Here is a 57,671-nt window from a genome sequence, read left to right as displayed (position 1 = left end):
AATGACAATGATTGGGGGAGTTGGCACATTAGTTGGAGCAATAGCAGGCGCAGGAATTATTGAATCTCTAAAGTATTATTTATCAGAACTTGCGACGCAGTATCCAATCTTTGAACGGTGGACGATCTTCCTAGGTTTATTATATATTATTGTATTATTAGGATTCCCAACAGGGTTGGCTGGAACGGTTAAAAAAATAAGAAATATAACAAAAAAGAAGAGGAAAGAGAAAAGTAAGGAAGTTGAACATAGTGCATGAAACCCTGCCTAAAGATCTAAAGGGAAATGTGGAAGGTAAGTGAGATGAAATCTCTATCAGCGGAGCGGTAGTCCGCTGATAGAGATTTTTGGCTTGCAATTTTATCAGTTGAGTAGTAAAGTGATAAAAAGATCAGTGATGAGGAGGTATTCGAAATGCGTGAAAATACAATAGGATCGTTAATTTGGTTGCGCTTAATTCGTTTTACAAACCAAAGTAATCAGTTGTCAAATGACTTTTTAAAACGCTTTGATTTAACAACTGCTCAATTTGATGTACTCATGCAAATTCGAATTTATCAGCCACTCACGCAAATGGAGTTAGCTGAAAAAGTTACGGTTACACAAGGCGGTATTTCGCGTATGCTCGCACGTCTTGAAAAAGAAGGATATATTGTACGTAAGCAGGACTGGAAAACGAAAATGATTAGTCTTACGGAGAAAGCGGAATCTATTTTAGAACAAGCATTACCGGAGCAACTTGCATTTCAATCATCATTTTTTGATGATGTATTAAACGAAGAAGAACAAGAAACACTATATAAGCTAATAACACGTGTCCATAAGCATAGTCAGAAAAAAGAATTACCACCAGAGTAATTTTTTTTGCACTATCACTTGATTAGTCAAATGAAAAAGGGAGGAACAAAAATGTATACAATTCCTGGACATCATCATATTTCAATGATTACGAAAAATGCTCAAATGAATAATCAATTCTATCAAAAGGTATTAGGGTTACGCCGGGTGAAAAAGACTGTTAATCAAGATAATCCTTCTATGTATCACTTGTTTTATGGAGATTTAACAGGGAGTGCAGGAACAGAGCTTTCATTTTTTGAAATGTCTATGGCAGGAAGAACGACTCGTGGTACAAATGCAATCACACAAATTGGTTTACTTGTTCCATCATTTGAAAGTCTTGTATTTTGGAAAAAACGTTTTGAACGATTGGATGTAAAGTATAGCGAAATTACAACATATGCTGGGCGAGATGCTTTACATTTTGAAGATCCAGATGGATTACAATTGGTACTGTTAAATAATAAAGGCGAAGAGATACCAGAATATTGGTCTGCGTGGGATGATTCTGTTGTAAATCAAAAGCATCGTATTTTAGGAATGGGAACTGTTGAAATCACAGTACGTGACTTGGATGACTTAGGAAAAACCTTAAAGGAAATGTTTGGTTATGTAGAAGTATCTCGTTCCGATGAGGAAGCAATTTATCAGGCTGTTCGTGGACAGTCATTTGGAGAAATTGTTGTGAAACAGAAAGAGGGACCGAAGGAAAAGCCTGGGAGAGGAAGTATTCATCATTTAGCAATCCGAGTAAAAAACGAAGAAGAACTGCGGTATTGGGACAATGTTGTTAAAGAAAATGGATTTCATTCAACAGGGATTGTAGATCGTTTTTACTTCCAAAGTTTATATTTTCGGGAATCAAATGGTATTTTATTTGAAATTGCGACAGATGGTCCTGGATTTACTATAGATTCAAAGGTTGAAGAGCTTGGTAAAGCGCTAGATTTACCACCATTTTTAGAAGATCGACGTGTAGAAATTGAAGAAAAGTTAACACCAATTGAGTAAAAAGGAGAGAGAAATGATGCAACAATATCGTATAGATACAAGTAAAGGGATTGAGTTTGGTTTATATTCGATTGGGGATCACATACCAAATCCGCATACAGGCTCAAAGATTAGTGCAGAGCAGCGCATTCGAGAATTAATTGAGGCAAGTAAGTTAGCTGATGAAGCAGGACTTGATGTCTTTGCTATTGGGGAAAGCCATCAAACGTACTTTACAACTCAGGCCCATACGGTTATTTTAGGAGCAATTGCACAGGCAACAAAAAATATTAAAATTGCTAGTTCGGCAACGGTGTTAAGTACATCGGATCCCGTTCGTGTGTATGAAGATTTTGCCACAATTGATTTAATTTCAAATGGCAGAGCTGAAATTGTTGCTGGACGTGGTTCACGTATAGGAGGATATAGCTTACTTGGTTACGATGTAAATAATTATGAGGAATTATTTGAAGAGAAAATGGAGCTTTTATTAAAAATAAATAACGAAGAAAGTGTAACCTGGAAAGGTCAGTTCAGAGCACCGCTTGAACACGCGACTATTATACCAAGACCTAAAGAGAATAAGATACCAGTTTGGCGTGCTGTTGGTGGACCACCTGCGAGTGCAATTAAAGCAGGACATGCTGGTGTATCGATGATGTTAACGACACTAGGTGGACCGGCTATTAATTTTAAAGTTTCAGTAGTTGCTTATCGTGAAGCAGCAGAGCAAAGTGGATTTGATCCAGCAACTTTACCAATTGCGACAACAAGTTTATTTTATACAGCGGAAAATTCACAGGATGCACTTAGTGAATACTATCCTCATATTAATGTTGGTATGCTTGCATTACGTGGTGGAGGTTATCCGAAGCAACAATTTACAGGGGCGATAGATTATCGAGATGCGTTAATGATTGGTAGTCCACAGCAAATTATTGAGAAAATGCTCTACCAATATGAATTATATGGGCAACAACGATTTAAGGCACAAATTGATTTTGGTGGTGTGCCATTTGGTAAGATTGTAAAAAATATTGAATTGATTGCGACTGAAATTATGCCAGCTATTAAAAAGTACACAGCAAAATAAGTCAAAAGAAACACCGGGAATGTAATCCATTCTCGGTGTTTTTATTACTTTAATTGAGAAGTTTTCCTTAAACGAAGTGAAGGTAGAAGTAGTTCGATAAATTTGTACACTTTTGGAAAATGACCAAAATGTGAATTTTTATATAAAAAAGGAGAGGGATTTTTCTATTTGTGAATAGTAATATTCTTGATTTGAATTTTGAAAATACATTTTTCTCTTGACAAAATGTAAGAGGGTTTCTGGATGGGATTCAGGGACATTTTTTGGAGGGGAAGTCAAGTGTGCAAAGTGATTTTCTGGTCTTTAATCGTTTGAAAAATAGATTGTATGTTTAAAAAACAGTTTTTTGTAATATGAAATTTCTATTTCAAAAAAATTACAAAAGACATATTTCAGACAAAATCCTGTCAAGAATAAGTCAAAATTCATCTGAATTTATTATGTAAGTATATTATACAATTCGATTAACGAACAAAACACTGTGGAAATAGTGAAAAAGGTAAATCTCATGAAAAAATGTTTGTCTTTAATGGATGAAAAGACTGAAAATTTATATTTTCGAATAATACATAAGTGGTTTCATCTTTTCGTATTTCCAAATGATTGGGCTGCAATGACTATCAGTTTAATCATTACGACTCAATCTATTTTAAAATATAAAAAATCTAAGAAGGAAGTGACTTTAGTATGGATACGCTCGAATTGGCACGAATACAATTTGCATCCACGACGATTTTTCATTATTTTTTCGTTCCGTTGTCTATTGGTTTAGCTTTTATCATTGCGTTAATGCAAACGTTGTATGTGGTAAAGGGACAAGAAATTTATAAGAAGATGACGAAGTTTTGGGCGCAGTTATTCCTTGTTAACTTTGCAGTAGGTGTTGTAACAGGTATTTTACAAGAATTTCAGTTTGGTATGAACTGGTCAACTTATTCACGTTTTGTTGGTGATGTTTTTGGACCATCACTTGCAATTGAAGGGCTATTAGCCTTTTTTATGGAGTCTACATTCCTTGGGTTATGGGTATTCGGTTGGGATAAACTCCCGAAACGAATTCACCTTCTATGTATTTGGCTTTTATCACTTGGAACAATGTTATCGGCATTTTGGATTTTAACTGCAAGTGCGTTTATGCATGCACCAGTAGGGTATGAAATGGTGGATGAGCGGGCACAAATGAATGATTTTTGGGCGATTATCCAAAACCCACAATTATGGGTACAGTTTCCACATACGATTACGGCAGCGCTGGCAACAGGTGCATTCTTTATTGCTGGTGTTAGTGCATGGAAAATTTCGAAAAGACAAGAAACCGAAATGTTTAAAAAATCTTTCCGAATCTCCATTATTGTTGGAACAATTGCAACAGCGTTTGTATTGTTCTTTGGGCATGCGCAGGCACAGCATTTAATTAAATCACAACCAATGAAGATGGCAGCAGCTGAAGCGTTATGGAATACAAGTGAAGATCCAGCACCATTTACAGTTTTAGCAAACATTAATCCGGAAACAAAATCAAACTCGTTTGAAATTCAAATTCCATATATGTTAAGTCTATTGTCCTACGACAAATTTAGCGGTCAAGTAGAAGGGATGAACCAACTTCAAAAGCAATATGAAGAAAAATATGGACCTGGAGATTATATCCCACCAGTTCGTACAATGTTTTGGAGCTTTAGAGCAATGGTAATGAGCGGGACATTTATGTTACTTCTAGGAGCTTATGGATGGTTTTTATCAAGAAAAGATCGCTTAACTGAAAAGCCTTGGTATTTAAAGATGATAGTTTATGCGATTGTACTGCCGTTTATAGGGAATACAGTAGGCTGGATTATGACGGAAATGGGTCGTCAACCTTGGGTTGTCTTTGGCGTTATGAAAACAGAAGATGCTGTATCACCAAATGTTACATTTGGAGAAGTATTATTCTCGCTTATTTCATTCACATCACTGTATTTAATTTTAGGAGGAATTTGTGTTTACTTATTCGTTCGTATAATTAAAGGGCATGCGAATAAGAAGGCTAAAAAGGATTATCAAAGCCATGATCCGTTTGATAAGGAGGAAGGGTATGTTGTCTCTTAATGAGTTGTGGTTTTTAATTATCTCAACCTTATTTATTGGCTTCTTTGTACTTGAAGGTTTCGATTTCGGAGTAGGGACAGTTTCAAGATTTTTAGGGGAAAATGATTTGGAAAAACGAATATATTTAAATACAATTGGACCGTTTTGGCACGCGAATGAAGTATGGCTTGTTTGTGCTGGTGGCACTATGTTTGCAGCATTTCCACATTGGTATGCCACACTATTTAGTGGTTTCTATATTCCTTTTGTATTTATACTTCTCGCTTTAATTATAAGAGGAGTCGCTTTTAAATTCCGAGGTAAAATAGAAAGTCATAAATGGAAAGGTATATGGGATTGGGGGATATTAATTGGAAGTGTATTACCACCTCTACTTTGGGGGATTACAATTTCAAATTTTATGGTTGGTGTACCAATTGATGAAAATAAAAATGTTGTAGGCGGATTCATGCAATTACTTCATCCATTTGCCTTACTTGGCGGAGTAATGTTCCTTCTTTTATGTATTGTTCATGGATTGCAATTTATTACTTTACGTACAACAGGTAAATTACGGGAACGTGCACGTATTGTTGCGATAAAAATTGCTCCTGTTACATTAATAACACTTCTTATTTTTGCAGGTGTAGGGTTATGGAAAACTGATATTTTTACTGTCCATGGAACAGAGTGGATTATGGTTCCAATTGGAGCCTTTGTAGCGTTATTTGCCTCTACATTATTAAATAAAAGAAGAAGAGATGGTTGGGCTTTCTTTATGACAAGTTTAACAATCATTTTACTTAGTGCAAGTGTGTTTATCGGTATGTTCCCACGTGTCATGATTAGCACATTAGGAGCAGCGAATGATTTAACAATTTATAATGCGGCATCAGGGGCTTATGCATTAAAACTCATGAGTTATTTTTCTATTACTATTTTACCGTTTGTTATAGGAAGTCAAATATGGAGTTTTTATGTATTTAAACAACCTGTTAAGTCAAACAACGATTTGGAGTACTAATGAAAAGACAAAGAGGACTCCCATCGTATCCTGGTAGCCGGTTTTTATACTTAGTATTAAGTTTTATGAGTATTTTGGAAGCGTGTAGTATCATTGCACAGGCGATATTTTTATCGCGTTCTATTACATTTTTATTTCAAGGTGCACAAGTACAGGAAGTAGTGAACGAAATTCTATACTTTGGAATTTCATTCGCCGTAAGACAAATACTTGTTCATATGTCACAGTTTTTCGTAGAATGCTTTGCAGAAAAAACAGGATTAGCATTACGTAAACAATTAATAGAAGCATATTTCAAATTAGGACCAAAGTTTGTACAAATAAGCGGAACTGGTCATCTGGTGACCTTATCGGTTGAAGGGGTTGAAAAGTTAAAAACATACATTGAGTTAACAATCCCTAAAATGATTCGAAGTTGCATCGTCCCGGTACTTCTTGTCATATATGTCTTTATACTTGATGTTACTTCAGCTGTAACTTTAGTTGTAACAATACCAATTGTTATTGTTTTTATGATTCTTTTAGGCTTAGCGGCACAGAAAATGGCTGATAAGCAATATGACACATATCGTGTATTATCGAATCACTTTGTAGATACGCTAAAAGGATTAGAAACATTGAAATATTTAGGGAAGAGCAAAGAGCATGAAGGTAAAATTGAAAAGGTCAGTAAAAGATATCGAAAAGCAACGATTCGCACATTGCGAGTTGCTTTTCTTTCTTCTTTTGCACTGGATTTCTTTACGAGTTTATCAATTGCTTTTGTTGCAGTAGGTCTTGGAATTCGCTTAATAGATGGATCTATCATTTTATTACCTGCTCTGACTATTTTAATTTTAGCTCCAGAATACTTTTTGCCAATTCGCCAAGTCGGGGCAAATTATCATGCGACGTTAGATGGACAAATTGCAATGGAGCAAATTGAAGAGATTTTACAAAAACATAAAAATATATCAGCTCAGTCAATTGATGAAAAGATTAGATGGGATTCCTTTAGTAGTATGGAATTAAACCATATATCAGTTTGCAATGATGAACCTGCAAAAGCAATGTTACAAGATGTGCACTTTTCGTGGAAAGGTAATGGCGCAATTGGGATAATTGGTGAAAGTGGGGCCGGAAAATCAACATTTATAGATGTGTTAGCAGGTTTCCTTGAGCCTACGCATGGAAGCATAATGATAAATGGCATAAAAATAAACTCATTAACGCGTGAAAATTGGTTACAAAACATTGCTTATATTCCGCAACAGCCATATGTTTTTCCAATTTCATTAAAAGATAACATTCGTTTTTATGAACCAGATGCAACCGATGAAGACGTAGAGAAAGTTATAGATGAAGTAGACCTTCGTTCGCTTGTTCAATCCTTACCAAGTGGAATGCACGAAAGAATTGGAGAAGGGGGCCGTATGCTGAGTGGAGGACAGGAACAACGAATTGCAATGGCACGTGCTCTTTTAAGTAAAAAGCCTATTATTTTATTAGATGAACCGACGGCTCATCTTGATATTGAAACAGAGTTTGAGATAAAACAAGCGATGCTTCGTTTATTCAAAGGAAAGCTTGTTTTCCTTGCAACGCATCGTCTGCATTGGATGAAACAAATGGATCATATTCTTGTTTTAGAAAAAGGTAGAATGATAAAAAAAGGAACGTATGAAGAGCTATTTATACTGAAAGGAGAGAAGGAAAATGAATAACTGGATTGGGCCTTATATAAAGCAAAATAAAGGTAGAATGCTTCTAACTGTTGTCCTTGGAATTTTTGGAGTGAGTTCAGGTGCGATGCTTCTATTCATTTCAGGTTATTTAATTTCTAAATCTTCTCTTCGACCAGAAAATATAATGGCTGTATATGTCCCGATTGTTGCAACACGAGCATTTAGCATAGGTCAAGCTGTTTTTCATTATATGGAGCGACTAGTTGGCCATGATGTAGTCCTTCGTATATTAGAAAAGATGCGTACAAAGTTATATAGAATTGTAGAACCGCAGGCTTTGTTTTTACGTTCTCGTTTTCAAACAGGAGATGTATTAGGCGTATTATCTGAGGACATTGAACATCTGCAAAATTTATACTTGCGTACAATCTTTCCTAGTATATTGGGATTAGCGGTATATAGTATATTTGTTGCAGTTCTTGGAACGTTTGATTGGATATTTGCAATTACGGCGGGGAGTATGTTAGCTGTTATTATTTTTTTCGTTCCAATGTTATCGTTATTTTTGATGAGAAAGCACCATACTACATTGAAGCAGGGCAAAAATCACTTATACCAGCAACTAACGGATGCTGTATTTGGATTATCTGATTGGCAAGCAAGTGGACGAACAGCTGAATTTATAAAGGAATATTCAGAGCATAATATTTCGTTGCTAAAAATCGAGAAGAAGATGAAACGTTGGCAACATATTCGAGATGGGATCATCCACTTAACAATAGGAATCGTTGTAATTTCTATGATTATGTGGGCTGGAAAACAGGCAGAAAGTGAACAAATAGCCCCAACGATTATTGCAGCGTTTGTTTTAATGACATTATCAGTGACAAATGCACTTATACCTGTCTCAGATGCAGTTGATCGAATTCCATCGTATATAGATTCTATAAGTCGACTTAATCGTATTGAAAGTGCTGTCGTTTCTTCTAGCGAATATCAGGACAACTTTGTATATGAAGAGAAAAACTTTAGTGTACCAAAGAAAGTGGAAATTCAATTAGAAAATGTTTCGTATAATTATCCAGAAAGTAACGAATTCGTATTGAAAAATATATCACTTAAAATTCCAGCAGGAAAAAAGATAGCTATCTTAGGAAAAAGTGGGACAGGAAAATCTACTTTATTAAAATTATTAACAGGAGCATTACAACTAATAGATGGTCAGATATTGGTTGATAGGAAAAAAGCACATACTGATTTTTTATCTAAGTATATTTCTGTATTAAATCAAAAACCACATTTGTTTGATACAACGATTGGGAATAACGTACGTATCGGGAGATCAGAAGCAGCCGATCAAGAGATTTGGCATGCTTTAGAACAAGCACAAATCGCATCACACATTTCGTCTCTTCCAGATGGACTTCAGACAAAAATGCATGAAATGGGGAAGAGATTTTCTGGGGGAGAGCGACAAAGAATCGCATTTGCAAGAACTCTTATGCAAGAAGCACCAATTATTGTACTGGATGAACCGACTATGGGTTTGGATCCTAAAACAGAATCAGCTTTATTAGAAACGATGTTTACAGCAACAAAAGATAAAACTGTAATTTGGGTAACACATCATCTTATAGGGATTGAGCATGTGGATGAAATAATTTTCCTTGAAGATGGTCACATCACGATGCAAGGTAGTCACGAGCAACTTCTTGTAGAAAATGAGAAATATCGTAGACTTTATGAGATGGATCAAGGGATGTGAAATCATATGTAATAAAAGTACAAATTCTTGTTAAATCAAGGTTTGTGCTTTTTATTTTGGAGATTTTTAAATGAGTATAAGTATGAAGAATGTAAGCTTTATCCCGCTATTCGAGGGCAGTAAGACCACCATCTCAAAATTCAGTAAAAGTAAAGAAGTTAGGTGGGAGATAAATTTCCTGTAAAAGCTCGATTCGTGAGGGCTGATTAAAGTTTCACTTTATCGAATGTAAGTACTTTTAATTGGGTTTAGAACCCAGCAGGTAAAGGCAATACTGAGCCATATTAGGGATGTATGTGAAAGGATGATTGTATGTTTGAGGAAGATGGCATAGTTTTACTTATGGAACCTGTAGACGAAAGGAATCTTAGGAAATTTCTTTTGACTATACCTCAGTCAGTTTATAAGAAAAAAGAAATTTCTTTAAAATATGGAGCGGCTATAGGAGAAGGATACACAAATATTATTGAGGAAATTATCGGTGTACATATAGAATCAGAACTTGTAACAGTTATAGGATATGTAGGAAAGTAAACGGGATGATAAAGGAATTGACATACTTAAGTGAGTCTTAAGTATGTCTTTTTTTCTAAAGATGTATTCATATGTTCATATAAGGAAAGACGGGGAAGAACATGCATAAAAATGGCAGGAATGTATAATTTACTTGTAGGTGATACATATGTGGGAAAATATAAAGAATACTTTACTGAATATAAATACGCTTTTGACGATGCTTATTTTGTTGATGGTTCCAATTTATCCCGCTATTCTAGGGCAGTAATACCTCCACCTCAAAATTCGGCGAAAGCATAGAAGGTAGGTGGGAGATAAACTGCCCGTAAAAGCCCGATTGGTGAGGGCTAATAATCAGTGGGGGATGGAGAAAACCCCACTGATTAAAGTTTCACTTTATATTTCAAAATGTACTACATGGCTGCACAGTTTTAGTATGAAGAGATATTGGGGGAATCGAAAAGAGTATCCTTTTTAACCATGAAAACTTCTGATGTTCTTCAAAACTGATTATGAAAAGGAAATTGAAAAGTTTTGCTAGAATATATAAGTTGAGGAAAGGGAAATGAAAACTAAATAGCTAGTATTTTTGGATGATAGTATAACGAAAGGGATAAGTGTTTATAAATATGTAGAAGAAACAATAGGTTAATATTTATTTAGGAGGTAAACAATGAAATTGAAAAAGACGATGTTACTTGTGTTTTTAATTACAATTGGTTTAATGGGGTGTTCTGTAGTTGAAGAAGGTAAGAATTCAATTGATTATGCCCAAAAGGCAACAGACTATGTTAATGAAGTAAGTGCGTTTGCAAATGAGGCACCAGGGTTAGCAGAAAAGGCAATTAATGATAGTGCTGCTCGAAAAGAATTAGAGACTAAACTCAAAGAAATTCAAAAGGATATTCCAGCTTTTAATGAATTGACACCTCCGGATGTAGCAAAGGATATTCATCAGCAAATTGTTGAATATAATGAAAAGCTAAATGTATTAATTGATACAACTATGAAAAAGATAGAAGAAGGGAAAATGGATGTAGAACAATTTAAAAACTCAGAGCTTATGCAGACAGTTCAACAATTTCAGGATTTAAAAGATAAGGTTCAAAATTTAGGGCAGTAGGGATTGGAGATTGTATGAAAAAAGTCCGTTATTTATAACGGACTTTTTTACGCGAGGATATTATAATAGGGCGTGTACTTGTTATTGGATAGAAAAAACGACGATCCCAATGATAATAATAATGTTACCAATGACTTTTCTTTTTGTTATTTTCTCTCCCAAGAAATACTAACTGAACACTAAAATAATGACATAGCTAAGAGATTCTAATACAGGAGCCTGTTTTAATGGAACACCTTTTAGTGCAATAACGTTTAGCCCAGCGTTAATTACAAATAAAGAATAGCCAATAATAACATAATGATTTACATATTCTTTTATTTTGGAATCATATTCTTGTAAAGTTGCTGTTTTGAGTAAAATTTGTGAGTAATTCGCTAAAATAATGCCGAAAATATATAACAATATATAATTATTCATCTTTCGTCACCACCACAATTCCAATCATAATAATAGCTGCACCGAGTAAATTGTTCCACTTTATCGCCGAAAAAGAGGACAGACCATAGCATGGACCATAGTATAATAATACCCCGGTGCGAATATGCCTTGGAGGAATGTGGTTTGAAATGTTTTTGGTTTTATCGTGTGTATACTTTGTCTATCTCTTCACATTCCAAGCTATATAACACCATGAGTGATGTTGTAAAACAATATAAGGAAACGAGTGGCTTTTTAGTATCGAAGCCACTCGTTTCTCTATATTCATTATGTAATTTCTATTTCATTATTAAAATTATTCTAGGAAATTTTTAAGTTAGGATTAAACATTTAAAAATTTATATAATTTGATATTTTTTGTAGTGTATCATATTTTTAACACATAATCTTGAAAGAATAGTTATCGTAGATTCTTTCCTGTTTAACCTTGACGATTTAAAGGCATTGTTGTTATGGTTAAATTTGAAATTATAAATAGGTAGAGTAAAAGGAGATTTAGTGATGAAAAGGTTAGGGTGGGGAAGCATAACAATACTCTGTGCTATTATTTTGGGTACATGTTGGTTCTTTTTCCAGGGGAGTATTCTAGAAAAGAATGGTACAAATGTTTCCAAAGCAAAAGAAAAAATAGCGATAGATGGTTCGCTTTTACAAGTAGCAGAGCTTCCAAAGACAGGGTTATCCGAAAAAGAAATCCCGCAAAAATATGTACCAGTAGTTGAAGCGAAAGCAGCAATGATCATTGATGCGAGTGATGGACAAGTTATGTATAAAAACCATGAAGAAGATGTGCTTGCCCCAGCGAGTATGTCAAAGATGATGACAGCATATATTCTTTTAGAAAATATACATAAAGGAAAGGTCCATTGGGAAGATCAAGTGAAAATAAGCGCTAAATCAGCACAAGCGGAAGGCGCTAGAATTCCGGTACAAATGGGAGATTTAATAACGGTTAAAGACTTATACCATGCGTTAATGATTCAATCTGCCAATAATTCTGCAGTTGCTTTAGCAGAGCATATGGCAAAGACAGAGCAAGATTTTGCCCAACTTATGAATCAAACAGCGAAACAACTGGAGTTATCAGAAGCAACTAAGTTTGCGAATGCTTCTGGCTTGCAAGAAGCTGATGGAAGTGAAACAAAGATGACTGTAGCTGATGTAGCGAAATTAGCGTACCACCTTGTAAAAGATTACCCAGAGATATTAGATGTCACACATTTACGTCAAAGTCAGTTAGCATTTCAAAGTGCGACTGTTACGAGTACAAATGAAATGTTGAATCCCGCCAACCAAGGATTATACATAGAAGGAATGGATGGATTGAAAACAGGTTTCACTGATAGTGCAGGTTATTGTTTTACAGGGACTGCAAAACAAGGTGACAAACGACTCGTAACAGTTGTTATGGGTACGAAGAGCAAAATGAAACGTTTTACAGAAACGCATAAACTAATGTCCTATGGTTTCGAGATTGTTAATTAGGTGAAGGGTCTATAGTGAAGGAAGACAGCTTGTTTGAAACTCGAATTGAGTGGAAAATAGGCTGTTTTTTAATTTTTAGGGAATATAAAAAGTATTAAAAACAAAAACTAAAAAAGTATGAGTGCTATTGTTTGAAATTGCTTTTCTTTGTAAATATAATAAAGTTATAAACTTATTATTAATAAGTCCGAGGCGGGATATACGATAATACATATCAGTAAGCCTCAAAATGAAAATTGGAGGGAATTAGTATGGCAAAAGATTTTTATTCAGCAATTGAAGACAGAAGATCAATTTATGCAATTAGTAAAGAGCAAGTTGTTTCTGATGAGAAAATTCAAGAAGTAGTGAATCATGCCGTAAAGTATACACCTTCATCTTTTAACTCCCAAAGTGCAAGAGTTGTTGTTTTATTAGGAGAACAACATGATAAGCTATGGGATATTACGAAAGAAACATTACGAAAAATTGTGCCAGAAAATAATTTTGCACCAACTGAAGAAAAAATGAATGCATTTAAAAGTGGATATGGAACAGTCTTATACTTTGAAGACAGTAAAGTGGTAGAAGATCTTCAAGAAAAATTTGCATTATATAAAGACAATTTCCCAACTTGGTCTCAGCAATCATCAGGAATGTTACAATTTGTGATTTGGACAGCATTAGAAATTGAAGGGTTTGGCGCAACATTGCAGCATTATAATCCATTAATTGATGACGAAGTGAAAAAAGAATGGGATGTTCCAGACACTTGGAAATTAATCGCTCAAATGCCATTTGGTAAACCAGTAGCACCAGCAGGAGAAAAAGAATTTCAGCCGTTAGAAACTCGTGTTAAATTTCATAAATAAAAAAACAAAAAAGGATTACCGATATTGGTAATCCTTTTTTGTTGTGTACAAATAATGTTTATAATTTGTAAAGGTCATTTTGTTTTACATGATCTATTTGTTTATTAATCGTATTTTTTAAAGCGATCTTTTTTCTTTCGATAACTGGAACTTTTTTGAATGTTAATAAAGATAGCAGGCATATACATGCGTAGTAAATTTCAATATGGTGTTTGGAACTATTATCAATAATGTGCTCCATAGATAAAAATAAACCTCCTAGTATGTCGATATACAGTAGTTATTTTATCATTTTCAGGTTGTATATTCCATTTTTGATTAGAAGATTCCTAAATAATCTCCAATATTTTTTCCAATGAGAAGTAGCGTTACAAAAATAAATAATACTCGCACATAAGAGACGCCCTTTTTTATAGCAAAATTTGATCCAACAAAAGCTCCAAAAATCATCGCAATTCCCATGGGAAGTCCATATGCGAAATTAACAATATCTAAATAAAGAAAAATGATAAGTGCAGCAATGTTACTACTAAAATTTAAAACCTTTGCATTGCCTGCTGATTGCACAAAATCAAACCCAATTATTAAAAATGTAAATAACAAAAATGATCCTGTTCCCGCTCCGAAAAAGCCATCATAAAATCCAATAATGAAAATAACAACAGAAAAAATAATTCCCTTTTTTACAGTCATCCCGCTATATACTGCATCTTTTCCCCAATCTTTTTTCATAATTGTGTAAATGGCAACAGCGATTAATAACACGAGTACTAACGGCTTTAATATTTCAGATGAAATATGTTTGACTACAAATGCGCCAAGTATAGATCCGATAAAAGTTAAAGGAAATAACTTAGAGACCAATTTGAAATTTACATTTCCTGATCGAATAAATGAAATGGTACTCATAAGTGCTCCCATAGAACTTGCCAGTTTGTTAGTTGCAATAGCTGTTGAGGGTGGAAGTCCGGTGAATAACAAAGCCGGTATAGAAATTAATCCACCGCCACCTACTACAGAATCAATAAATGCAGCTAAAAAACCTGCAACAATTAAAAACAGCATTATATAGAGATTGATGTCTTCCATATGTATTTCCCCCATCTAAAGTAAAAGTAGTCACTACTAAAATAGTACCTATTCATCTGCTATATGTAAATGAAAATTTTAATAATTTAGTTGTAATGTTTACTACATCTATTTTTATGGTTACTATTAGAGTAATGACTACTGATAATATTGCAGAGGGAATTAAACATATGGGAGGTTTACAATGGACGATTTACTACAAAAAATTCAAATGCTTGGCTTAAATCAATATGAAACAAAGGCATATGTTTCATTAGTTCAACAGGGAGCTTCTAGCGCTTATCAAGTTAGCAAAAATTCTGGAGTCCCCCGTGCACGTATATATGAAATATTGAATGCTCTTGAACAAAAAGGCATTGTAATGAAGGAAGAAGTAAATGAAGCAGTGCAATATTCCCCTTTACCTGTAGATGTATTTTTAGAGGCAGTAAGAGAGAAGTGGGAAGAAACATACACGTATGTAGAAAAAGAATTAAAAGTATTTGAAAAAAAAGAACCTGAGGTGGATACAAGAGTAACCACTTTGAAAGGGGAAGAAAATATATTAGCTTTTTGCAAAATATTAATTCGAAGAGCACAAAAAAAGGTTATTTTATCGATTTGGGATACGATGTATGAAAAACTACTAGTGGATTTAAAGGAAAAAGAAAAGGAATGCAGTTTGAAAGGTATCGTTTTTCAAGTTGAAAATCCATTACAGGGGTTAGAAAATCACCGAAAAACAAGTTATGTTGATAATATTGGAAGTCATAAATGGTTTATCTTATCAATCGATGGAAAAGAAATGATATATGGCCATTCAATCGAACAAAAAGGAAATGCTTTTTATACAGATGATCCTGTTCATATATATTTATTAGAGAATTATATATGGCATGATATTTTAGTAAATCGTTTAGTGAGGGATAGTGAACAGAATATGGATTCTTGGATTGCCCCTGAACGTGATAAATTCTTTTTCGTATAATTTTAATTTTTTTAGAATATTATATGGTTGCGTATTTGTTAGATTTTTGTCATGATAAGAAGGTGACTCATGAAAAGAACTTTTTTGTATGAAAATAGTTAATACTATTTTGTAAGACCGGTAGAGAAATCAATTGTTTACTTAGGTACTATCTTTTTATTCGTATTATAGGTAAATAAGAGATACTTCTGGAAACTTCAATTCGTTTTGTAATAAAAAAGTAAATGTTTTATTGCGAAAGTGCTCTATATGAAGTTGAAATTCACATGAAGTTCACATGAAATTCACATTAATAATTTAAAATGTATGACGTATGAAAAAGAAAGCCCTTGGTAAAAAATGGAATTTAATGTGGAATTATTTCCAATGTTTTTGGAAAATATTAAGTTTATTTTTTAAGAGGGTAGTAGGGAAAGGGAGTTAATACAACTTATGAAAAAAGTACTAGCAGGTTTAGCAGCAGCATCTGTAGCTGGCGTAGCAGTTCCTGGAATGGATACTGCTCATGCACAAGTTTCAGCTGATGCACTAAAAGAAATCAATGGACAAACTCAAGAACAAACGGTTGAAACAAATGTAACTGAAACAAATGCAGTAGAAACAAATTCTGAACTAAAATATACAGTAACAGCTGATGTATTAAATGTTCGTTCAGGTGCTGGCACAGGACATAACATTATTTCTAAAGTAACAGAAGGTCAAGTGCTACAAGTAACTGGTCAAGAAAATGGCTGGTTTAAAGTAAATGTAAACGGTCAAACAGGCTATGTAAGCGGCGATTTTGTAACAACTGGTGGAAAACAAGAAACTGCTGTTCAACAAGAAACTGCTGTTCAACAAGGAACAGGTACATATACAGTAAATGTTTCTTCACTTAACGTACGTACAGGCCCTAGCGCTTCTCATACAGTTGTAGGTACTGTAAACAAAGGACAAACTGTACAAGTTGTCGGTGAAGTACAAGACTGGTTTAAAATTAACCACGATGGCGGAACTGGCTATGTAAGTAAAGACTTTGTAACAAAAGGCGGCACAACTACAAATGTAAATACAGAAACAGAAAAGCCTAGCAACAATGAAATGACAATCCGAAAAGATGGTTCATATGTTGTTGATACAGGTGCTTTACGTGTACGTACAGGCCCAGCTACATATAATCCTGTAATTGGTGGCGTAGTGAAAGGTCAAACATTACAAGTTATTAGTGGGGAAAACGGTTGGTATAAAATTAACCACCAAGGAAAAACAGGTTATGTAAGTGCAGATCTTGTTAAGTTTGTAAAAGGTGGTACAGCAAATGTAACTACGCCTTCTCGTCCAACTACTGGCGGTGAGCAAGGAAATACACAAACAGAAAAACCGACAACACCATCTGCTAATGGATCATCAATTGTGTCTATTGCACAATCATTAAATGGTTCACCATATACATGGGGAGGTACAACACCTAATGGCTTTGACTGCAGTGGTTTCATTTACTATGTATTAAAAGAAGCAGGTCATTCTGGTGGACGTCAAAATGTTGCTGGCTACTGGAGCAGCAAACAACATACTAGTAATCCACAACCAGGCGATTTAGTATACTTTAGCAATACTACTGGTGCTGGAGGTATGACTCATATGGGAATTTATTTAGGAAATGGTCAGTTCATCAGTGCGGAAACTGAAGATACTGGTGTAAGAGTTCAATCAGTAAATAATCCTTACTGGAGTAAGCATCTAGCTGGTTATACAAAAGCGTAATAAGAGAATCATATAACATTTTCTATGCTGTTATATTGAATAGTAAAAAAGCTTTCTAGGAAACTAGAAAGCTTTTTTTATTTGAAAATGAATACTGTATTGATCGTTTGCTGAAGAGCGCTTACTTTCTCAGTATTAAAAGTAATTATGTTAATGAACCGTGTAGAAATTTTGAATACAGATCATGAAAATGCTTAGGACGGAATAAGTTTGCAGCGTGACCAGCTAATGGTATTTCTTTATATAAAACGTTCGGAAGGATAGATTTTAAATCAAATAGACAAGATTTATAGAGATGATCGTGTTCGCCCATGACCCATAAAATGGGGTGAGAGAGTTCTTTCAATTTAGATTTCAAATCAAATTCTAGACGGTGTCTAAGTGATTCCACAATAATTGATGAGTGTAATTGTAATCCAAAACGATAATAAATATTTTTCGAAATAGCTGCAAAAGGGTTAGCTTTTAGTATGCCACCTGGAAAAATAGTATTCGCATATTGAGAGAGCCAAGTAGAATATTCGTCTCCGCGTTTCTCCCAAAATTTTTGGAATACGTTATATAAAACAGATGGATTATTATAATGACCACCAATATGACAAAGGCTTAATACTTTCTCTGGATATGTGTGAGCAAATATAGTGGCAATGTAACAGCCATAGCTTAGGGCGCAAATATGAGCCTCTTGAATACCTTCTTTTTCATAAAGGTCGGATAATTGCTGTACTAATTGATCTAAAGAAAAATCTATTGCTTGTCCTTTATCTTCACCATGACCTAGTAAATCATACGTTATAATGTTGTAAGAAGGAGAAAATCGTTTATATTCTTTTTTGAAGGCACGACGATTTCCGACTAACCCATGAATGAATATAATGGTCTTCTTTTCAGAATTCTTTTTTGCTTGCACGGTATACCCCTTTCGGTGAATGAAGATGAGTGAAATGCGTATGCTATGAAAATATAAGTTTTTATAGTTATAGGTTAGTATTCTATATTTTTTTTATTTGTAGGCTATAGAATGCTAATTTTATGTTAAGTACCAGGTAATAATATCAGATTATTATATCTGTTGTAAAGATAAGAATTGATGTATTTTATTACCAAATACGTGGATGGATTATTTGACTGTTTACATTCAGTTTACATTCATATCGTATTCTAATTTTAGAAATAGCCGTTTGGTTTGAAATAAGGAGATGAACAGAAATGTCAGTAAAAAATAAAGAGAAAGAAAAAGGGAGTTGGAGGAAATTTTTACGACTCATTCAAGATACAAATCCCCCAAAAGGCATTCTTATATTCGCATTAGTAATGAGCTTGTTTTCAACAGGGGCAAGTTTGTTTATTCCGATGCTTACAAAAGGATTGGTTGATAACTTCTCAATTTCCTCAATCAGTACAATGCAAATTGTTGGTTTAGTTACGTTTTTTGTTATCCAAACAATCGCATCAGGATTATCCATTTATTTACTCAATTATATTGGGCAAAAAATTGTAGCTGGAATTAGAGAACGACTATGGAAAAAGGTTTTGATCTTACCGGTTTCTTACTATGATCAAAACAGGACGGGTGATACGATTAGCCGTATGACAAATGATACAGGTGTTGTAAGAACATTAATTTCAGAGCACCTGTCTAACTTATTAACAGGTGGTATTTCTATTGTCGGATCATTAATTGTATTATTTGTTTTAGATTGGAAAATGACAGTTCTATTGTTAACAGTTATTCCGTTATCTGTTTTGATTTTAGTGCCACTTGGAAGAATGATGTATAAAATTTCTAAAACACTACAAGATGAGACGGCTTCTTTTACAAGTGTGTTAAACCAAGTATTATCAGAAATTCGTTTGGTGAAATCGTCAAATACGGAGTCAAGAGAATATGAAAATGGTAACAAAGGAATTCAAAAGTTATTACAATTTGGGCTAAAAGAAGGAAAAGTGCAAGCTTTAATTACACCAGTTATGTCGTTTGTTCTAATGTCGTTACTTGTTATTATTGTAGGGTATGGTGGAATGCGAGTTTCTAGTGGGGCACTAACAACAGGAGAACTTGTGGCATTTATTCTATATTTAGTGCAAATTGTTATGCCGATGAGTCAGCTTTCAATGTTCTTTACGCAATTCCAAAAGGCAATCGGTGCAACGGAACGTATTAATACAATTTTAGAGTATGAAGTTGAAAATCATATAGATGGTGTTAATGTGACAAATGCAAAGCAATCCATTTTGATTGAAAATGTAGATTTTGAATATAACGAAGAAGAAAAGGTACTACAAAATATTCATTTTACAATTGAATCAGGAAAAGTAACTGCAATTGTAGGACCTAGTGGTAGTGGGAAAACGACATTGTTTTCTTTACTAGAACGTTTTTATGAACCGACGAGTGGTGTTGTAAAGTTAGGAAAAGAGCCTATTTCAACATATTCATTACAATCTTGGCGACGCCAAATTGGATATGTATCACAAGATAGTCCGTTAATTGATGGGACGATCCGAGATAATATTTGCTATGGAGTTGAAGGGAATGTTAGTGACGAGGAAATAGAACGAGTATCCGCGATGGCTTATGTTGATGCATTTATTCATGATTTACCGAAAGGATATGATACGGAAGTCGGAGAACGTGGTGTGAAGCTATCAGGAGGGCAAAGGCAAAGAATTGCGATTGCTCGTGCGTTGCTCCGAGATCCGCAAATCTTAATGTTAGATGAAGCGACTTCAAGTCTTGATAGTAAATCGGAATCTGTAGTTCAAAAAGCGTTAAATAACTTAATGAAAGGCAGAACAACTTTAGTTATTGCACACCGACTTTCTACTGTTGTAGATGCAGACAAAATTATCTTTATTGAAAAAGGAAAACTTACAGGGAGTGGCTCTCACGATGAATTGTTACAATCTCATGATATGTACCGTGAATTTGCAATGCAGCAATTGAAAATTAAAGAGAGGGCGCTATAAAACGATTGCATGTAGTATTAGATTTTGAAGCAGTGGGGACATTTTTTACTTCACTGCTTATTCATTATTATAAATGGCATGATAAAAGAGAAGAGGTGACGATTTGATGGCGAAAATTTTAGTAGTAGATGATGATCCACACATTAGAGAATTAGTTTCTGTGTTCTTGGAACGAGAAGGTTTTCAAACATACGAGGCGATTGATGGGATGGATGCTCTCCGTAAAATAGAAGAAGTGAAAATGGATATGGTTATACTCGATATCATGATGCCAAATATGGATGGCTGGGAACTATGCTATGAATTAAGAAAATATTACGATATCCCTCTTTTAATGCTTACAGCAAAAGGAGAAACTTCGCAAAAGGTGAAAGGGTTCCAGTTAGGGACAGATGATTATCTCGTAAAACCTTTTGATCCATTAGAATTAGTTGTACGAGTAAAAGCGTTACTGAAGCGATATCAAATCACTGTATCACAGTCTATCCAAGTGGGAAATGTATTATTAAATCGTAAAACATTTGAAGTTACAATTGGAGAGCAAACGATAACATTACCTTTAAAAGAATTTGAGCTATTGTTTACTATAGGTTCAAAGGTAGGTAGAACATGCTCAAGGGAGCAATTGATTGAAGCAGTGTGGGGGTATGATTTTGAAGGGAATGAACGGACTTTGGATGTTCATATTAATCGCTTGCGTGAAAAGTTTCAGGAAGAGCAAACAGGTTTTACAATAAAGACAATTCGTGGGCTAGGTTATCGATTAGAGGTAAGGAAATGAGTAGACGAAAGTTTTGGAAGGTAATAGTAAGTGTTGGGGGAGTATTCCTCTCTCTTATTATACTTTGGGCAATTGCCTTTTTTGTATCATCATATGTGCTACGTGTTTTAAGCATAGAAGTGGCACCTTTTGTTAGCTTTCTGATTAGTAATATTTTAAGTTTGTTATTTGCTATTTTAGCTAGTATGACAATTGGACTTTTAATGAGACCAAAGCGAGAAGCAATGGTTTGGTCTATTATTGAGCCGATACAAAAAATTACAAAAGGTGATTTTTCTGTGAAAATAAGGAATGAAGAGCAGTATGATGGAGAAATAGGTGTCCTTGTGAAAAGTATTAATGAAATGGCGGATGAATTGAATGCAATGGAAAGAATGCGACAAGAATTTGTATCTAATGTTTCGCATGAAATTCAATCGCCGCTAACATCGATTAAAGGATTTGCGCGCGCACTCCAAGATGATCACTTACCAGATGAAAAGAAAAAGCATTACCTTACGATCATTGAAACAGAGACAACAAGGCTATCTAAGCTTAGTCATAATTTGCTTAAATTAACGTTGTTAGAATCTGAAGAACATTTGCCAGAGCATATAACATATAGATTAGATCAACAATTAAAACAAATTGTGCTAAATTGTGAACCGCTTTGGAGTGAAAAGGAAATTGAGTTAGAACTATCTTTAGACAAAGTATACGTTACGGCGGATAAAGAAAGTATGAGTCAAGTATGGATAAATTTACTTCATAATAGTATTAAATTTACGCCAAGTGGTGGAGCAATTACGATTCAATTAATGCAAAATGACGAACAAGCTGAGGTTCATATTCGTGATACAGGAATAGGAATATCAGAGGAACAAAAGCAACATATTTTCGAGCGATTTTATAAAGTAGATTCATCACGAAATCGTGCACATGGGGGGAACGGCTTAGGATTGGCGATTGTGAAAAAAGTGATTGACCTTCACCAAGGGAAGATACGGGTAGAGAGTGTGGTTGGAAATGGAACTGAATTTATTGTTTCGATTCCTGGCAGTAAATCTATAAACTAAAAGAACATGACCCGAATCAATATAGATAAGATAACGAAGAGAGAAGCATAGTTTCTCTTCTTCTAAATAGCAATAGTCTTTTAGAATACAGCCAGTATTCAAAACAAGAAATATTCTATGTCTAAGAATGATTAAATATGTGTAATGTTATAGAGACTATATTAAACACATTAGTTACTTACAAGTAACCTACGCACATCAAAGTGCATAATTGCATTTAGGGTGATATACATATAGAATTCATGGTATGAAAAAGTAACTTAGAATGATTGAGGAGTGTTATATTTGGCAGAGTTATTACAAGGGAAAAATGCATTAATTACAGGAGCAGGAAGAGGAATTGGCCGTGCTGTAGCAATTGCTTTAGCAAAAGAAGGCGTAAATGTTGGCCTTTTAGCGCGCTCTGAAGAAAACTTAAAAGCAGTGGCGAAAGAAGTGGAAGCTGAAGGCGTAAAAGCTGTTATTGCTACTGCTGATGTATCTTCATATGAAGAAGTTACTACTGCTATTGAAACATTAAAAAGTGGATTAGGTTCTATCGATATTTTAATTAATAATGCAGGTATTTCTAAGTTCGGTAAGTTCTTAGAATTAGATGTTGCTGATTGGGAAAAAATTATCCAAGTCAACTTAATGGGTGTATATTATGCAACTCGTGCAGCATTGCCAAGCATGATTGAACAACAATCTGGTGACATCATTAACATCTCATCTACAGCTGGACAAAAAGGTGCGCCAGTAACAAGTGCGTACAGTGCTTCTAAATTTGGTGTTCTTGGTTTAACAGAATCATTAGCGATGGAAGTACGCAAACACAACATTCGTGTAACAGCTTTAACACCAAGTACAGTTGCAACAGATATGGCAGTAGAATTAGGATTAACAGATGGTAATCCAGATAGAGTCATGCAAGCAGAAGATATTGCAGAGTTTATCGTAGCGCAGCTGAAATTAAATAAACGTACATTTATTAAATCTGCTGGGCTTTGGTCTACTAATCCGTAAGAAATTGTATATGAATAAAAAAAGATTTGGTTTAAAGCCAAATCTTTTTTTGTTTATTTTTAATTCTGAATTCTATGAACTATAATGGAAGTAAAAGTTATTGAAGGATTATCCCATACAATTCGAAGGGAATGGTATTTACGTGAATCATATTGATAAATGGACAGCTGTTGATGATTATATTACGAATTTACTTGTGCCAACTGATTCTATTCTTGAAGAGGTACTTCAAGTGAATGCGGAAGCTAATTTGCCAGCGCATGACGTTTCAATAGCTAAGGGGGAAGTCGTCAATGCTACAAGTGACGACCCACGTGTACAGGGGATACGTCGTTTCTATGAATGAATTGCTGCTGAACCACGTGTAAGTGGCACAGCAATTCAAACAGTAGGGAGTAAGGGATATGATGGATTTGTAATGGCGCTTGTAACAGAGTGATAAAATTTAAATGGCGTCGATCTACTAGACTAGGAGGAAAAAATGAAGAAAATGTTTGATATGTTATAACATGTATGGAATACAGGTAATTCTTCTCGTGCCCCTCCAAAATGAATATAGTATGGTGCACTAATAAAATTTGGAGGTTATAAAAATATGAGAAGCGAAAAAGAAATGATGGATTTAATATTAAATACAGCGAGAGAAGATAAACGTATTCGTGCAGTTATTATGAATGGTTCTCGTGTGAATCCAAATGTGAAGAAAGACTGTTTTCAAGATTACGATATTATATATGTTGTGAAAGATATAAGGTCATTCACATCTGATCACAGCTGGATAAATAGATTTGGAGAAATAATGATTGTACAAATGCCAGAAGAAAGCACTTTAGTTCCACCAGAAGAGGATGGGAAATTTCCTTATTTGATGCAGTTTATAGACGGGAATCGAATCGATTTGACTTTAGTTCCAGTAGAATTAGTAAATGAACTTCTTGATAGAGATAGCTTAAGTGTACTTCTTCTTGATAAAGATGGTTGTATTGAACCATTTCCACCAGCAAGTGATTCAGATTATCTTATAAAAAGGCCAATTGAAAAAGAATTTGCGGATTGCTGTAATGAGTTTTGGTGGTGTAGTACCAATGTTGCAAAAGGATTGTGGAGAGAAGAGCTACCCTATGTAAAAGGAATGCTTGAAGGTCCTGTGAGAAATATGCTGATGCAAATGCTAGAATGGCATATTGGGATAAAGACAAATTTTACAGTTAGCGCTGGGAAATTTGGAAAGTATTTTGAACAATATCTTGAGAATGACATGTGGAAACGATATGTGGAGACTTTTTCAAATGCAGAGTATGAAACCATTTGGAAGTCTTTCTTTGTAATGGGAGATTTATTTAGAGAAACTGCAATCGGAGTTGCTAGCTATTTTAGTTATGAATATCCACGAAATGATGATGACAGAGTGATAAGGTATTTAAAGCATGTGAAATCTTTACCGAAAGATAGTAAAGCAATTTATTAATTGTATATGATAAAGTCAACACCGTTCAAATAATTGGACGGTGTTACTTCTGTTTCGAAAGTTCTAACAAAATATGAATCAATAGCATATAAAAACTGAAGAGAGTTTTTTATAACAGAGATATAAGGGGAAATTTACAGCTTTAAAGGGGAGATTTATCATAATGTATTATTTCTATCCATCAGAAATATTGCTTCCTTTTCAATGGATTCCAGAGCGTAATATACCTTTGTATAATGCGTATTCCTATATGCCGTATCCTAGTACATTTCATTATCAAAACTATTTAAATATAACTCCTAACTTATCAAATATTAGTTTAGAAAATGAAGTTCAAGGTGGAGAAGAGCTTAGAGGATCTTGGACTCCGTTTTCATGGGTTGAAAAATATGCTTATGCATTTTCAGGTCCGTATAATAAAGCTGAAGTTGCTCTTACATTTGATGACGGACCAGATCTTGTATTTACTCCGCAAATATTAGATAAGTTAAAAAATTATGGTGTAAAAGCTGCTTTTTTCCTTCTTGGCGAAAATGCAGAAAGATATCCTAATGTAGTAAAGCGAATTGCAAATGAAGGCCATACGATTGGGAATCATACGTATAATCACCCAAATTTAGCGAAGGTGAGCGATGAAGAATATCGGAATCAAATCGTAAAAACAGAAGGGATATTGCAGAAGTTGGCAGGATACGCTCCGAAGTTTATCCGTCCACCTTATGGCGAAATACGCGAAAAACAACTGGAATGGGCTACAGGGCAAAACTTTATGATTGTGCAGTGGAGCGTAGATACCGTTGATTGGAAAGGTGTAAGTGCAGAAAAGATTACAAATACTGTATTAGGGAATGCGTTTCCGGGAAGTGTTATATTACAACATTCTACGCCAGGAGGGAACTTGCAAGGATCCGTAGACTCATTAGATCGGATTATTCCTGAACTGAAAGCGAAAGGGGCGCGATTTGTGACGCTCCCTAGCATGTTTCAAACGTCGAAACAGAGAAAGTAAATATATATGAACTCGAATGAGAAAAACGATATGAACTCTGTCTATTTAGACGGAAGAGAGCATCCAAAATATCAATATATTAAATAATTAATAGGGAAAAAATAATAGGGGCATTCATTTATACATCATTTAAATAAGAATGATGTATGTTTTTATTTATGATTATATTAATCATTGATATGTTTGTACTAGTAGAAAAGAAATTAAAGGTACTGGAGAAACAATAAATCGTCTTTATCCCGTATTAGTTGGTAGTAATACTCCTCTTCAAAATTCAGTGAAATCAAAGATAAGGAAATTAGGTGGGAGGTGAACTGATAATAAAAGTCCGATTGGTGAGAGTTGATTAAAGTTTGAGTCCTCCTATTTAAGTAGGGGGGACCCAAGCTTTAAAAAATTATTGTTTTTTTAGCATAGCTCGTCCTTTTTCTATGACAAATTTATAATATTCAAGTTCATATGGATAGATATCTTCAAATGTTATTGTAATAGGTTTAGCGTCTTTGTTTAAAACCGGAATGCCTATTGTAGATAAGGTTTCTCCTTTTAAAAGCTGAAAAAAAGAAGTTGCATTTACTTTCATTACATCTTCAACCTCATCACCTGGAGTAAACGGAAGTGGTCTTGTAACAGCGTGAAAATACATATGGCACATTTCACGGTCAATGAAGTGCGGGGTTTCATGATTGATTTTAAAAATGCCTTTGTATTCTAAATCAGTAGCTCGAAAGGATAGACCTAATTCCTCTTCTATTTCACGAAGACCACCTATTCCTGCATCTTCACCATGCATAATATGTCCAGCAGATGTAATATCCCATTTTCCTGGGAAATCTTTTTTGTTTTTAGCTCGTAATTGGAAGTATAAAAAAATGTCTTCGTTTTCTTTTTCTACAAACCAGCAATGGAATGTTTCGTGCCAATCACCGTCACGATGTACATCATCACGTAGTTTTTTTCCAATTTTGTTTCCTTCTGTATCAAATATCGTTAACCATTCTGTCATTTATATTCCCCTTTCTGTATAGTTTAGTATACAATAATTGTATGTAATTTTGGGAAAATAAAGAAAAATAGTAAGGGGTGTATATTGAATGGGACTGAAGGAAAGAAAAATAAATTCTTTCATTTCAACGGAAGAAGAATTACGTCTTATTTTAGGGTATCCAAGTGAGCGTGCGGTGAAGAAAGTGATTCCATCTCTTGATCATCATTGTCGTGACTTTCTGTCTAAATCTCCTTTTCTAGTAATGTCTACTTCAGACAAATTTGGTCATTGTGATGCATCACCTAAGGGAGATGCACCTGGATTTGTATATGTTTTAAATGAAAATCAAATTGTAATTCCAGAAAGACCAGGGAATCGGCGAGTTGATTCTATTCTTAATATTTTATCTAATCCAAGGATAGGACTTATCTTTTTTATTCCAGGACTTGGGGAATCATTACGAATAAATGGTCGTGCAACTATCACAAAAGACGAAGAAATTTTAGAAAAAATGCAAGTGAATGGCCGTAGTCCACTGGTTGGAATTGTTGTAGAAATAGAAGAATGCTTTATTCATTGTGCAAAAGCATTCATAAGATCTAAGTTGTGGAATCCAGATTCTTGGTTAGAAAAGGAAGAATTGCCATCAGCGGCAAGAATACTTGTTGATCATGCCAAAGTGAATGCAAATGAAGAAGAAGTCGCACGCTCTTTAGAAGAGAGTTATACAAAAAGGTTGTATTGAAAAAATTGTATAGTATGTTGTTAGATAAAGTATATAAATATAATTCATATAAAGGCGTTTTTTCATTGATAATTAGAAAGCCTTGGAAACTAGAAATACAATAATATAAGTTGTTATTATCCGCATAATCCGCACTTTTTTTAATGAAAAGGATGCAGATTTAATAGGTTTAGTGATTGGTGATGATATTATTTCAAGATATGAAATAAGACAGTAATTGTGTTATGTGGAAAAGATTATATAAATATCAAAATAAATATTTTTTTAAAAATAAGCTTGCTTTTTTGAATTATCGTAATTATAATAATTTAACAAATAGACATGAACGAAAAGTAACGATAAGGACACGAGATCATTTTTACGGTTTACAGAGAGGGAGGCCATAGGCTGCGAGCTTCCTAACACGGAAAATAATCTTACCACCTTTGAACTCTGGTAGTGAACGAGTAATCTAGTAATTATTGGCGGTCTCAGCCGTTATCTGATCTTGAGCAATCCAAAGCGAATGTATATTTGGATTGGAACAAGGGTGGAACCACGAAAACACATTCGTCCCTTTTTTAGGGGTGAGTGTGTTTTTTTATATGGAATAAATATTTAAAAATTAAAAAAATAAAAACTTTTCTTGCTTTTTTGTAATATGTACGTATAATGAATTAACAAATAGAACTGAACGAAAAGTAATGATAAGGACACGAGATCATTTTTACGGTTTGCAGAGAGGGAGGCCATAGGCTGCGAGCTTCCTAACACGGAAAATAATCTTACCACCTTTGAACTTCAATAGTGAACGAATAATCTAGTAATTATTGACGGTCTCAGCCGTTATCTGAACTTGAGCAATTCAAAATGAATGTATGTTTGGATTGGAACAAGGGTGGAACCACGAAAACACATTCGTCCCTTTTTTAGGGATGAGTGTGTTTTTTTATACAATTTATTACTGAATTGAAAGGAGGTGCAGTTAGAGTGAGACGATTGATACGAACGAGAACCACCATGGACTGCGCAAATAGGAAGAAAATAATGATCAAATACTTTGAAAAATAGGAGGAGATTTAAAAATGAGAAATGTAGTACATGTTGGAGTATTAGGGCTTGGAACAGTAGGGAGCGGTGTCGTTCATATTTTGAAAGATCATAAGGAAAAAATAAGTCTTGATACAGGATATGAAGTAAAGGTAAAGGCAGTGGCAGTACGTGATGTGGAAAAAGAACGTGATGTTTCAATTGATGGAATTAGGATAACAAGTGATGCAAATGAAATTTTAGAAGACTCTAATATTGATATCGTAGTAGAGGTGATGGGGGGGATCCAAGAAGCAAAACAGGCTATTGTCAGGGCGTTACGTAATAAAAAACATGTCGTAACTGCAAATAAAGATTTAATGGCTGTATATGGTAATGAATTATTAAAATTAGCGAATGCAAATGGCTGTCAGTTGTATTATGAAGCAAGTGTAGCTGGGGGAATTCCAATTTTAAGAGGACTAGCAGACGGCTTAGCTTCGGATCATATAGAAAAGATTATGGGAATTGTAAATGGTACAACAAATTATATATTAACAAAAATGAGTCAAAATGGTTGGTCATATGAACAGGCGCTGCAAGAAGCGCAAAAACTAGGCTTTGCAGAATCAGATCCGTCAGCCGATGTAGATGGACTAGATGCTGCGCGAAAGGTGGCTATTCTTGCAAACTTAGGGTTTTCGATGAATGTTTCTTTAGATGATGTACATGTTCGAGGTATTCGAAATGTAGAAAAAGAAGATTTAGAAATGGCTAGGAAACTAGGTTTTACTATGAAACTGGTTGGGAAAGCGGAGAAGCAAGGTTCAGCTATTAACTTAAGTGTAGCGCCTACTTTATTACCGAGTCATCACCCCCTATCTAATGTGAATAACGAATTTAACGCTGTATATGTACATGGTCATGCTGTTGGTGAAGTTATGTTTTATGGGCCAGGGGCTGGAAAATTACCAACAGGATCTGCTGTAGTGAGTGATATTATTTCAATCGTTAGAAACATGAATCAAGTAGTGAAAAGTCAAGATGTGTTAAAAGAGTTAGTGCCTTATAAATTAAAACAAGATGAAGAAGTTGTTTCGAAATATTTCTTACGTATTTTATTACGGGACGAACCAGGAATGTTTCAAAAAATAACAGAATGTTTCGTTAATGAATCGATTAGCTTAGAAGAAATTATACAACTGCCATTCAATCAAGAGCTTGCAGAAATTGTAATTGTGACACATCAAACTTCAAAGTATCAATTTGAACAAGTTTTAACATTGCTAGAGAATGTAACAAATGAAATAAAAAGTTATTACGCTATTGAGGAGGAAAAAGAATATGTATAAAGGACTATTAAATCAATATGCTTCTTATTTACCGGTGAATGATAATACACCAGATGTAAGCTTGATGGAAGGAAATACACCACTCATTCCACTTCTGAATATTTCTAAAGAATTAGGGATTCATTTATATGGAAAATATGAAGGGGCTAACCCAACAGGATCTTTTAAAGATAGAGGAATGGTGATGGCGGTTGCGAAAGCAAAAGAAGAAGGATCACAAGCAATCATTTGTGCTTCAACAGGCAATACTTCCGCATCGGCAGCGGCATATGCCGCTCGCCTTGGGATGAAGTGTATTATCGTTATACCAGAAGGAAAAATTGCTCATGGAAAGTTAGCACAGGCAATCGCATATGGAGCGGAGATTATTTCAATAGAAGGAAACTTTGATGATGCACTTCGAGCTGTACGCCAAATCGCGGCAGAAGAGCCGATTACATTAGTAAACTCTGTAAATCCATATCGAATTGAAGGACAAAAAACAGCTGCGTTTGAAATTTGTGACCAGTTGCAAAAAGCACCAGATGTTCTTGCTATTCCGGTTGGAAATGCAGGTAACATTACAGCGTATTGGAAGGGATTTTGTGAATATGAGAAAGAAAAGGGGTTCAAGAAGCCGAGAATTCACGGTTTTGAAGCGGAAGGTGCAGCTGCAATTGTTAAAGGTCATGTCATTGATTCGCCAGAAACAGTCGCAACTGCGATTCGCATTGGGAATCCAGCAAGCTGGTCCTATGCTGTAGAAGCAGCGGAGCAATCAAATGGTGAAATTGATATGGTAACAGACGAAGAAATTTTAAATGCTTATCGGTTGTTAGCGAAAACGGAGGGAGTTTTTGCAGAACCAGGGTCAAATGCTTCTCTGGCAGGTGTAATTAAACATGTTCAAGCAGGAAAAATTCATAAGGGCGAGACGGTTGTTGCTGTGTTAACAGGAAATGGTTTGAAAGACCCTGACATTGCTATTGCTTCTAATCATTTGGAGATTGCAAGTGTTTCAAATGATATAGAACAAATAAAAGAACATATTAAAGGAGTGATTGTTTCGTGATTCCATTTAAAGTTCGTGTTCCAGCTAGTACGGCAAATGTAGGTCCTGGTTTCGACTCTGTTGGAATAGCGTTATCATTATATTTGGAAGTAGCTGTGAAAGAAAAGTCAACTCATTGGCATGTTGCACATTCATTTGATTCTTCAATCCCGAATGATGAAAGGAATTTAATTGTAAGTACGGCACTTAAAGTATGTCCTTCCTTATCTCCATATAGAATAGAAGCTACTAGTAATATTCCACTCGCGCGAGGGTTAGGTAGTAGCGCATCAGCCATTGTAGCAGGAATAGAGCTTGCCAATCAACTTGGGGAATTACATTTAACAACAGATGAGAAAGTTCACCTTGCTACGAATTTCGAGGGACACCCTGATAATGTAGCTGCTTCTATTTTAGGAGGTATCGTTATTGGTGCGATGGATGGAAATCATGTGTCTGTTGTTAGAATAGAGAGTAAAGAATTAGGTGTAATCTCTCTTATTCCTGATGAAGAATTAAATACAAATAAAAGTCGTTCTGTATTACCAGAGACATTTCATTTCCATGATGCAGTTCGTGCCAGCGCAGTAAGTAACGTATTAGTGGCAGCATTATGCCAAAAGAAATGGGAAATTGTTGGTGAAATGATGGAAAGGGATCTGTTTCATGAACCATATCGTTCACAGCTTATTCCCTTATTACCAGAAATTCGCCAGTATGCAAAAAAAAATGGAGTATATGGAACTGCGCTTAGTGGTGCTGGACCAGCAGTTTTTATTCTGACTCCGTATGAAAAACGTCAGGAAATTGCTGTGCAATTAGCAAAAATGTTTCCGGTGATGCGAGTTTGTGAGTTAGAGATTGATCATGAAGGAACGGTTGTGAAAAGAGGGCAAGGTGCGGGTTTATCAGTAGGAAAATAAAGTGCTAAAGAAAAAGAGTACAGACTTAATCTAAAAGATTAAGTCTGTACTCTTTTTCTATATTCATTAAAATACTAGAGCTTTTTATAATGAACTACGTTTGTATCTCCAATGATTTCTTTATCATTTAGCATTTGCCACATTCCTGTAACAAACCACCTGTATATTCAGTGGTGGAGGTGCAGAAGATGAAAAAAATGATGACGATATGTCTTCTTACAATAATGACAATCACGGCTTTGACAGGATGCGATTGGAAAGAAAAGAATGTTTCACATGAATTCAAAGCAAAAAAAGTAACATATAAAGATTTTTCGTATGAGGTGAATCCAGAAACGTTTTCTTTAACAATAGACAATGATGGAGTGAAGGAACAAGCATCACAGCCTTTACCGAAAATGAAAGTATCAAAATTGAAAAAAGATGATACACATACATCATGGGAATATCCTGATCAGAAAGTAAAAGTGAATTTGGAAAAGAAAAAAGATCATTTGAATATTGCGATTGAATCTACAGGTGCAGAAAGCTTTACTTGGCCAAAAGTGCAAGCTGAGAATTATACACTTCCTTTATGGGAAGGTAAGTATATTTCGAGTAATGATGAGAATTGGAAGAAATTCTTAAAAGATGAAACGTATTCATTTGCGGAGTCATTTTCAATGAAATTTTTTGCATTAAATGGTTCGAAATATTCCATGATATATGTTGCAAACAATATGTTTAATAACGAAGTGAACTTCCATTCTGATCCGAAAATTAGATTTGATTTCACTCATGAATTTCCGAGTATTAACAAAAATAAATCGTACGGTTTTCAACTGTATGTGACTGATAATGATGCAGTAAATATTGCGAAATTGTATAAGAACAATATTGTAGAGAAAGGTGAATTTAAAACATTACAAGAGAAAGCAAAACAAAATAAAGAAGTCGCAAAGTTATACGGAGCAGCTCATTTTTACTTTTGGAATCAAAATGTTATATCGCAAAGTGATGTAGATTGGCCAAAACTAAGACAACAAATCAATAGTCCTGTATTTGACTGGATGAAAGAATTAATTCAAAAATATAGTAAAGAGCCTGGGGAATTAAATGTATTTGATCAAATTAATAAGCAAGATTTTATTAATAAGTATCAGAAAAATGTTGTTTTACGTTATATAAATGAAGTATTGGGCAGGAAGGAGTTTTATAAAGAAGATATTTTTCAGAAAGTTGATGATGAATCAAATCGGTTATTGAAAAAAGGCATAGATCACTTAACTGAAACGGAATTGTATAGCTTAAATAAACATTTGTTAAAATCTGTACTTGGTGATGCAGTTGAGGATGTTGAAAAATGGGGGAGTGCAGATGGAACAAATATATTAAAAGAGATGAATGAAGCAGGTATTGACCATGCATGGGTTGGACTGCCAAATTGGGAGCAAGGATTCATTCAACCAGAATTTGTGAAGCAAGTTGAGAAAATGGGATACTTAGTTGGTCCATATGATTCTTATCATTCTATTCATGAAAAAGGTGATAAAAATTGGAATACAGCTTCTTTTAAAGATCCTTCATTATTTGAAGGTGCAACGGTTGCGAAAAAGAATGGTGAGAAAATACAAGGATTTTTAGGGAGAGGTCGTAAATTAAATCCTACATTATCTTTGCCTAGTGTGAAAGAACGTGTCAGTGACATATTAAATAATGGTACCCCATTTAATTCCTGGTTTATTGATTGTGACGCTACAGGGGAAATTTATGATGATTATTCTCCAAAACATATTACAACACAAGAACAAGATTTAAGAGCACGTTTAGAACGGATGGGTTATATCGCGAAAGAAAAAGGTATGGTTGTTGGCTCTGAGGGTGGAAATGATTTTGCAAGTCAAGTTATTGCTTTTGCACATGGTATTGAAACGCCCGTTATTAAATGGGCCGATGAAGATATGAGAAAGAATAAGACAAGTCTATATTATGTTGGGGGTTACTGGTCACCAAATCAAAACGTTCCAGAAAAGTACGCAAAACAAGTGCCAGTAAAGGAAGAATATAAGCAAGTATATTTAAACCCAGTGTATTCAATACCGTTATATAAATTAGTGTACAATGACTCTGTAATTACAACTCATCATTGGGAATGGGGCAGCTTGAAGGTAAAAGATGAAGTCGGAAATCGAATGTTATATGAACTATTGTATAACGTTCCTCCTTTATATCATTTAGACGAAGTGGAATGGAAGAAGCATAAAAATGAAATTACGCATCATTTAAAAATATGGGAAGCATTTCATAAAAAAGCAGTAACAGAAGAGATGACGAACTTTGCATATCTTTCAAAAGACAAACTTGTGCAAACAGCTTCTTATGGAAAGGACATAAAAATAATTGTAAACTTCTCTGACCAAGATGTGAAAACAGAAGATACAAAAGTACAAGCAAAATCAGCTGTGATTTATGAAAAAGGGAAGAAAATGATTTACAAACCTGAAATAAATAAACAGTGATAAATGTAGCAGATTCCCACTGGTATGGTAACGAAAGTGCTAATTGGTGGGGATTTTTGTACTATTATATAATGAATAAGGTTGTGGATTTTTTGAAATTATCGTTTGGTATCTTGTTAAAATACAACACGAGAGTATAATGTGAAATGAAATACATATTGATTTTACTTCTTTACAACCAAACCTTACAAAAATGTAAGGTGAATGAAATGAAATTCAATATGAAGATTGATAGACATGGAGTATACTAGGGAAAGAGAAAGAGAGGAGAATAGACATGAGCTCTGAATTAGAACAAAACACAAGAAGTAAAAAGAAACGTTCTAAAAGAAAATCTGTGAAATGGTTCATCTTGATTCCATTTTTACTGCTCGTTTTTGGAGGAGTAGGGTATGGTTCGTTTTTATATAATAAAGCAAACGCGGTTGTAAGTGATGCGTATGCCGAAATTGATAAATCGACTAAACGTGATAAAGAGGTTGAACCGTTAAAAGATAATATTTCTGTTTTAATTATGGGTGTTGATGGAAGCGATATTCGAAAAGGACAATATGGAGAAGCTGTTCGTACGGATGCACTACTATTGGCAACAATTAATAAAGATGATAAATCAATAAAATTAGTAAGTATTCCACGTGATACTCGCGTGTACATTCCATCAAGAAAGAAATTGGATAAAATTACGCATGCTCATGTATTCGGTGGAGTTGAAAGTACACGAGATACAGTAGAGAGATTTTTAAATGTTCCAGTTGACTATTATGTGAAATTTAACTTTGATTCCTTTGTGAAAATTGTAGATTCACTTGGTGGTATTGATATTGATGTACCAGTTACATTTACAGAACAAGATAGTAAAGATCAAGCAGGTATGATTCATTTAGAAAAAGGCTATCAACATTTAAACGGAGAGCAGGCTCTAGCATTGGCGAGAACACGTAAAATGGATAGCGATGCAATGCGTGGTCAAAGACAACAGCTCGTTATTGAAGCGATTGTTAAAAAAGCAATGTCTGTTCAATCAATTAGTAAATTAGGTTCCCTTTTAGATGCAGTTGATAACAACATGAAAACAAACTTAACATTTGATGATATGATTTCCATTACAAGAAATATGGCCGGAACTGATTTGCAAATGGATAAAATGCAAATAGAAGGCACAGATAAACGTATGGGTGGTATATATTACTACATTCCAAACGAAAAAAATGTGCAAGACATCTCTAAAAAGTTGAATGAGCATCTAGGTGTTACGCCAAAAGCGGTTCGAAACTAATTGTAAAAGGTTGGCGCCTAGCCAACCTTTTTTAGTTCATGATATATGGATTATCAGTATTAAATAGATCAAAATACTATTAAAGTTATTTAAAAATGTTTACATATATAATAAAATGCATATATATAGTTAACGAGGAATTACACGAATTAGGATAAAGTGAAACTTTAATCAGTGGGGGGTTCTCCATCCCCGCTGATTATCAGTCCTCACCAATCGGGCTTTTACGGGCAGTAATACTGCCCTAGAATAGCGGGATAAAACTTCCTTTGTATATAGTTTGTTAATGTTCATTTTAGAAGGTTGAAAAGAAATTGAATATACAAATACAAATTGAAAAACCGACTAAAAATCTTTCTTTTTAGATGGGAGAGAGTATTCGTCCATGCGTAGAAGCGGTCAGATTCTCTTCTTGCCTCATACATAAGAAGTTAAAACAAAGAGAGAAAACGAGTGTATGCCACCTTTTGTTCTTCGTGGCAGCGACTTATATGTTAGAAAATTAAAATGGATATACATACTAATATGAATGGAAGAATTATATAAGATTAATAGAAAGGAATTTCATAGAATGGGAAATGTATTTAATGTAAAAAGTATAATAGTTACAATAGTGGCTATTATTGCTATCGCAGTTGGGTATTTTATGTTTCAATCAATCACATCACCGGCCAGGGCAGTAGCAAATCAAGTGAATTCAGTACAGCTTGCAAGCGAGCAGTCAAAAGTGGCGATGAATAAAACAGCACCAATTCAATTTAATGGTCAAGTGAGAAAAGTTGCTTACCTTACATTTGATGATGGGCCAGGAAAATATACGGCTGAACTGTTAAATATATTGAAACAAAATGATGCGAAAGCAACATTTTTCTTAATCGGTGCGAATGTAAAACAGTTTTCAGATTTAGTAAAACGTGAAAAAGCAGAAGGTCATTATGTGGGTATGCATAGTATGACACATGACTTCAAAAAATTGTATACAAGTGGCGAGTATGTGAATGAAATGAAAGAAGATCAAGGCTTAATAGCAAATATTATTGGAGAAGCTCCAAAATTAACACGTCCTCCATATGGTTCCATGCCTGGTTTAAATGAAGCACTTCGTAATAAAGTAGTAGAAGATGGCTTTAAAGTTTGGGATTGGACGATTGACTCTTTAGATTGGAAATATAATAAAATGCCTGTTGATGCTGCTTCAGCCAAAATCGCCCAAAATGTACTTACAGGTGCAACGAATCCAAAAGAAGTTATCTTAATGCATGATATTCATCCACAATCTGTTGCCGCAGTACCAGCAATTATAAAAGGGTTAAAAGAAAAAGGTTATGAATTTGAAGCGTATCATGAAGGTGATCACTTTTCGGTGAATTTTTGGCATGATAAACGTATGTAACATAGGAGGAAATGACGTTGACTTATAGAAAATTAGCACTAGTTGGAGCACTATCAGTAGGATTATTATCAGGTTGTTTTGGCGAGAAACCAGAAGAAAATCTATTTGTTGCATTTGAAAATGCAGCTAAACAAGAAAAGTCGTTATTTGAAGATGCGAAAAAATTAGAGACGTTGGAAAAACAAGGACAAGAATTATATGCTCAAATTATAACAGAAGGAAAAGAGCATAATGAGGCGGTTGTACAAAAACTAGACCAGGCAATTTCAAATGTGGACGAGCGTGAAAAAATATTAAAAAATGAAAAAGATGCATTAGAGAAAGCACAGAAAGAAACGAAATCAGTTCAAAGTAATGTAGAAAAAATTGAAGATAAAAAAATACAAAAACAAGCGAAAAAAGTAGAAGAAGCTTATAAAGATCGTTATGATGCTTTTCAAAAAATGAACGAAAGCTATGTGAAATCAATGGCGATTGAAAAAGAGCTTTATGCGAAGTTAAAAGTAAAAGAAACAAAGTTAAAAGAAATCGGCGAGAAAGTGAAAGCTGTAAATAAATTAACCGAAGAAATGCGAAAAGAAAAAGAGAAGTTTAATAGATATACAAAAGAGTATAACGAAGGAAAACTAGCATTCTATAAAGAAGCGGAAATTAAGGTTAAGGAACAAAAATAAAGTATATAAATCCAAATAAAAAAACGACATAATCTTTTTCTTTTTAGGCGGGAGAGAGCATTCGGCCATGTATCGAAGTGGTCAGATCCTCTTCCTGCCCTATGCCAAATGAAAACAGAGAGAGAAAACGAGTGCAAGTCACCTTCTGTTCTTCGTGGCAGCGACTTATATGTCGAAAAATCAAAATGGATTTATATAGTATGATTTTAGGTAATACGAAAATGTAAGGTGTAAGGATCAAATATGAAAAGATTCATACAATACCTAAATCAAATAATATAGACAAAAAAGCTGGAAGAACATTTAAATTATAATGTTTTTTACGGCTTTTTTTACTTGCAGGACAGAAAAGACTGGAATTGAAATTCTAAAAGAGTTATAGTTTAGTATTTAAGGGAAAAAATGATGTTTAAGAAAAGAAATGATGAACATCATATAAGTAAGGAGAATGAAAAATGACATATGAATTTTTACTCAAATTAGGTTTGGCACTCTTTTTAGGCTTATTTATAGGAATTGACAGGCAGCTAAAGAATAAACCGCTTGGTGTGAAAACAAGTATGGTCATTTCTGTAGCGAGTTGTTTAATTACGATGGTTTCGATTGAATCGGTGAATGTTTACTCTTCACCAGGACATACAAATATGGATCCGATGCGTTTAGCAGCTCAAATTGTGAGCGGCGTTGGTTTCCTTGGAGCAGGTGTAATTTTAAGAAGAAATAACGATGTGATTTCAGGATTAACAACGGCATCGATGGTTTGGGCAGCATCTGCTTTAGGTATTGCAATTGGCGCAGGTTTTTATTTACAAGCAACAGTTGCGATGATTTTAATTATATTGGCTATTAATGTACTGCCACACATTGTTAAGATTGCTGGCCCTTATTCTTTAAGACAAAGGGATTTGGCAATTAAAATTATCGTAAAAGAGCACCGAGAATTGGATGGTATTTTTAAGCAAATTAAAAACTTAAACATGCAAGTGAAGCGTGTGAAAATTAAAGATATTGACAGTGAATCTCAGCAATTAGAAATGGTTATATTAGCACCTGAAGATTTATATACAACCGAATTATACAGTTCATTAAAAGAAATTGATCATATTGTTTCGGTTGAAGTTGAAAGTAGATAAAGTTTTTGTTGTGAAAACCTTCCAGTTATGAATTGAAATTGGGGGTTTTTCTTGTTGTATTAAATGCCAGAAAAATAATATGAGGGAACTTTATGCTTTACATTTCTATACAAAATCAAATAAAATATTCATTAATAAATAGACTGAATTTTCTTTATTTCGCATAGGGGGGTGAAAAATTGTTATATTCAGAATTTGTTTCTGAAACAGAGATGATATTGGAATCTTTAATGGATGATTTAATTGTAACAGATGTAAATGGGACGATTCTAAAAGCGACACAATTTACCGCTGATAGATATGGAATTAAGTATGAAAGTTTAATCGGTGCTTCTATTTTTGAGTTGGAACGAACAGGTATTATTACTCCGATTGTGACACCGTTAATCATACAAAAAAAAGAGAAAATCACAGTTGTTCAGCTTACAAAGACAGGAAATAAATTGCTAGTAACAGGAATACCTTTATTTGATGAAGAAGGTGAAGTGTATCGAGTAGTAAGTTATTCTTATGATGTTTCGGATTTGATAGAAATTCAGAAATACTTAGATCATATGCAAGAGGAACTGGAGCGTGTGAAAGAGGAAGCTCAACTTGCATTGCGTGAAAAAATTACATCAGTGGGATTAATTGCCGGTGATCCTGCTATGTATAAAGTAATGGAGACAGTACATCAAGTTGCAGAGGTGGATGTAAATACAGTTCTGCTTGGGGAATCAGGAGTAGGAAAAACGGCTATTGCTCGTTATATTCATGATAAAAGTCCAAGAAAATATGGCCCTTTTATTGAAGTGAATTGTGCTGCTATACCTGAGTCTTTATTTGAGGCTGAATTCTTTGGGTATGAAGCAGGCTCTTTTACAGGGGCGAAAAAAAATGGGAAACTCGGATTTGCAGAACTAGCTCACGGGGGGACTTTGTTTCTTGATGAAGTAGGAGAGCTTTCACTTGAACAACAAGTAAAGCTTCTTAAGCTAATTGAAGAAAGACAGTTCTATCGTGTAGGGGGTACGAAGCTTAAAAAAGCAGATTTTCGTCTTATTGTCGCAACAAATCGTGATTTAGAAGAGCTGGTAGTGAATAAAAAATTTAGGCAAGATTTATATTTTCGTTTATACGTTGTACCAATTTTGATTCCTCCATTACGTGAACGACCTAAAGATATTATGAATTTGATGTATTTATTTTTGAATAAATTTTGTACTCAATATAAAAGGAAGCGGGAACTGGATCAGGCAGTCATACAAATTTTATTACAGCAAAAGTGGAAAGGAAATGTAAGAGAATTAATGAATATAATAGAACGGCTCGTGATTACATCACATTCAAAACTTATTACCATTGAAAATATACCAGATTACTATAAATTTAGGAGTGGTGATGAATTCGTTACAAAACCGTCTCAAACCCTTACAGAAATACTAGAAATGGTAGAGAAACAAGTATTATTTGATGCTAAGAAAAAATATAAAACGACTGTGAAAATAGCAGAGAATTTAGCGATAAGTCAGCCTTCTGTAGTAAGGAAATTGAAGAAGTATAAGATAAATTAAAGTTATGAATTGTGAGAAGATGGATGAAATATTTTCGTCCATCTTCTTCTTTTTTCTAAATTGGTATGATATTTGCATTAATAAACAATACAGAGGGGGAGAGAACATTGCCTTCTATATAAATACTTATTTTCAATGCCTTATGATTTAGCAAAAGAAAAATAAGTAGGGGATAAATTGATAAGCCGATCTTTATTAGTATGAGGTAAAGAATATCCCATTAATGGAAGAATTATTTTATTTAAATTAGTAGGAAAATAAATGGTAGGAGTGAGAAAATGTATAAACCTAAGGATTCTGCTATGTCACCTCGTTTTTGTGGAGTGAAAACGTTTATGAGACTAGAACAAAAAAATACTACTGAAAATGTAGACTTTGCAGTGTTAGGAATTCCCTTTGATACTGCACAGTCATATCGTGTGGGAGCACGTTTAGGGCCAAATCATATTCGGAGCTTTTCGAGTTTATTACGTCCATATAATCCAGATCAAGCGATTGATATTTTTGACTATTGCTCAGGTGTAGACTATGGAGATTTAGATATTGTACCTGGTAATATTCATCGTACATATGACAACATTGTAGAAGGTTTAACACCTTTATTAGAAAAAAGGATTGTACCAATTATATTAGGTGGAGATCATTCTATTTCATTAGGAAATTTAAGAGCATTCGCAAAGCAATTTGGACCTATAGCACTTGTTCATTTTGATTCTCATAGCGATACATGGGATCATTATTATGGAGAAAAGTATATGCATGGAACTCCATTTCGGCGGGCGGTTGAAGAAGGACTTATTAATACCAGTCATTCTATTCAAATAGGGATGCGTGGTCCTTTGTATGGGCCAAATGATATAGAGGATGCAAGAGAGTTAGGTTTTGAAGTTATTCCAATGAGAGAAGTGCGGAAAATTGGATATACAGAAGTGTTACGGAGAATTCATGAACGAGTAAAGGATGCAGTAACCTTCGTTTCATTTGATATTGATTTTATAGATCCTGCATACGCACCTGGAACGGGAACGCCTGAAATTGGTGGACCTACAACGATTGAAGCAGTGGAACTTGTGCAAGGATTAGATGGATTACATATTGTTGGATTCGATTTAGTAGAAGTGTTACCTGCGTATGATAGTGGGGAAATTACAGCAATTGCGGCATCAAGCATTGCATATGAAATGATTACTCTTGTAGCGATGCAAAAACGACGTAATTTCGTAAGACTAAAATAATATGTATTGAAAAGGAGGATGTTATGAATACAGTAGATGTATTACTAATGATTGGTTATTTTTTAATTATTATTAGTATTGGTTTCATAGGGGCAAGAAAAGCGAAAACATCTGAAGATTTTATGGTGGCTGGTCGTAGTTTAGGTTTAGTGATGTATCTTGCTTGTTTAGCGGCAGTAATTCTTGGCGGGGCATCTACAATTGGAACTGCAAGATTAGGATATGAATTTGGTATTTCGGGAATATGGCTTGTTGTTATGATTGGAATTGGCATTATACTATTAGGGATATTTTTAGTGAAAAAAGTATCGAAATTCAAAATTATTACAATTAGTGAACTGTTAGGCTTACGCTTTAATTCCCAAACGAGAGTAATTACTTCATTAATTACTTTTATATATGTAACTATGATTACTGTAACCCAAGTGATTGGTATGGGAACTATATTAAATGTCTTACTTGGATTGGACATTAAACTTTGTATGTTACTAGGTGGTAGTGTTGTTGTTCTCTATACACTACTTGGCGGAATGTGGTCTGTAACAATGACTGATATATTTCAATTTATTGTAATGACAATTGGCGTTTTTGTTATTATGTTACCGCTTAGTTTACAAAAGGCCGGGGGATGGGCTAATCTTCAAGAGAAATTACCACAAAGTCATTTTGAATTTGCAAATATTGGTGGCGATAAAATATTTTCTTACTTTCTCTTGTATTGTTTAGGGGTACTAATCGGGCAAGACATATGGCAACGGATCTTTACGGCAAAGACAGTTGGAATTGCTAAGAAAGGAACAATTGGTGCTGGAGTGTATTGTGTATTATACTCGCTTGCAATTGCCATTATTGGTATGTGTACAGCAGTTATTTATCCGAATCTAAGTGATCCACAAAGTGCATTTATCACAATGGCAGTTTCAATATTACCAGCCGGTTTATTAGGGATTGTCATTGCGAGTATTGTTTCGGCTCTAATGTCGACAGCCTCGGCGACATTATTAGCATCTTCAACGTTAATTGTAAATGACATAATAAAAGGTACTTCATCTAAGGGATTAAGTGAGAAAGCTATGATTCGAATGTCGAGAATCGTAACCTTAATTGTTGGAATATTCGTAATTGTAAGTGCTATATGGATTCAGGATGTTATTGTAGCGTTAGATGTTGCGTATGCAATATTATCTGGTTCAGTGTTCTTTCCGATTATTTTAGGCTTGTTTTGGAAACGTGTAACAGACAAAGCTGCGTTTTACTCTATTATTTTAAGTGCAATCGTAACAATAGGTGGTTTAATTGTACAAGGTCTTTCTGCTACAGATCCAATCTTATATGGAATGGCATGTAGTGTCTTATCAATTGTCATCATTTCGTATTTAACCTCACCAGAATTTGAAAAGTATGAAGAGTGGAAAGAACAGCATACCAATGCAGATGTAGATGCGTAAGCAAATGGATTCAGGATCTCTATAAAAACCAGGAAACAGTTTGAGAATTTAAAGGAGGAATTTATATGAGCAAAAACTGGAAATATTTAATTGAAAGAATGCCAAAATTATTAGCCCCGAGTATGGCGAAAGATCATCCTAATTTACCAGTTGTAAAAGAAGAAGGGTGTTATTACTTTGGTTTAGATGGAAAAAAATATCTTGATTTCACATCAGGTATTGCAACGACCAATGTTGGACATCGTCACCCGAAGGTTGTACAAGCAATTAAGGATAGTGCAGATTGTCTAACTCACGGTCCATCTGGAGTTATTATGTATGAGTCAATTTTGCGTCTTGCGGAAGAACTTGGGGAGGTATTGCCACCGAAGCTAGATTGTTTCTTTTTTGCCAATAGTGGTACAGAAGCGATTGAAGGGGCAATTAAGTTAGCAAAATATGTGACGAAAAGACCATATGTTGTTTCTTTTTTAGGTTGTTTCCACGGGAGATCAATGGGATCATTAAGTGTAACAACTTCCAAAAGTAAATATCGGAAGTTTATGCAACCGAATGGGCTAACGTATCAAATACCATATGCAAATATAAAAAATTGTCCGCAAGGGATTGATCCAGAGAAACACTGTGTTGAAAAACTAGAAAGAGATTTTGAAACTTTGTTTAATCATCAAGTTACACCAGAAGAAGTTGCGTGTGTAATTGTAGAGCCTGTGCTAGGAGAAGGGGGATATGTTGTTCCACCAGCAGAGTGGTTAAAGAAAGTTCGTGAAATTTGTAATCATCATGGAATTCTATTAATCTTTGATGAAGTACAAACAGGGTTTGGGCGTACAGGTGAATGGTTTGCGGCACAAGCATTTGGAGTAACACCGGATATTATGGCAATCGCGAAAGGAATTGCATCAGGCTTACCTCTTAGTGCGACGGTTGCTTCAAAAGAGTTGATGCAGAAGTGGCCTCTAGGAACGCATGGTACGACTTTCGGAGGAAATCCAATTGCATGTGCAGCAGCTTTGGCAACGCTTGAAGTAATGAAAGAAGAACGACTGGTTGAAAATGCTAAAGAAATGGGTGCTTACGCAGTTCAGAAATTGTATGATTTAAAACAAAAACATGCTGTTATCGGAAGTATCCGAGCTGTTGGGTTAATGATTGGAATTGAAATTATCCACCCAGAAACAGGTACACCTAATGGTGAAGGTTTATTTAAAATATTAGATATCGCATTAAAAAAAGGCGTGCTGTTTTACTTCTGTGGAAATTCAAGTGAAGTTATTCGAATGATTCCACCACTTTCTGTGAGAAAGGATCAGATTGATGATGGTTTAACTATTTTAGATGCGGCACTTACAGAGTATGAGGAAGAGTTGAAGGTTTTGGTGAAGAACTAAAAAATAATTGGTGTTGTGATGATTAATAAATTGCATAAGGAGAAAAATTGGCAGTCACTTGTTATGTTGATTTTAGGGTTTGGCGCGAGCTTTCTGTTTCTTGCGATTGCAATGAAAAGTTTACCGATGGGAACAGCGTATGCAATCTGGACTGGAATTGGTGCATCAGGAGGCGCTATTATACGGAGAATCCAAAAGTTTTCTTCGTATTTTGTTTATCAGTATGGTTTTAGGGGCTGCAATTGGTTTGAAATTAATATCGTAAAAAGGGTGGTGAAAAACCACCCTTTTTAATTATTTTTTGAAATCAGCAGGAAATGAAAGGCCAATTTGTTTTCTAGCTTCCTCCATAATTTTCGCTGTAATCATAGAAGTTGTATGAGAATTTACAGTGGACTGTAATTGATTTTGTTCAATAAGTTCAATAAATTCTTTTGTTTCGTATGACATGGTTGCAATGGACTGTGGATATGTAATATCTTCAATACGTCCATCAGGATAACGAATCTCTATTTTTGTAGGTGAGCTAATTTTATCAATAATTATGTTACCCTTTTCCCCTTGAATTTCAGATGGGACATATGAATTCGATATTTTAGAGTACATAATTACAGCTTCCATATCATCATATTTTAATAAAAGGCTACCTTCTCCATCTACACCAGAATCTAGTAGGTAGGCATTTGCTTGTACATGAGATGGTGCTCCAAATAACACAACCATTGGATAAATGCAATATACTCCAATATCCATTAATGCACCGTTTGAAAGAGCTGGATTAAACGCATTTAGAATGGTTCCTTCCTTATAAGCATCATAACGAGAAGAATATTGGCAGAAGCTCGCAAAATAACGTCGCACCTTTCCAATCTTATGTATGTTATCTTGAATGGTTTGGAAGTTAGGAAGAAGGGTGGATTTCAACGCTTCCATTAAAACGACATTATGTTTTTTAGCGGTTTGAACCATTTTTTCTACTTCTTTTGTATGAGAGGCGATTGGTTTTTCGCATAATACATGTTTACCATGTTCCATAAAAAGAATAGCTTGTTCAGCATGCAATGAGTTTGGACTTGCAATGTAAACTGCATCAATTACATCGCTTTTTGCCATGCTTTCTAAGTTAGTAAAAGTGGTAGCTACGTTATATTTACTTGCAAATGCTTTTGCTTTGTCTTTTGTTCGTGAATAGACTGCAGTTAGAGAAAAATCTTTTAATGTAAGGGAGTCCTCAATAAACTTAGTTGTGATTGTGTTTGTTCCAATTATTCCGAATCGTATCATCTGAATTTCTCCTTCTGTAAAATATTTTCGTGATTGTTTGCCGTAGAAAACTAATTATATAGAGAAGTAAATAAAATATTAAATCATTTGCTTAACCAATATAGATTATATAGTTTCTTTTGATACAATGAAATGTAAGTGGGGGAGAGAAAAAATGGATATAAAAATTAGAAAGGCAATAGAAGATGATATTGAAAGTATAGCAAAAGTACATGTTGAGAGCTGGAAGGTAACATACAAAGGGATAATACCTGATGAAATTTTAAATAACATAACACATGAAAGCCGAGAAAAACAATGGAGAAAAATCTTTAAACAAGGGGCATCTGATCAGTATAGATATGTGGCGGAAACGTTAGAAGGAAAAATTATAGGATTTATTGACGGTGGTCCAGAAAGAAGCGGGAAATATAATTGCGATGGTGAATTATATGCGATTTATCTTTTGCAAGAATACCAAGGGTATAAAGTGGGACAACGATTATTTCAATCACTTGTGTCAAAATTTATAAAAAATGATGTTCGTTCTATATTAGTCTGGGTTATATCGAATAATCCTTCAAAAGGTTTTTATGAAAATTTTTCTCCAGAGCGAGTCGATACAAAGTTTTTAGAGAGATTGAATGTTCAAGAAACGGCGTATTGTTGGAGAGATATGGATAATCTTTATAGATTAATATCTAATTGAACGAAATTATACTAATAATATAATTATGTAAATATTTAATAGAATTCAAAAGGAGATATACAACTTACTATGTATATCTCCTTTTTTATCCCGCTATTCGCGGACAGTAAGACCTCCACCTCAAAATTCAGCAAGAGCAAAGAAGTTAGGTGGGGGACGGGCTGCCCGTAAAAGCCCGATTGGTGAGGGCTAATAATCAGTGGGAGATGAAGAAAAAAACACTGATTAAAGTTTCACTTTATATGCACTTGGTTTTTGAAGATTTCTAGATCATTTTTGCATAGCTTAAGATTTTTTATGTACTGTATCTATAACCTATCGAGAGATTGGATTGTAATTAAGTTGAAAATTATAGAAGAAATACATCGCGATGATAAGTGATTATTTAGACAGTTCATTGTCAGCAGATTTTGAGAAAACGATGGAAAAATCAGAACAATTAGCATCGCTAGCGAATTGGTGCAATACAAATAAGATTCGTACATTTGCTGGACAAAAACGAAGCAATAGTTTTACAAAAGAAGAACGTCAGGAATATGTAAAACGAATTCGCATGATTTGTGATTTATTTGCACAGCACAATATGTACGTGCTATTAGAAACACATCCGAATACATTAACAGATTGTTTAGACTCAACTCTAAAATTATTAGAAGAAGTGAATCATCCATATTTAAAAATTAATCTCGACTTTCTTCATATGTGGGAATCTGGTGCGGATCCAGTAGAATGTTATCGCCAATTAAAGCCGTGGGTACAGCATTACCATATGAAGAACATATCTGCAGTTGCTCATTTAGATGTCTTTGAACCTAATAATGTATATGCATCAGCTGGTAGTCGAAAAGGGATGGTTCCGTTATTTGAAGGCGTTGTGAACTACGAAGAAATCATTAGAGAAATTCAAGGTACGGAACATTTTGCTTCGTTAGAATGGTTTGGATATGATGCAAAAGAGGTATTACGAGAAGACATTATTCGGTTGAGAAGAAAGCAACTGACAGTATTGACTCCATAAAGTGAAACATTTTCGATTGTTAGTGTGATGAAATGCAATATTTTCGTTTTTGAACAAAGATAATATTAGAGTGGATATAAAAAGAGTCTCGTTTTCCGAGATTCTTTTTTTCATGAGTTCAAAGTGTAAGTTATTCAAAAATAGTCTCATTTAATAAAAACCATAAATTACCATGTATTTTATTTTGGAATCTATACATTTTAATATGTAAAGGAGGTGAACGGAAATGGCTAGAAATCGTAATTCTAATCAGTTAGTATCGAATGGAGCACAAGCAGCTCTTGATCAAATGAAATATGAAATTGCGCAAGAGTTTGGTGTGCAACTTGGTGCTGACACTTCTTCTCGTGCAAATGGTTCTGTTGGTGGTGAAATCACGAAACGTCTTGTAGCTATGGCAGAACAACAGCTTGGTGGCGGGTATACTCGTTAATGTAAAGGTGTATGAAAGAAGGGAAGAATTCTTCCTTTCTTTTTTTGTATCGGTTTTTTTAAGTGAAAATAAATTTTTCCATTTAATAGCATGGATATACTGTTGTAAGGATTGGAAAAATAGAAGTAATGCTATGTTATACTCCAATTTCTTTTGTTATATAAGTTAAACAGCAGACAAAATGTGATAGCCCTGATGAAATTTAAAATTGAATTTCATCAGGGCTACTATATGGAAAGAAATACGAGATGAAAGGTTTCGAAATCAACATGTTAAAAAAAGAAAACTGTTGTTTAATTGCACTTGCATCTGTTCCACTTGTTATGACATTAGGAAATTCAATGCTTATTCCAATCCTTCCGACACTTGAAAAAAAACTCCATATCTCTTCTTTTCAAGTATCCATGATTATTACATTATATTCTATCGTTGCGATTTTATTGATTCCGATTGCTGGGTATTTATCGGATCGCTGGGGACGTAAAATGATAATGGTTCCAAGCTTGTTTATTGCAGCTATCGGCGGTGCGATAACAGGTTGGGTATCATGGAAAGTGGAAAATCCGTATGTCTGGATTCTAATTGGAAGAGCGATTCAAGGGATAGGTGCTGCTGGAGCAATGCCAGTTGTAATCCCATGTGTTGGCGATTTATATAAAGATGAAAAACAAGTAAGTACGGGTTTAGGGGTTATTGAAACGTCAAATACATTTGGAAAAGTTCTAAGTCCAATATTAGGTTCTGCTCTCGCAGCAGTAGTATGGTTTTTACCATTTTGGGCCATTCCAGTTTTATGTGCTGTTGCTATCGTCTTATTATTACTATTAGTAAAAGCAAAGAAACAAGAAAATCAAGCACCGCCTTTTAAAGAATTCATTCAATCAATTAGTTCGACTTTCCGAGAAAAGGGAAGATGGTTAGTCGCAATTTTTGCATTAGGTGCTATCATTATGCTCATATTATTTGGAATTCTTTTTTATTTGTCTACGATATTGGAAGAGAAATACAACATTCATGGAATTTGGAAAGGATGTATACTTGCGATTCCATTGCTTATATTATCAATAAGTTCATACATGGCAGGAAAGAAAATTGGTGACAATCAAGTTATTATGAAAAAATGTATATATATCGGATTTATATTAGCAGCTGTGTCTGTTATATTGCCGTTATTTTTAAAAGGAATTTACTTGTTAATTCTTTGTCTTGTCATTATGGGGATAGGAATTGGTATAGCTTTACCATGCTTAGATGCTCTTATTACACAAGGAATTGAAAAGGAACAGAGAGGGACGGTTACTTCTTTCTATAGTTCGATGCGTTTTATTGGTGTAGCAGCAGGACCACCTCTATATTCTTACTTTATGAAGGGAACAGATTATGAAGTGTTTTACTTAACCTGCATATTTGCAGTTGCGGGAGCAATTATTACAATTATATGGGTTAAACCTAAAAAGAATAATGAATCTTTACATTCAGTTCCGAAACCTACATCTTAACTTGGAATTTTATAAGAGATAGCAAAAATCCATCTGTAAATCATTACAAATGGATTTTTTGGTATCTCATTTGAACTGATTAGTTCTCTTTCGTATTATCAACATAACGACCATAATCAGGTATTGCCAGCTGATCAAAATTTTTAACAAGTTTATTCAGGCCTGTTGTTAATGACTCACCGGATATCGGAGTTCCATGACCTGTAATTGCAATAGAAGGTTGTAAACTCGCTAATTGTTTAACTGAATGCCAAGCTTTTTGCCAATCGGTTGTAAAGTAGCGTGGAGGGCCATTTATCTCTTGCTGTTGCGTGAAAACCTTATAGAGTGAATCCTGTTTTACAGTAATAAAAGCATCACCAGCAATTAGTACATGATCTTTTTGTCGGAATAAAGAAATATGTCCAGGTGAATGTCCAGGTGTATGTATCCATTTCCAATCTGGTAATTCTGGAATAGTACCATCGGCAGGTAATAATTTGATATGATGGTCTAGATTTATTGGTTCATTTGGGAAAAAAGAAGATATTTTCGCTATTAAACCGCCTTCAACACTAGAGTCAGGTTCTGGATAACTCATTTTACCAGTTAGATAAGGAAGCTCTAGTTCGTGTGCATAAACATTGACATCCCATTTTTTTATGAGTTCAATGACAGCACCGATATGATCAAAATGTCCGTGTGTTAAAATAATAGCCTTCAATTGAACATCTGGGCCAAATCGATTGGTTAGTGCAGAAATAATTTGATTTGCAGATTTAGGCATACCTGTATCAATGAGTACACATTCGTTGGTTTCTTGTGGATTTCCGATTAAACAAACATTAACAATTTGAATAGGTAGACAGTAAATATCAGGAGTGATATCTATTCCTAATCCACTTTTGATAGATGTCATAGGGATAAACTTATAATCTTTGCTATATTCCATATAAGTAACGGCTCCTTTTGTGAACAGTATAAATAAAATACAACTTCAATTATTGTTTAACAATTACCTATAAATATACTGAAACGTTATACTTTCTTTTCTAAAACATGAGTTGCTTCAGCATATAAAGAGCAACTCCCCAAATAATAACCCCTGAAATTTTATTTAGAATTGTAATTGTGCTTCCTGATGGATCTACTTTTCCAAGCAATCTCCCTGCAAATGCTAAGCAAATAAACCAAAGCCAAGAAACCGTAATTGTTGTGAAAGTAAAAGCCCATTTTTCGCTGCCTACATATTGAATAGAGTTTGTGCCAATGACGCCAATCGTATCTAGAATTGCATGTGGATTCAATAGGGAAACCGAGGCGGCAAAGATAATTTGCTTTTTGATAGCCATCTTTTTTGCTTTAATCGTTTCTTTTGTAGACTCACTTTTCCAAATCATCCATCCCATATAAATCAGAAAGAAAAATCCAATTACATAAAGTGTTGTTGTTAACCATGAAAAGGTCAGAAGCATAAGTGATACACCTTGTACTGCAATCAAAATTAAAATTGTATCGCAGATTGATGCGGTTAGAACAACTGGTGTAGCCCGCAAAATAGTTGGTTGACTAGCACCTTGGTTAAAGACAAAGACATTTTGTACACCTAATGGAATAATGAGTCCAAACGCAAGAACCATTCCGTGAAGGATTGCTTCAGTCATTTTATTGCCTCCCATATAAATAGCTGAAATATGATAGTGTATATTGTATAAAAGAAAATCAAATTTGTATCCATCCATATGGTTGGATAACAAACCAACCAAAAATAAGTGGAGTGATAATATGGAGCGATTTGACTGGAAGCCAAATGGATCCTCTCCGGTTCCTTTATATAAGCAAATTGAGGAGTATATAAAAGAGAAAATTATAAATGGAGAATGGACGATTGGTACAAAATTGCCGTCGCAGCGAGCTCTCTCGCATGCATTTGAAGTGAATCGAAGTACAATTGTAATGGCTTTAGATGAATTAGCAGCGCAAGGATTAATTGAGGGACAGGGGAGAAGGGGGACAATTGTGAGAAACGATACATGGAGTGTATCAACTTTGACGTCACCTCCTAACTGGAATTCTTATGTAGAAACAGGTATTCATTATCCGAATCTCCCCACCATTCAAGAAATTAATCAAGCCGAATTTTATCCAAATATAATTCGGCTAGGTACTGGTGAGCTTTCACCAGAGCTTTTACCTGAGAAGAAAATGAAGCAAATCATGAAGGAACTTTCTCATAGGCAAATTCCTTTAGGATACGAGGAACCAAGAGGGGACCTCAAATTGAGGGAGCAAATAGCAAAGTATTTACAAAAATATGATATTCTTGCATCGCCAGCATCTATATTAATTGTTTCGGGAGCAATTCAAGCACTGCAGCTTATTTCGATGGGACTTCTATGCAAAGGATCGTCCATTTTACTTGAAAAACCATCTTATTTATACTCTCTCAATGTTTTTCAGTCTGCAGGAATGCGTTTGTTTGGTATTCCAATGGATGAACATGGAATTCAGTCGTCACTTATTTCAAAATATAAAAGACAATTCAATGGTTCAATTTTATATACTATCCCATCTTTTCATAATCCAACAAGTCTTGTCATGAATGAACGAAGAAGGCAAGAAGTTATAAAAATATGTAATGAAATTGGATTACCTATAATTGAAGATGCTGTGTATCAAGATTTATGGCTTGATTCGCCTCCACCTAAACCATTGAAGGCATATGATACAAATGGGATCGTATTACATATTGGAAGTATGTCAAAAATCATTAGTCCTGGTTTAAGAATCGGCTGGGTTGTTGGACCGGAACCAGTCATCAAAAGATTGGCAGATATAAAGATGCAAATGGATTACGGCTCGAGTTCGTTATCGCAACGAGCTGCTGCAGAATGGTTTGTAAGTGGGTTATATGAGAAACATATACAGCAAATACGAGTTGATTTAAAAAAACGGAGAGACTTTATGCTCGAAATGCTAAAGAAATACTGTAGAGATGTAGCAACTTGGCAAATACCAACAGGTGGATTTTATATTTGGCTACATATTGAACCAAACATTTCGATGCGGGAATTGTTTGAAAAAGCATTACATGAAAAAATTCTACTCAATCCTGGAAATGTGTATGATAGAAATGCAAGCCAATATTTACGTCTTTCTTATTCATATGCCTCGATGCATGATATAGAGAAAGGGATTAAAAAGGTGGCAAGTTTGATAAAGAACCTTTCAGTATAATAATCATGTTTTTTTAGAAGTAAAAAATGATATCATAAATGCGAGTAACTGAAAAAGGGGAAGAAATATGAAACAATATGTCATTTGTCAGGTTATTGATGGAATCAAGTATTTAGCTGCCTATGCAGAAACGAGGCAAGAAGCGATTGAAAAAGCTGAATTACTAGGGTTAAGGACAGGAGGACGCTACGTTGTTGTTACTGCTGAAGAAGCGGAGGGGTTACAGTATCCTTAATATTACTAAGTGAAGCAAGATTATGGAATTGGCATTCTTAAAGAAAAGAAAGAATCACATGTATAAATAAGAAACGTGGATGGGAATTATTTCATTAGTAATCATGGGGAAAAGAGCAAATCTAAGATTCGCTCTTTTCATTTTAAAATAATACAGAAAGTAAATGGAAAAGGTAAGAGAAGAATCTATGAAATTTAGATAGCACTACGAATCTAGATTCTGGTTTTGCTGATTTGTTTTTCAAATTCGATTCCCTTGTCTAAAACGATTAATATATGTTTTGAAATTCCAAGACTTTAAAAACTTTTCAGCAGCGTTAAAGCCAGATTGATAGAGCCATTCTTTCTCATCGGTAGTTAATTGGAATTTTGTGCTTGTAATTGTTCCAGTTGGAATTGTAATGGTTCGTGCTTTTGATTCTTTATCTAGATGACGTAAATCGTGTGCTTGCATCATCGTTTTAAATAAACCTTTAAACATCGAGAGGGGATCTTTATAAGGAACAGGTTCCGCTTGAATCTCATCTTTCACAAAATGAAAGCCAAAAGTAGGCCAGCGAGGTATAGTGGATGAGTCGAAAATCCATACTGGATAATTGCTAAGAAGGCCGCCATCAACCATATAGCAAGGTTGTTCCCATCTAGGTGTTTTCCATTTCACAGGTTCGAAATAGAAAGGAATGGTACTGCTCATTCTGACTGCTTTTGCGATAGAGAAATTCTGGTTTCTAAATCCATAGTTTGGTAAATCATCGGGGAAAATAACCATTTTTCCATTACTAATATCTGAGGCAATGATTTTTAATTTATGTGGATTAGGTAAATCGCTAAAATTATGAATATCTTTTTTGTGTAGGAGGTCTTCTAACCATTTTTCTAAAAAATCGTTTGAATAAATGCCTAATTTAGCCCATACATTTACCCCTTTTCCTACAAAAGGGATTTTATCAAGTAAATTTTTTTTAATAAATTGATGATAATCAACGTTACTTATAATTGTTTTTAATTCTGTACACGAGTAACCTGCTGCCAGAAGAGCTGCAATAATAGCTCCAGCTGATGTTCCCGCTACACGTTCCCATTCATACCCTTGCTTTGCTAATGCACAAATTGCACCAACATGTGCAATTCCGCGCACGCCACCACCTTCAAAAACACCATCGATTTTCATAGGGATAATTCCTTTCAAAGATTGGATTTGCTGTATAGCAAAAAAGCACGCGAATCACGTGCTTTTTTGCAATAGTTTTTACAGCTTACTTAGCAACCGATGAAGCCGCCCCAGCAGCTAGCTCCAATGATAATTAAAAGGATGAATAAAACGATTAGTAAAGCGAAACCGCCGTAACCGCAACCACCGCCACAACTGTAACCGTAACCGCAACCATAACCCATATGGAATGCCTCCTTATAATAAAAGTTGAAATAAAGAAAGGTGAACAATTTGAGGATCTGCTATAAGGAATGATGAAAGATCGTGTTTGTAGGAACAATGTATACTATGCTGTTTTAAACTTATTCGCGTCCTAGGGATAAGCCCGTTTTTTTTTTGATAGCTTATTTCAATTTTTTAGGATGAAGGAAATGTCGTATTTATGCTATGATACGAATAAGCACATTTACGTAAGGAGAAGTTATGAGAAACCAGATTGATTCATTAATTGATAAATATGATTTAACACATATAAAAACAGAACTATTAGCTACTATATTTCCATGTGTAAAAGTTATTCCGAGACAAGAAAACTCCCTTTCAATTGGCTGCTCAAAAATGGGGGGAAGCCCTGATGTCCCGTCTACATTTGAATATCCAACTTATGAAGGGAAGGCATTAGATTTTATTGCCCAGTTCCATTTAGCAGATCTACAAGGCGCGGGCATGAAGCATGACTTACCTGAAACAGGTATGTTGTATTTCTTCTATAATGGCAATTATCAACATGAAGGTACTTGGTGTGTTCTATATTATAACGTTTCGACAGAACAACTACAGAGAGTAAGTGATCAACCATCAAAATATACACAATGCGAATTATCATTCAAGCTAACATATAAACTCCCTGAGCTATTTATTGAAGATGAAGCTGATTCGGATCGTTTTCTACAACTATTAGAGGAGTTAATGCCAGATCATTATGATAACCATCAAGTGTTCGGTGAACCGTTCTCGGTGCAAAGAGAAGTATTTGAGGAGGCTGGCGAATATACTGGTATTAATGACCATGAGATGACATTGTTATTCCAAATCGACTCTGATTATACAAATTGTAATATGATGTGGGGAGATTTAGGGATGCTTTATTTCTGCATTGGAAATGAAGATTTAAAGCAACGTCGTTTTGAAAATACATGCTGTGTATTGCAGTCTTGTTAGAAAGAGAAGCAGTAGTTCATTCTCATTGAAAAATCTACTGCTTTTCTTTTATAGTATATGTTTCTTGAAAATATAAAACTTATTATATTAACATGCATATTAACAAATATGAATAATTACATATTTTCTTTTTGAAAAAGTATTATATACTTTAAAAATATATGAATACTTTTATGACTTTAAGTAGAAAGGCATGACTAGATGAGATGAAGAAAACAAACAAATATATGACAACAGTCGCACTTTGTTCAACGATTTTGATTGGTGGTTTACAAGTTCCGGCTGTTTCTTATGCAGCTACAAACCAAAAAGTCGCGGTTACACAAACAGATGCTAAATTGTTAGGGAATTTTCGGAAAGAATTAAAAAAACATATTGATAATCGCGAAGAGAATATTACAATTACGTATAAAACCAAAGCTAAGAATGGTAGAGAAGTAATGGATACGCTATATAAAGAGTACACTAAAATAGTAGATGCAGATGAGTACTTAAAATATAATGTAGCAAATACAAAATATTCAATTCGTGGTATACCAGGAAACTATACTTTCACATTAAAAATTACATATCGTGAATCAAAAGAACAAACACAATATGTAAAGGCGCAAGCAAAATCAATTATAGGTTCTATATTGAAGACGGGTATGGATGAGCATGAAAAAGTGAAAGCAATTCATGATTATGTTGTGAAGCATGTTTCATACGATACTTCCTATAAAGCTTATACGGCGTATGAAGCATTGGCAAATCGCTCTGCTGTGTGTCAAGGATATACACTATTAACATATCAATTACTAAAAGAAGCAGGGATTCAATCACATATTGTAACAGGAAAAGGGAATGGTCAAGCACACGCTTGGAATTTAGTAAAAATTGAGGGTAAATGGTACCATCTTGATACCACATTTGATGATCCAGTTCCAGATAAAGCAGGTCGTGTTACATATTCTTACTATAATATGTCTGACGAGCAGTTAGGTAAGGATCACGAGTGGGATCGAAGTAAGTATCCAAAAGCATCAACTAATTATTATAACGAATTAACAGCTAAAATAAAAACGAGCAGTTCTAAAAAAGTAGTATATAAAAAAATCTTAAAAGATACGAACTTAATTTATCTATCTTCACAATATGGAGCTGAAAATTATAATGAATTTAAAGTGAAATTGCAGAAGCAATTTACTGCAAAGCCTACAAAAGTAGAAGTGCGTTATAAGCAGTCAATGGATGGAACGATGCAAGATATTAAAAAAGCATTAAATGAACTTTCTTGGCCAATAGGGGCAAAGCGAGTTTCATACCAAGTTGCGCCGTACAGTGCGATGGCAGGTTATTCATTAGCGACGATTACATTTACGTATTAATGGAAAAGGGCATCTGTAATAGGTGCTCTTTTTGTATTTGTGATTGTGAACTAGAAGGGAAACGGTTATAGTTATAATATGGTAAAATTATCGAAAATAAAGGGTATGGGTGTAGAATGTCTTTTTTTGAAAATGATATATTTGCAATCGCTTACTTATTTGTGATAATCGGACTAATTGTTTTGTATCTCACTCACTTTGTTTATAAACAGGTTGCTTTTAAACATTTCTGTAAATACTACTCGTTTTAGAAATATAGCAGAAAAACTTGATAGAATTATTGAATTACTTGAAAGAGGCAAAGAATAACCATACATAAGCTGAGGAGCAATAAAATGGCTAATTATATTAAAGAAATACGAAAAAAAGTAGGATGACTATATTATTTTAAATTTTGCGGGTGGATGCGTCTTCAATGAGAAAGGGGAAGTGCTTTTACAAAAAAGAGGGGATAATGAAGGTTGGGGATTTCCAGGAGGAGCAATGGAGATTGGGGAATCGGCTGAAGAAACTGCAATTCGAGAAATAAGGGAAGAGACTGGGTATATGGTAGAAGTAGATGAGTTTATAGGTGTATATACAAAGTATTTTCATACATATCCGAATGGAGACCAAGCACAGACAATTGGAATGTTTTTTAAATGTTCTATACTTGGTGGCAGTAAAAAAATAGATGGAGAAGAAACTTTAGATTTGAAGTTTTTTCCGTTAGATCAAATGCCTGTTCTTTTTAATGAACAGCATAGGGATTGTTTAGAGGATATTTTAGAAGGAAGGACAGCTGTATATCGTTAAAGAAAATTCCAAGAAAAAAGAAGCTAATATAATTTAGCTTCTTTTTTCTTTATATGTCTATTTCCACCAATCATCAAACATCGATGCTGGTACTTGTCGTTTATGTTCGCTTACTGTATAACGTTTTTCAATTTTTTCTGCAACATCTTCTGGAACGTTTTTTCCTTCTA

Annotated in this window: 51 protein-coding genes, 6 pseudogenes and 2 other annotated features (2 of these 59 cut by a window edge); of the genes and pseudogenes, 46 read left to right on the top strand and 11 right to left on the bottom strand. The window is 34.5% G+C overall.

What is annotated here, in order from left to right; genetic code table 11:
• The 11 genes from J4P91_RS07655 to J4P91_RS07605 all read left to right on the top strand — a co-directional run.
• On the top strand, positions 1–259 hold the final stretch of the coding sequence (locus J4P91_RS07655; protein ID WP_051128664.1) for a branched-chain amino acid ABC transporter permease. Its footprint begins 746 nt before the window's first position; the window shows 259 of its 1,005 coding nt (coding positions 747–1,005); its start codon lies off the left edge, out of view; its stop codon occupies positions 257–259.
• A gap of 155 nt (positions 260–414) precedes the next feature.
• Positions 415–858 carry a MarR family winged helix-turn-helix transcriptional regulator gene (locus J4P91_RS07650; protein WP_017152192.1) on the top strand — a complete coding sequence of 148 codons (444 nt, stop codon included), beginning with the start codon at positions 415–417 and terminating at the stop codon, positions 856–858.
• Positions 859–909: 51 nt separating this feature from the next.
• Positions 910–1,851, top strand: a complete 942-nt coding sequence (locus J4P91_RS07645) for a ring-cleaving dioxygenase (protein WP_207993466.1) — start codon at positions 910–912, stop codon at positions 1,849–1,851.
• Between the two features lie 16 nt (positions 1,852–1,867).
• Entirely contained in the window at positions 1,868–2,923 is a 1,056-nt protein-coding gene (locus J4P91_RS07640) for an LLM class flavin-dependent oxidoreductase (protein WP_207993465.1), read from the top strand.
• A gap of 687 nt (positions 2,924–3,610) precedes the next feature.
• Entirely contained in the window at positions 3,611–5,011 is a 1,401-nt protein-coding gene (locus tag J4P91_RS07635; protein ID WP_207993464.1) for a cytochrome ubiquinol oxidase subunit I, read from the top strand.
• Entirely contained in the window at positions 4,998–6,014 is a 1,017-nt protein-coding gene (gene cydB / locus J4P91_RS07630) for a cytochrome d ubiquinol oxidase subunit II (RefSeq protein WP_207993463.1), read from the top strand. Before J4P91_RS07635 ends, cydB begins: the two co-directional genes overlap by 14 nt.
• Positions 6,014–7,717: a thiol reductant ABC exporter subunit CydD gene (gene cydD / locus J4P91_RS07625; protein ID WP_207993462.1), complete on the top strand. Its 1,704-nt coding sequence runs from the start codon at positions 6,014–6,016 to the stop codon at positions 7,715–7,717. Before cydB ends, cydD begins: the two co-directional genes overlap by 1 nt.
• Complete coding sequence (gene cydC, locus J4P91_RS07620) at positions 7,710–9,443, top strand: thiol reductant ABC exporter subunit CydC (RefSeq protein ID WP_207993461.1); 1,734 nt, start codon at positions 7,710–7,712, stop codon at positions 9,441–9,443. The genes cydD and cydC overlap by 8 nt, the downstream gene beginning before the upstream one ends.
• A gap of 312 nt (positions 9,444–9,755) precedes the next feature.
• On the top strand, positions 9,756–9,977 hold the full coding sequence (locus J4P91_RS07615; RefSeq protein ID WP_017152185.1) for a hypothetical protein: 222 nt from the start codon (positions 9,756–9,758) through the stop codon (positions 9,975–9,977).
• A 111-nt stretch (positions 9,978–10,088) separates the two neighbouring features.
• Positions 10,089–10,259: a hypothetical protein gene (locus tag J4P91_RS07610; RefSeq protein WP_207993523.1), complete on the top strand. Its 171-nt coding sequence runs from the start codon at positions 10,089–10,091 to the stop codon at positions 10,257–10,259.
• Between the two features lie 373 nt (positions 10,260–10,632).
• Positions 10,633–11,082, top strand: coding sequence for a DUF6376 family protein (locus tag J4P91_RS07605; RefSeq protein ID WP_207993460.1), 450 nt, complete (start codon positions 10,633–10,635; stop codon positions 11,080–11,082).
• Between the two features lie 81 nt (positions 11,083–11,163).
• Here J4P91_RS07605 and J4P91_RS07600 read toward each other — a convergent pair.
• Positions 11,164–11,502: pseudogene (locus J4P91_RS07600) on the bottom strand (EamA family transporter).
• Positions 11,503–12,024: 522 nt separating this feature from the next.
• Between J4P91_RS07600 and J4P91_RS07595 the strand changes: the two are divergent.
• Together J4P91_RS07595 and J4P91_RS07590 are read left to right on the top strand one after the other, a co-directional pair.
• Positions 12,025–13,008, top strand: a complete 984-nt coding sequence (locus J4P91_RS07595; RefSeq protein ID WP_207993459.1) for a D-alanyl-D-alanine carboxypeptidase family protein — start codon at positions 12,025–12,027, stop codon at positions 13,006–13,008.
• 251 nt (positions 13,009–13,259) lie between these two features.
• Entirely contained in the window at positions 13,260–13,859 is a 600-nt protein-coding gene (locus J4P91_RS07590; protein WP_207993458.1) for a nitroreductase family protein, read from the top strand.
• A 58-nt stretch (positions 13,860–13,917) separates the two neighbouring features.
• Here the strand turns inward: J4P91_RS07590 and J4P91_RS07585 are convergent, their stop codons facing one another.
• Both J4P91_RS07585 and J4P91_RS07580 read right to left on the bottom strand, forming a co-directional pair.
• Positions 13,918–14,100 (bottom strand): hypothetical protein, encoded by a 183-nt coding sequence (locus J4P91_RS07585; protein WP_207993457.1) that lies wholly within the window; start codon positions 14,098–14,100, stop codon positions 13,918–13,920.
• Between the two features lie 77 nt (positions 14,101–14,177).
• On the bottom strand, positions 14,178–14,948 hold the full coding sequence (locus J4P91_RS07580) for a sulfite exporter TauE/SafE family protein (protein WP_207993456.1): 771 nt from the start codon (positions 14,946–14,948) through the stop codon (positions 14,178–14,180).
• A gap of 184 nt (positions 14,949–15,132) precedes the next feature.
• Between J4P91_RS07580 and J4P91_RS07575 the strand changes: the two genes are divergently transcribed.
• Entirely contained in the window at positions 15,133–15,915 is a 783-nt protein-coding gene (locus J4P91_RS07575) for a TrmB family transcriptional regulator (RefSeq protein ID WP_207993455.1), read from the top strand.
• 432 nt (positions 15,916–16,347) lie between these two features.
• Positions 16,348–17,658 (top strand): enterotoxin EntFM, encoded by a 1,311-nt coding sequence (gene entFM / locus J4P91_RS07570; RefSeq protein ID WP_207993454.1) that lies wholly within the window; start codon positions 16,348–16,350, stop codon positions 17,656–17,658.
• Between the two features lie 145 nt (positions 17,659–17,803).
• Here entFM and J4P91_RS07565 read toward each other — a convergent pair whose 3' ends face one another.
• Positions 17,804–18,568 (bottom strand): alpha/beta fold hydrolase, encoded by a 765-nt coding sequence (locus J4P91_RS07565; RefSeq protein WP_207993453.1) that lies wholly within the window; start codon positions 18,566–18,568, stop codon positions 17,804–17,806.
• Positions 18,569–18,867: 299 nt separating this feature from the next.
• On the opposite strand from J4P91_RS07565, the gene J4P91_RS07560 reads away from it, so the two are divergent.
• From J4P91_RS07560 to J4P91_RS07530, 7 genes and pseudogenes are all read left to right on the top strand, one after another.
• The gene (locus J4P91_RS07560; RefSeq protein ID WP_207993452.1) at positions 18,868–20,628 is read left to right on the top strand and encodes an ABC transporter ATP-binding protein; all 1,761 of its coding nucleotides are present in this window, start codon (positions 18,868–18,870) and stop codon (positions 20,626–20,628) included.
• A 103-nt stretch (positions 20,629–20,731) separates the two neighbouring features.
• Positions 20,732–21,409, top strand: a complete 678-nt coding sequence (gene hitR / locus J4P91_RS07555) for an envelope stress response regulator transcription factor HitR (protein ID WP_207993451.1) — start codon at positions 20,732–20,734, stop codon at positions 21,407–21,409.
• Entirely contained in the window at positions 21,406–22,464 is a 1,059-nt protein-coding gene (locus tag J4P91_RS07550) for a sensor histidine kinase (RefSeq protein ID WP_243763748.1), read from the top strand. The genes hitR and J4P91_RS07550 overlap by 4 nt, the downstream gene beginning before the upstream one ends.
• A gap of 285 nt (positions 22,465–22,749) precedes the next feature.
• A complete protein-coding gene (locus tag J4P91_RS07545) occupies positions 22,750–23,469 on the top strand; it encodes a 3-ketoacyl-ACP reductase (RefSeq protein WP_017152170.1) in 720 nt (239 codons plus the stop codon).
• A 142-nt stretch (positions 23,470–23,611) separates the two neighbouring features.
• Positions 23,612–23,908: pseudogene (locus J4P91_RS07540) on the top strand (O-methyltransferase).
• Positions 23,909–24,064: 156 nt separating this feature from the next.
• The gene (locus J4P91_RS07535) at positions 24,065–24,937 is read left to right on the top strand and encodes an aminoglycoside 6-adenylyltransferase (RefSeq protein WP_207993450.1); all 873 of its coding nucleotides are present in this window, start codon (positions 24,065–24,067) and stop codon (positions 24,935–24,937) included.
• A gap of 163 nt (positions 24,938–25,100) precedes the next feature.
• Positions 25,101–25,946, top strand: coding sequence for a peptidoglycan-N-acetylglucosamine deacetylase (locus J4P91_RS07530; protein WP_017152166.1), 846 nt, complete (start codon positions 25,101–25,103; stop codon positions 25,944–25,946).
• Between the two features lie 397 nt (positions 25,947–26,343).
• Here J4P91_RS07530 and J4P91_RS07525 read toward each other — a convergent pair whose 3' ends face one another.
• On the bottom strand, positions 26,344–26,952 hold the full coding sequence (locus J4P91_RS07525) for an NUDIX hydrolase (protein ID WP_207993449.1): 609 nt from the start codon (positions 26,950–26,952) through the stop codon (positions 26,344–26,346).
• An 88-nt stretch (positions 26,953–27,040) separates the two neighbouring features.
• Between J4P91_RS07525 and J4P91_RS07520 the strand changes: the two genes are divergently transcribed.
• The 14 genes and pseudogenes from J4P91_RS07520 (at position 27,041) to J4P91_RS07455 (ending at position 44,858) form a co-directional block, all read left to right on the top strand.
• Positions 27,041–27,679, top strand: a complete 639-nt coding sequence (locus J4P91_RS07520; RefSeq protein ID WP_207993448.1) for a pyridoxamine 5'-phosphate oxidase family protein — start codon at positions 27,041–27,043, stop codon at positions 27,677–27,679.
• A gap of 326 nt (positions 27,680–28,005) precedes the next feature.
• Positions 28,006–28,239 (top strand) — a binding site (T-box leader).
• A gap of 114 nt (positions 28,240–28,353) precedes the next feature.
• Positions 28,354–28,587 (top strand) — a binding site (T-box leader).
• A gap of 156 nt (positions 28,588–28,743) precedes the next feature.
• Positions 28,744–30,039, top strand: coding sequence for a homoserine dehydrogenase (locus J4P91_RS07515; protein WP_207993447.1), 1,296 nt, complete (start codon positions 28,744–28,746; stop codon positions 30,037–30,039).
• Complete coding sequence (thrC, locus tag J4P91_RS07510; RefSeq protein WP_017152162.1) at positions 30,032–31,090, top strand: threonine synthase; 1,059 nt, start codon at positions 30,032–30,034, stop codon at positions 31,088–31,090. The genes J4P91_RS07515 and thrC overlap by 8 nt, the downstream gene beginning before the upstream one ends.
• The gene (gene thrB / locus J4P91_RS07505; RefSeq protein WP_017152161.1) at positions 31,087–31,992 is read left to right on the top strand and encodes a homoserine kinase; all 906 of its coding nucleotides are present in this window, start codon (positions 31,087–31,089) and stop codon (positions 31,990–31,992) included. Before thrC ends, thrB begins: the two co-directional genes overlap by 4 nt.
• A gap of 188 nt (positions 31,993–32,180) precedes the next feature.
• The gene (locus J4P91_RS07500; RefSeq protein ID WP_207993446.1) at positions 32,181–34,490 is read left to right on the top strand and encodes a glycoside hydrolase; all 2,310 of its coding nucleotides are present in this window, start codon (positions 32,181–32,183) and stop codon (positions 34,488–34,490) included.
• A 277-nt stretch (positions 34,491–34,767) separates the two neighbouring features.
• Complete coding sequence (locus J4P91_RS07495) at positions 34,768–35,766, top strand: LCP family protein (protein ID WP_207993445.1); 999 nt, start codon at positions 34,768–34,770, stop codon at positions 35,764–35,766.
• Between the two features lie 571 nt (positions 35,767–36,337).
• On the top strand, positions 36,338–37,159 hold the full coding sequence (locus J4P91_RS07490) for a peptidoglycan-N-acetylglucosamine deacetylase (protein ID WP_207993444.1): 822 nt from the start codon (positions 36,338–36,340) through the stop codon (positions 37,157–37,159).
• A gap of 17 nt (positions 37,160–37,176) precedes the next feature.
• Positions 37,177–37,833: a YkyA family protein gene (locus J4P91_RS07485; protein WP_207993443.1), complete on the top strand. Its 657-nt coding sequence runs from the start codon at positions 37,177–37,179 to the stop codon at positions 37,831–37,833.
• Positions 37,834–38,288: 455 nt separating this feature from the next.
• Positions 38,289–38,966 (top strand): MgtC/SapB family protein, encoded by a 678-nt coding sequence (locus J4P91_RS07480; protein WP_207993442.1) that lies wholly within the window; start codon positions 38,289–38,291, stop codon positions 38,964–38,966.
• A gap of 179 nt (positions 38,967–39,145) precedes the next feature.
• A complete protein-coding gene (locus J4P91_RS07475; protein ID WP_207993441.1) occupies positions 39,146–40,519 on the top strand; it encodes a sigma-54 interaction domain-containing protein in 1,374 nt (457 codons plus the stop codon).
• A 278-nt stretch (positions 40,520–40,797) separates the two neighbouring features.
• Positions 40,798–41,754, top strand: a complete 957-nt coding sequence (gene speB, locus J4P91_RS07470; RefSeq protein ID WP_207993440.1) for an agmatinase — start codon at positions 40,798–40,800, stop codon at positions 41,752–41,754.
• 23 nt (positions 41,755–41,777) lie between these two features.
• Positions 41,778–43,202 (top strand): sodium:solute symporter family protein, encoded by a 1,425-nt coding sequence (locus J4P91_RS07465; RefSeq protein ID WP_207993439.1) that lies wholly within the window; start codon positions 41,778–41,780, stop codon positions 43,200–43,202.
• 65 nt (positions 43,203–43,267) lie between these two features.
• Positions 43,268–44,593: an aspartate aminotransferase family protein gene (locus J4P91_RS07460; RefSeq protein ID WP_207993438.1), complete on the top strand. Its 1,326-nt coding sequence runs from the start codon at positions 43,268–43,270 to the stop codon at positions 44,591–44,593.
• A gap of 18 nt (positions 44,594–44,611) precedes the next feature.
• Positions 44,612–44,858 (top strand): annotated as a pseudogene (locus J4P91_RS07455) (DMT family transporter).
• A gap of 29 nt (positions 44,859–44,887) precedes the next feature.
• Here the strand turns inward: J4P91_RS07455 and J4P91_RS07450 are convergent.
• On the bottom strand, positions 44,888–45,877 hold the full coding sequence (locus J4P91_RS07450; RefSeq protein ID WP_207993437.1) for a Gfo/Idh/MocA family protein: 990 nt from the start codon (positions 45,875–45,877) through the stop codon (positions 44,888–44,890).
• 154 nt (positions 45,878–46,031) lie between these two features.
• Between J4P91_RS07450 and J4P91_RS07445 the strand changes: the two genes are divergently transcribed.
• The 4 genes and pseudogenes from J4P91_RS07445 to bcbE all read left to right on the top strand — a co-directional run bounded on the left by J4P91_RS07445 (position 46,032) and on the right by bcbE (position 49,515).
• The gene (locus tag J4P91_RS07445) at positions 46,032–46,565 is read left to right on the top strand and encodes a GNAT family N-acetyltransferase (RefSeq protein WP_207993436.1); all 534 of its coding nucleotides are present in this window, start codon (positions 46,032–46,034) and stop codon (positions 46,563–46,565) included.
• A 364-nt stretch (positions 46,566–46,929) separates the two neighbouring features.
• Positions 46,930–47,583: pseudogene (locus tag J4P91_RS07440) on the top strand (sugar phosphate isomerase/epimerase family protein); the annotation flags it as partial.
• A 226-nt stretch (positions 47,584–47,809) separates the two neighbouring features.
• The gene (locus J4P91_RS07435; RefSeq protein ID WP_003197017.1) at positions 47,810–48,016 is read left to right on the top strand and encodes an alpha/beta-type small acid-soluble spore protein; all 207 of its coding nucleotides are present in this window, start codon (positions 47,810–47,812) and stop codon (positions 48,014–48,016) included.
• Between the two features lie 248 nt (positions 48,017–48,264).
• Entirely contained in the window at positions 48,265–49,515 is a 1,251-nt protein-coding gene (gene bcbE / locus J4P91_RS07430) for a bacillibactin exporter BcbE (RefSeq protein ID WP_207993435.1), read from the top strand.
• Between the two features lie 79 nt (positions 49,516–49,594).
• On the opposite strand, the gene J4P91_RS07425 is transcribed toward bcbE, so the two are convergent.
• Complete coding sequence (locus tag J4P91_RS07425) at positions 49,595–50,446, bottom strand: MBL fold metallo-hydrolase (protein ID WP_207993434.1); 852 nt, start codon at positions 50,444–50,446, stop codon at positions 49,595–49,597.
• Between the two features lie 100 nt (positions 50,447–50,546).
• Entirely contained in the window at positions 50,547–51,158 is a 612-nt protein-coding gene (locus tag J4P91_RS07420; RefSeq protein WP_207993433.1) for a LysE/ArgO family amino acid transporter, read from the bottom strand.
• Between the two features lie 121 nt (positions 51,159–51,279).
• Here J4P91_RS07420 and J4P91_RS07415 point away from each other — a divergent pair, with 121 nt between their 5' ends.
• Entirely contained in the window at positions 51,280–52,731 is a 1,452-nt protein-coding gene (locus tag J4P91_RS07415) for an aminotransferase-like domain-containing protein (RefSeq protein ID WP_207993432.1), read from the top strand.
• Between the two features lie 67 nt (positions 52,732–52,798).
• Positions 52,799–52,966 (top strand): DUF3933 family protein, encoded by a 168-nt coding sequence (locus tag J4P91_RS07410; RefSeq protein WP_017152141.1) that lies wholly within the window; start codon positions 52,799–52,801, stop codon positions 52,964–52,966.
• A 240-nt stretch (positions 52,967–53,206) separates the two neighbouring features.
• Here the strand turns inward: J4P91_RS07410 and J4P91_RS07405 are convergent, their stop codons facing one another.
• Entirely contained in the window at positions 53,207–54,136 is a 930-nt protein-coding gene (locus J4P91_RS07405) for a patatin-like phospholipase family protein (protein WP_207993431.1), read from the bottom strand.
• Positions 54,137–54,225: 89 nt separating this feature from the next.
• Positions 54,226–54,360: a YjcZ family sporulation protein gene (locus J4P91_RS07400; protein ID WP_017152139.1), complete on the bottom strand. Its 135-nt coding sequence runs from the start codon at positions 54,358–54,360 to the stop codon at positions 54,226–54,228.
• Between the two features lie 241 nt (positions 54,361–54,601).
• Between J4P91_RS07400 and J4P91_RS07395 the strand changes: the two genes are divergently transcribed.
• From J4P91_RS07395 to J4P91_RS07380, 4 genes and pseudogenes are all read left to right on the top strand, one after another.
• Entirely contained in the window at positions 54,602–55,339 is a 738-nt protein-coding gene (locus J4P91_RS07395) for a YwqG family protein (RefSeq protein ID WP_207993430.1), read from the top strand.
• Between the two features lie 206 nt (positions 55,340–55,545).
• Complete coding sequence (locus J4P91_RS07390; protein WP_207993429.1) at positions 55,546–56,706, top strand: transglutaminase domain-containing protein; 1,161 nt, start codon at positions 55,546–55,548, stop codon at positions 56,704–56,706.
• A gap of 116 nt (positions 56,707–56,822) precedes the next feature.
• Positions 56,823–57,015: pseudogene (locus tag J4P91_RS07385) on the top strand (DUF4083 family protein).
• 26 nt (positions 57,016–57,041) lie between these two features.
• Positions 57,042–57,501 (top strand): annotated as a pseudogene (locus J4P91_RS07380) (NUDIX hydrolase).
• 57 nt (positions 57,502–57,558) lie between these two features.
• Here J4P91_RS07380 and nadE read toward each other — a convergent pair.
• On the bottom strand, positions 57,559–57,671 hold the 3' end of the coding sequence (gene nadE, locus J4P91_RS07375; protein WP_017152135.1) for an ammonia-dependent NAD(+) synthetase. 706 nt of this gene lie beyond the right edge of the window; 113 of the gene's 819 nt are visible here — the last part of the coding sequence; its start codon lies off the right edge, out of view — the gene reads right to left on this strand; it ends in the stop codon at positions 57,559–57,561.

The sequence above is a fragment of the Bacillus sp. XF8 genome (genome assembly GCF_017498755.1).
Taxonomy (GTDB): Bacteria; Bacillota; Bacilli; order Bacillales; family Bacillaceae_G; genus Bacillus_A; species Bacillus_A bingmayongensis.
This window is presented reverse-complemented; position numbering and strand designations above follow the sequence as displayed.

Bases quoted from the DNA above. Each gene is read 5' to 3' on its own strand.
- J4P91_RS07650 (WP_017152192.1), top strand. From the start codon at position 415: ATGCGTGAAAATACAATAGGATCGTTAATTTGGTTGCGCTTAATTCGT.
- J4P91_RS07645 (WP_207993466.1), top strand. From the start codon at position 910: ATGTATACAATTCCTGGACATCATCATATTTCAATGATTACGAAAAAT.
- J4P91_RS07640 (WP_207993465.1), top strand. From the start codon at position 1,868: ATGCAACAATATCGTATAGATACAAGTAAAGGGATTGAGTTTGGTTTA.
- J4P91_RS07635 (WP_207993464.1), top strand. From the start codon at position 3,611: ATGGATACGCTCGAATTGGCACGAATACAATTTGCATCCACGACGATT.
- cydB (WP_207993463.1), top strand. From the start codon at position 4,998: ATGTTGTCTCTTAATGAGTTGTGGTTTTTAATTATCTCAACCTTATTT.
- cydD (WP_207993462.1), top strand. From the start codon at position 6,014: ATGAAAAGACAAAGAGGACTCCCATCGTATCCTGGTAGCCGGTTTTTA.
- cydC (WP_207993461.1), top strand. From the start codon at position 7,710: ATGAATAACTGGATTGGGCCTTATATAAAGCAAAATAAAGGTAGAATG.
- J4P91_RS07615 (WP_017152185.1), top strand. From the start codon at position 9,756: ATGTTTGAGGAAGATGGCATAGTTTTACTTATGGAACCTGTAGACGAA.
- J4P91_RS07610 (WP_207993523.1), top strand. From the start codon at position 10,089: ATGGCAGGAATGTATAATTTACTTGTAGGTGATACATATGTGGGAAAA.
- J4P91_RS07605 (WP_207993460.1), top strand. From the start codon at position 10,633: ATGAAATTGAAAAAGACGATGTTACTTGTGTTTTTAATTACAATTGGT.
- J4P91_RS07595 (WP_207993459.1), top strand. From the start codon at position 12,025: ATGAAAAGGTTAGGGTGGGGAAGCATAACAATACTCTGTGCTATTATT.
- J4P91_RS07590 (WP_207993458.1), top strand. From the start codon at position 13,260: ATGGCAAAAGATTTTTATTCAGCAATTGAAGACAGAAGATCAATTTAT.
- J4P91_RS07585 (WP_207993457.1), bottom strand. From the start codon at position 14,100: ATGGAGCACATTATTGATAATAGTTCCAAACACCATATTGAAATTTAC.
- J4P91_RS07580 (WP_207993456.1), bottom strand. From the start codon at position 14,948: ATGGAAGACATCAATCTCTATATAATGCTGTTTTTAATTGTTGCAGGT.
- J4P91_RS07575 (WP_207993455.1), top strand. From the start codon at position 15,133: ATGGACGATTTACTACAAAAAATTCAAATGCTTGGCTTAAATCAATAT.
- entFM (WP_207993454.1), top strand. From the start codon at position 16,348: ATGAAAAAAGTACTAGCAGGTTTAGCAGCAGCATCTGTAGCTGGCGTA.
- J4P91_RS07560 (WP_207993452.1), top strand. From the start codon at position 18,868: ATGTCAGTAAAAAATAAAGAGAAAGAAAAAGGGAGTTGGAGGAAATTT.
- J4P91_RS07550 (WP_243763748.1), top strand. From the start codon at position 21,406: ATGAGTAGACGAAAGTTTTGGAAGGTAATAGTAAGTGTTGGGGGAGTA.
- J4P91_RS07535 (WP_207993450.1), top strand. From the start codon at position 24,065: ATGAGAAGCGAAAAAGAAATGATGGATTTAATATTAAATACAGCGAGA.
- J4P91_RS07530 (WP_017152166.1), top strand. From the start codon at position 25,101: ATGTATTATTTCTATCCATCAGAAATATTGCTTCCTTTTCAATGGATT.
- J4P91_RS07525 (WP_207993449.1), bottom strand. From the start codon at position 26,952: ATGACAGAATGGTTAACGATATTTGATACAGAAGGAAACAAAATTGGA.
- J4P91_RS07520 (WP_207993448.1), top strand. From the start codon at position 27,041: ATGGGACTGAAGGAAAGAAAAATAAATTCTTTCATTTCAACGGAAGAA.
- J4P91_RS07515 (WP_207993447.1), top strand. From the start codon at position 28,744: ATGAGAAATGTAGTACATGTTGGAGTATTAGGGCTTGGAACAGTAGGG.
- thrC (WP_017152162.1), top strand. From the start codon at position 30,032: ATGTATAAAGGACTATTAAATCAATATGCTTCTTATTTACCGGTGAAT.
- J4P91_RS07500 (WP_207993446.1), top strand. From the start codon at position 32,181: ATGAAAAAAATGATGACGATATGTCTTCTTACAATAATGACAATCACG.
- J4P91_RS07495 (WP_207993445.1), top strand. From the start codon at position 34,768: ATGAGCTCTGAATTAGAACAAAACACAAGAAGTAAAAAGAAACGTTCT.
- J4P91_RS07490 (WP_207993444.1), top strand. From the start codon at position 36,338: ATGGGAAATGTATTTAATGTAAAAAGTATAATAGTTACAATAGTGGCT.
- J4P91_RS07480 (WP_207993442.1), top strand. From the start codon at position 38,289: ATGACATATGAATTTTTACTCAAATTAGGTTTGGCACTCTTTTTAGGC.
- speB (WP_207993440.1), top strand. From the start codon at position 40,798: ATGTATAAACCTAAGGATTCTGCTATGTCACCTCGTTTTTGTGGAGTG.
- J4P91_RS07465 (WP_207993439.1), top strand. From the start codon at position 41,778: ATGAATACAGTAGATGTATTACTAATGATTGGTTATTTTTTAATTATT.
- J4P91_RS07460 (WP_207993438.1), top strand. From the start codon at position 43,268: ATGAGCAAAAACTGGAAATATTTAATTGAAAGAATGCCAAAATTATTA.
- J4P91_RS07450 (WP_207993437.1), bottom strand. From the start codon at position 45,877: ATGATACGATTCGGAATAATTGGAACAAACACAATCACAACTAAGTTT.
- J4P91_RS07445 (WP_207993436.1), top strand. From the start codon at position 46,032: ATGGATATAAAAATTAGAAAGGCAATAGAAGATGATATTGAAAGTATA.
- J4P91_RS07435 (WP_003197017.1), top strand. From the start codon at position 47,810: ATGGCTAGAAATCGTAATTCTAATCAGTTAGTATCGAATGGAGCACAA.
- bcbE (WP_207993435.1), top strand. From the start codon at position 48,265: ATGAAAGGTTTCGAAATCAACATGTTAAAAAAAGAAAACTGTTGTTTA.
- J4P91_RS07425 (WP_207993434.1), bottom strand. From the start codon at position 50,446: ATGGAATATAGCAAAGATTATAAGTTTATCCCTATGACATCTATCAAA.
- J4P91_RS07420 (WP_207993433.1), bottom strand. From the start codon at position 51,158: ATGACTGAAGCAATCCTTCACGGAATGGTTCTTGCGTTTGGACTCATT.
- J4P91_RS07415 (WP_207993432.1), top strand. From the start codon at position 51,280: ATGGAGCGATTTGACTGGAAGCCAAATGGATCCTCTCCGGTTCCTTTA.
- J4P91_RS07410 (WP_017152141.1), top strand. From the start codon at position 52,799: ATGAAACAATATGTCATTTGTCAGGTTATTGATGGAATCAAGTATTTA.
- J4P91_RS07405 (WP_207993431.1), bottom strand. From the start codon at position 54,136: ATGAAAATCGATGGTGTTTTTGAAGGTGGTGGCGTGCGCGGAATTGCA.
- J4P91_RS07400 (WP_017152139.1), bottom strand. From the start codon at position 54,360: ATGGGTTATGGTTGCGGTTACGGTTACAGTTGTGGCGGTGGTTGCGGT.
- J4P91_RS07395 (WP_207993430.1), top strand. From the start codon at position 54,602: ATGAGAAACCAGATTGATTCATTAATTGATAAATATGATTTAACACAT.
- J4P91_RS07390 (WP_207993429.1), top strand. From the start codon at position 55,546: ATGAAGAAAACAAACAAATATATGACAACAGTCGCACTTTGTTCAACG.